Here is a 55061-nt window from a genome sequence, read left to right as displayed (position 1 = left end):
CTATACCAGATGAAAATACTATACCAGATGAAAATACTATACCAGATGAAAATACTATACCAGATGAAAATACTATACCAGATGAAAATACTATACCAGATGAAAATACTATACCAGATGAAAATACTACACCAGATGAAAATACTACACCGGATGAAAATACTACACCGGATGAAAATACTATACCAGATGAAAATACTACACTAGATGAAAGTACTATACCAGATGAAAGTACTACACCAGATAAAAGTACTACACCAGATAAAAATACTAAGCCAGATAAAAATAATACACCTGTATCAATAGTAAATAATGCAAATAGTTCTGAACAAATGAAAACAGCATTAGAGTCACCAGATTTAGGGTTGAATTTAGGAATCGAATATCCAACGATGTTAATAACAGAAAAAACAAAAGTAATAGACAAGGTGTTAAGCTTAAAACCAATAGGGGGATATGCAGATAAAGCAGCGATACAAAAGACATTTGACGTAGCAGTGGTAGAAGTTAAGAAAGAAAAAGAAGCTCCTTCAGTAAATTTACAGCTTAATGATGATGGAACTATTAGTATTGAAGGTGCAGAGGATACTATGGAATATAAAATAAATGATAAAAGCTGGAAGGATATCAGTAGCTTTAAAACTGAAGAATTACTAAATACTACTGATAGTAGTATAAGCATACAGGTAAAAAACAAAGGAATTCCAAATGGAGAAGTTAAAACGCTCACAATGAATCATAATGGAGTTGTTACTGAATCAAATTACAATGCTGTACTTAAAGAAGAAAATCAGAGTTGTACAATTCAATTCTTGAATATTAGTGATAATATAAAAAATGTTTGGGTTAAAATTGGAAACAATGATTTCACTCAATACAAATTAGAAAATAACAGCATTACTATACCATCACCTGCAAAGGATATAGATGATATAAAAATTAAATATATAACTGATACTTCTATTAATGAATTAAAATTGTTAATGATTAAAGTGAAAGAGTTGCGTAAAAATGATTTTAGAGGTGATATTCAATATACATTTGTTGAAATCTCTACTGATTATGATAAGAAGATTAATAATAATATTAATTTTCAACTGGGAGTAGTTGATTCCTCGGTTAATATCACTGATGTAAATGATTTGAAGAAAAACAGTCATATATATGAAGTTGAATCAACATATTTTAATATTTGTAGATTTACAACAGAGCTTTTGAAACCTGAGAACAAGCTATATTTAATAGCCACAAATGGTGATGAAAGTTATATAGTATATACTTATGCACAGAATACTAAACCTATTGATATAAGCAATAAAATTACTATAATTAATAATGTAGATGGAGAGGATTCTGTAATCATAGATAATAGTGATGGAACAATACCAGGAGGATCAACTATAAATATTTATGATTCAAGTACAGGTGGAAATAATGTAGGAACAATTAATATTGACGGCATATCTACAAGTAGAATATCAATACCAGCAAATATATTTGATACCTCAAACAATGTTTATGTTTCATTAATAGAGCCTGGTAAAAACGAAAGTAAAAGATATGAACTTATAGTACCAAATTCACCAGAAGCACCTTCAGTAAATCTACAAGTTAATGCTGAAGGAAGTATTAGTATCAATGGTGCAGATAGTACTATGGAATATAAAATAGGTGATGCAATTTGGAAGGATATTAATCAATTCAGTACAGAAGAACTAGTAGCATATACTGATGCGGCAATAGATATTCATGTAAGGGTAAAGGAACAAGCAGAACCAGATGGACATGGAAGTGGAAAAATTACAACTTTAACTATGAGTAACAACAGTGTTGATTCTCAGACAAGTTATGGTGCAGTAGTTAAAAAGGAGACAGGATTTTATACAATTGAATTATTAAATAACGTTAATAATATTTGGGTGAAAATTGGAGACAAGAATTGGACAAAACATGGATTAGTTGATAATAAAGTTTCTATAAATACAACTGAAAATATTAGAGTTAAATGTGTTACAGATAATTCGATTGATGAATTAAAACTATTAGCAATTAATAATATAGTTATAGCACCGCAGGCATATGATAATTACATTCAATTTAATATGGATAATAAAGGTGATGATGTTACATTCAGTATAGCGGCAATAATACCATCAGAAGCTGAAACTTATATTATTAATACTGCCCAAGACGTGGAGGATATTATTAATAGTGTTGATAATTTTGGTTTTGCAGACTATCTAAATGATGTTATGGAGTATCAAGGCAATTATAGGTGCAAACATAATTGGATAGGAGATATGAGAGCATATATTATAGCTGAGTATCAAAAGAAGAAATACCTTGTATATGTTTCAGAGAAGTTTGCTAATAATATCATTATTACTAATGAAGGACAAGCTACAGTAAATAGTGCAGGTAATTCAGAAGATATGAAGGTGGCATTAGAATCAGGAATTTTAGGGTTGGATTTTGGAATGGATTATGGAACATTAACATATGAAGAAAAATTAAAAGTAGCAGAAAAAGTACTAGCCTTAAGACCACAACCAGCATTTCCAGATAGAAAATCAATCAAAGAAGCATTTGATACAGCAGTGTCACAGGTAGTATCAGCAAAAGCAAAATCAGAAGCTGAGAGATTAGCATCAATATTAGTAGTTAATAATGCAGAAGGAGAAGATAATTTAATTGTAGATAATACAGCAGGAACAATACCAATTGGAACAGTAGTAACTTTATATGATTCAAGCACAGGTGGAAATAATATAGGAACAATTAATATTGATAGTACAGCTTTAAAAAGCATATCAATACCAGCAAATATATTTGATACCTTAAACAATGTTTATGTTTCATTAACAGAGCCTGGTAAAAATGAAAGTGAAAGATACGAATTTGTAGTACCCAATGTAATAGAGGCACCTTTAGTGAATTTACAAGCTGATGCTGATGGAAGTATTAGTATTAATGGTGCAGATAGCACTATGGAGTATAAAATTGGTAATGAAAGCTGGAAAGATATTAGTAGTTTTGAAACCAAAGAATTATTATCAAATAATACTGATACAATAAATATTCAGGTAAGAGTTAAGTCAGTACTAGAATCAGGAGGACATGAAAGTGGGAAAATTACTACTTTAACAATGAGTAATAAGGATAAATATTCTCACTTAGGTTATGATGGATTAGTTAAGAAAGAGGGAAATCTTTGGTCAATTGAATTGCTAAATAATGCTAACAATATAAATAATATATGGGTAAAGATTGGAGATAATGATTGGACAAAACATGAATTGGTCAATAATGCTATTTCTATAAGTACAAGTGAAAATCATAATATTAAAGTTAAATATGTGACAGATAATTCGGTTAATGAATTGAATTTAATAACTGTTGATAATATAATTATAGACACAGAGAGTGGATATATTGAATTTCATGTAGAGGATGATAATGATATTACATTTGAAGTGGGAGCAGTTCAATCTTCTTCTAATACAGTTATTAATGACCTAAATGATATACAGGCTAATGGAGAAATTTTAAATCTTTGGTCGCTTAGTGATCATAATTATAAATATTATATCACTTATGGAGAATATAGAATATTTATAGTAGTTGTATATAAGAATGAGAGTCACATATTATATGTTTCAGATATGATTAATCGTGAATTACAAATTCCAGATCCAGTATAATATTTTAGTTTACACAGTGATAAAAAAGTAATATCTAATTTTTAGAATTATTTTAAATAATAATTTGGATAAAGTGAATGAGCAATTGTATAGTTAATTATATAATTGCTCATTATTCTAAATTTATAGGAGGAGTTTCATGGGGAGATATAAAGGGGCTTTAAAATTTATTGGATGCGGCAGTGCATTTAATGTGAGATATGGAAATAATAATGCTTATATAAAAAAAGGTAATTCTTTATTGTTAATTGATTGTGGAAGCTTGACATTTAATAAAATAGTTGAAAATAAATTACTTGAAAGAGTAGACAATTTATTTGTTTTAATTACACATACTCATTCTGATCATATAGGTTCTTTAGGAGATTTAATAGCTTATTGTTACTATATTTTAAAGAGAAAGATACACATAATTTATCCAAATATTCAACATATAAAACAATATTTAAATTTAGTAGGTATGAGTGATGAGGTATACTCTTTAATAAATAAACAAGAAATATACAATATAAAAACAGAGGATTTTAATATTGTTATTGAACCTATTAAAGTTGAACATGTTAATAACTTAATGTGTTATGGATATGTTTTAAATTATGATAATAAAACAATATACTTTAGTGGAGATTCTTCAAAAATAAGTGATTATGTATTAAATAAATTTTATAATAATGAGATTGATTGTTTATATCAGGATACTTGTGGATATGATTTCAGAGGCAATCCTCACCTGTATATAGATAAATTATGCAAATATATAAAACCAAGCTATAGACAAAAGGTTTATTGTATGCATTTTGATGAAAAATTTGATTTTAATAAAGTTTTAGAATATGGTTTTAATTTAGTAGAAAATGAATACTAAATAACTTTAAATAGTAAGAGGTGAAACCTTGAATAATAATGAGATTATAAAGAAACTTAAATATACGATTATGCAATTAAACAAAATAGGAATTGCTCTATCACAAGAAAAAGATACTTATAAACTACTTAAAAGTATATTAGAATTTGCTATGGAGTTTACAAAAAGTGATGCAGGAAGTTTATATACTGTTGAAGAAAAGGAAGGAAAAAAGTTTCTGAAATTTGCTATAACGAGGAATAATTCGAGAGAAATTAAATTAAAAGAATTTACATTGAATATAGATAAGAATAGCATAGCTGGATATGCTGCTTATACGGGAGATTATTTAAATTTAAAAAATGTAAAAGAAATTCCAAGAGAATTAGGTTTAAAATATAATGATAGTTTTGATAAAATTATTAATTATAAAACAATTAATATGTTGGTTGTACCTATGAAGGATTTTGAAGGAAATGTAATAGGTGTTCTTCAAATTATAAATAAAAAAAAGGATTATGATAAGAAACTTAACAGCGAAGATGATTTTCAAAATTATATAATACCTTATGAAAATGAAGAAGCAGAGATGGTTATTTCTATAGCTTCACAAGTTGCTGTATTGTTTCAGAGAGTTAACTTGTATGAAAGAATAGAAAATTTATTCAAATCTTTTATGGAAACTATGGTAGCTACTATTGATGCTAGAAATCCAGAAACTGCTGGTCATTCTAAAAAAGTAGCAATTCTTGCTTTGAGGTTTGCAAAAGCCATTAATAATGTAGATTATGGTAGGTATAAAGATTATGTTTTTTCTGATGAGGAGTTAATGGAATTCTATTATGCAGCATTATTACATGATATTGGGAAAATTGGTATATCAGAGAATGTATTATTGAAAAAAAATAGATTAACGGATGATAGAATTAGCAGTATTGTTTATAGATTTAAATTTATTAAAAGGGATTTAGAATTAAAAAAATTAAAAAAATCAATAAATAAAGAAGAAAAAGAAATATACAATAGATTAGATGATTATTTAAAATTTATAGTAGAAACCAATACAAAAGGCTACATAACTGAAGAAGAGGAAAACAAGCTTGTAGAAATTAAAAATATTAATTACGAAGACTATGATGGTATTGAAAAATCATTAATAGATGATTTTGAATTTGAAAATCTTAAAGTTAAAAGAGGAAATCTAACACAAGGTGAAAGAGCACATATTGAAAAACATGTTCTTTATACGGATCAGATACTTAAAAAAATTAATTGGATGGATAGTTTAAGTGAGCTGAGAAATATTGTATTAACTCACCATGAAAAATGTAATGGTACAGGATATCCTTTAGGTTTAAATAAAGAGCAAATTCCTTTTAAAGGTAAAATGCTTGCAATTTTAGATATTTTTGAAGCACTTACAGCAAAGGATAGGGCATACAAAAAAGCTTTAAGTGTAGAGAAATCTCTATCTATTTTAGAGAATGAGGTTGAAAGAGGGAATTTGGATAGTGAATTATTTGAAATATTTAAAAAAGAAAAGGTTTATGAAGTACTGGATATTATATAGAAAATAAGATAAATAATGAAAGATAAAAAGCAAGACTTTATTTTAATTTAATAAAGTCTTGCTTTTTTATGAAAAAATTTAATATTAAATCTTAATAAATTTGTAAGAATTATGATAGGAAATTTGTAAAAATTATTTTGTATAATCAGTTATAGCTTATTAAATTAGAAATATTGGTAAATGAATTGAGTTGATGTTTAAGGAGATGATAATATGAGAAAATTCATAAAAACTACGTCTATTGTATTGGCATCATTTATATTAATTATCTACACAAACAATCCTGTAGAAGAAAAAATGTCCAAGCCAATACACATGCAGCATCAACAAGTAGTGAAGTTGATCTATCGTTTATTAAAACAATACATGGATTTAAACTAGTTAAATTTAATTTTATTAAGGAGGAAAATACATATGAAGAAAATGAAATTATTTGGAAAATTTATAATAATAGTTAGTTTACCGTTATTAATTTTAGTCAATATTATGCCAACTACAAAAGGTGAGAACTTATATTTACGTAAAAGTATATATAAATTTTTACAAAATAAAAACAATAGAAGAACAGCATTTTCAGCTGCAGTAAAATTGCATAATGGCAATTCTTCGAATACTTGTGTTTATTTTGCATCTGAAGTGCTAAGAAGAAATAATTATGAAGTTCCTAAAAATATGGCTAGTGTAGCTAAATTTATTCCCTTTTTAGAGAAAGAGGGATGGGAAAAGGAAAGGGATTATAAAAAATTAAAGCCTGGAGATTTATGTTTTTCAACAGATGCTTATGATAACAAAAAGGGTATTCCTACTCACACCTATATATTCATGGGGTGGGTACAAGAAGGCAATTATGATTATGCTTATATATGTGATAATCAAGCAAAAGATTATGAAAATAAAGTGTATCACATTCGGAATATGAATGTTATTGCTAAAGTTAATGGCGATAAAAAAGAGGCTTTTAGCTTTTTTATGAAAGCTACACAATAATACTGTTTATTTATTAAGATATAATTTTTTGTATTGAAAAAATATTTTGTATAATTATTTATGTCTTTGTTAAGGGGGAAAGAAGAGTGATATAATGTTGCAGAAAGGAAGTGACAGTTATGACAAAATATAATGTTTTAGTAGTAGATGATGAAGAAGAAATAAGAGAAGCTATAGGAATATATTTAAAAAATGAAGGTATAAAAGTACTTAAGGCTAAAGATGGCATAGAGGCTTTGATGATTTTAGAAGAGGAAGAAATTCAACTTATACTGATGGATATTATGATGCCGAGAATGGATGGAATTAAAGCTACTTTTAAGATAAGAGAAAATGAAAATATTCCTATAATAATGCTTTCAGCTAAATCAGAAGATACGGATAAAATATTGGGGCTTAATATAGGTGCAGATGATTATATTACAAAGCCGTTTAATCCTTTGGAGTTAGTAGCTAGAGTTAAGTCACAGTTGAGAAGATATGTAAACCTTGGAAATTATAAAAAGAGTGAAGATGAACTTAGTGTAGGAGGTCTTATTTTAAATAAAAATACAAAGACTGCAATGGTAGATGAAGAAGAAATAAATCTTACACCTACTGAATATAAAATATTGAAACTTTTAATGGAGAATAAAGGAAGGGTATTTTCCATAGAAGAAATATATGAAAAGGTTTGGAAAGAGCCCTTTTATAATGGGGAAAATACTGTTGCAGTTCATATAAGAAGAATAAGAGAAAAGATAGAGATCAATCCTAAGGAACCTAAATATTTAAAGGTGGTGTGGGGAATTGGATATAAAATCGAAAAGTAAGCATTTATACATAACACTTTTTATTTTAAGTATATATATGATTGCACTTTCATTTATGTCAGCATTTGATTTTATAGAAAAGAACGAGTATATTGCAAAAGATGCTTATTTTAATAGCTATAAGTTTAAACATGAACTAGTAGAGTATTACAGAAATGTGGAAATTTTACTTAAAGATACGCAAAAGGCTGATGATGAATTAGAAGAAGTTAAACAAGAAAGTACTAAAAATTTAGAAAATAAAAAAAGGAAATCTCTTGAAAAATATGAGAAAACAAAAAAATATATAGACTCGAGAAAGTTTTTTAAATATTATATTGTGGAGAAAGAAAGTGGGGAAATTCATACCAACTTGGAAGAGACATCGGATATAGAAAATTACATACAAAACAAAGCTTTATATAGTATAAACTTTCCAAAGAAGTATATAAGAGATGGTTATATACAACCTATTAATGAGTGGTTTCAAGTTAATGGTTTTGAAGGGAGTTTTATAATTTTAGAAGATGTTGAAGGGTATAGTCAAATCCAGAAAGACTATGAATATTATAATTCTATCAAAGTAAGAGTTATTAAAGAAGAAATAATATGTGTTTTTTCATTGTTGATAGGATTGTCCATATTAATATATATAGTGAAAAACAAAAGAGATGAAATATCATATATAGAAAAAATAGGAATATTATACGAAAAAATACCTTTAGATTCAAGAATATGTATATTTATTATTTGCTCATTTTTAATATTAATATATCAGGTGAATGTTAACTTTTTTTATTTACCTATGAACATAAGTCATGTTATCAAACTTACCATAGTAGCATTTTATGTTTTTTATCTAATACTCAATATAAAAATTGCAATAAGATTAATAAAAGATGCAGAAGAACGAGCAATTCAGTGGAAAGATAGCTCAATTTATCAATTTACAGCGCTTGTTAAGGATAGTTCTATGAGTAAAAACATAATATCTAAAATAAATATAATTTTTATTCTAACCATATTATTGGGCATATTTATATGCGCTGCATTAATTACCTTGTTTTCCGGTGATGGGTTTATTTTTGTGATATCAGCAGTGTATATATTTATATATCTTCTTCTAGTTCCCCAATATATACTTAAAAAAACGGCTTCATTAAATAAAATAATAAAGGCAACTGATGAAATAGTTTCTGGAAATCTAAATTATACAATAGAAGAAAATGAAAAAGGAAATCTTTCAAAACTAGCTCATAATATCAATAATATGAAAGAGGGATTTAGAAAATCAGTTGAAAGTCAGGTGAAGAGTGAAAGACTTAAATCTGAATTAATAACCAATGTATCCCATGATTTAAAAACACCACTTACTTCTATAATAAATTACATAAATTTACTTAAAAAAGAAGATTTATCTAAAGAAGAAAGTTCAGCATATATTGAGATTTTAGATAGAAAATCTCAGAGACTTAAGATACTTATAGATGACCTCTTTGAGGCTTCAAAAATAGCAAGTGGTGCAGCAGAGCTTAATGTTGAAAGAGTAGATATAGTTGCTATACTAAGACAGGCTATGGGAGAATTTGACGAGAAGATTGAAAATTCTTCACTGACATTTAGAGTTAATATTCCTAAAAAGAATATATATATGAATTTAGATGGTAAAAGAACCTGGAGAGTATTTGAGAATTTAATAGGCAATATTTTAAAGTATTCAATGCCAAATACAAGAGCATATATTGATTTAAAGGAAGAAGAGAATAAAGTGTTAATTATTATGAAAAATATTTCTGCTTATGAAATGGATTTTGATGTAGAGGAGATTTTTGAAAGGTTTAAAAGAGGAGATAAATCTAGAAATACTGAAGGTTCTGGACTAGGACTTGCAATTGCAAAAAGTATTGTTGAGCTTCAAGGTGGAAATATGCGTATTGATATTGATGGGGATCTTTTTAAAGTTAGTGTAGAACTTAATAAATAGTATTTGGATAAATACTTTTCAAAGTCTTCTCATACAATATAATGATAATAATGTAATTAAAGAAGAGGGTATTATGGATAAAAATGATAGTGGCTATATTGATTTAGATAGTAGAGCTGAAAAAATGCTAAGAAAAGGTGAATTCTTAGGATGTGGTCATAATGGTATAGTATATTTACTTCCTGACAAAAGAGTAATTAAGATTTTTAAAGATAAAAAAGTTTGTGAAAAGGAATATGATATTTTAAAGAGAGCCAGAAAGAGTAAATACTTTCCTAAGGTATATGCTCAAGGAACATATTATATTGTAAGAAATTATGTGAGTGGAGAACGTTTGGATAAATATATTAAAAAGGAAGGTTTTAATAAACAAATAGCACATAATATTATCAAACTTATTAAGGAATTTAAAATGCTTGGTTTTAAAAAGCTTGATATTAGATGTAAAGATTTGTATGTTGGAAAACATTTCTCATTGAAAGTAATAGATCCTAAAAATAATTATTCTGAAAAGGTTATTTATCCTAGGCATCTAATGAAAGGATTAAATAAATTAGGTGTATTAGATGAATTTCTATCAGTAGTAAACAATGAATGTCCTGAAATTTATGAACTTTGGAATTTTAGGATTAAACAGTATTTAGATAAAGGGATTAAATAAGAAGTTGTATATTAAAAAAGCATTCAATCTTATGGGATTGAGTGCTTTTGTTGTAGTTAAATTAATAAAAAATAAAGGATGTATCTATAAAATATAGAATAAAATATATTTATATAGAAAATTTAGTACAAGGGAGTTATGAAAATACATAACTATAAATGAAAAAATTACAAGGAGATGAAAAGTTTGAAGTTAGGAACTTTATGTTATATAGAAAAGGATAATAAAATTCTGCTCCTTCATCGTGTGAAAAAAGAAAATGACATTCATGAAGGCAAATGGATTGGAGTAGGAGGAAAAGTAGAACAAGGAGAGACACCAGAAGAATGCGTAATAAGAGAAGTTAAAGAAGAAACAGGACTAACTATAGAGAAGCCAGCATTAAGAGGTGTTATGACCTTTCCTAAATTTAAAGATGATGAGGATTGGTATGTATTTTTGTTTACTGCTGATGAGTGTGAAGGTGAATTAATAGAATGCAATGAAGGTAATCTTAAGTGGGTAGAAAAATCAAAGGTTTTGGATATGCCTACATGGGAAGGGGATAAAATATTTATTAAATGGATTTTAGAAAACAGAAACTTCTTTTCAGCAAAATTCATATATGAAAAAGGTGAATTGGTTGATTATGATGCAGTGTTTCATGGGTAAGAGAGATTAAATATTTGGTTATTACTCATTTATAAGTTTACTAATAATAAAATATAAACTATATGGAAAGCTTGTTGCTTTCCATATAGTTTATTATTGTATTCTATAGATTCATTATTTAACAAAAACCATATTACCAATCCTAGCAGTAATAGGCTTGGACCACAACCATTTATTAGTAGTACTGTCATCGAAATAAAATAATGCACCTTTACTTGGATCAGAACCATATAAAGCCTCTTTAGCGGCTTTCTTAGCAGTAGCATTTGAAGGTTTGTTTATCCAACCATTTGCTACAGGAGTAAATTGATAGTATCCGTAACTTTTTTCATAAATTACAGAAGAAATAGTATTTGGGAACTGAGAACTTTTTATTCTATTTAGAACTACTGCCGCTACACCAACTTGAGCACTATAAGGTTGATTTTGTGCTTCTGCAGTAACGAGTCTTGCCAAAAGGTCTAAATCAGCTTCAGTATAATTCACAATAGGTTTCGTAGTAGGCTCAGTACTTCCTGTATTAGAATTTATTTTAGGAAGGTTAAGCACTTGCCCAGGATAAATATTATTATCCCATTTATTATTGGCTTTTCTTAAGTCATATAAAGTTATACCATATTTTTTAGCAATAAGATATAAACTATCACCGCTTTTTATAGTGTATGTGTCACAAGGAACCTTTAAAACTTGTCCAGGATAAATGCTGGCTCCTTTAAGATTATTAGTTGCCAGTATATCATTTGCGGAAGTATTGAATACTTTTCCTATTTTATACAATGAATCTCCAGAAACTACAGTGTAGTCCCCTGCAAAAGCTGGGGTAGATAAAATTGCACATAAAGTTAGTGCAGACAATAAAGTTTTTAATGATTTAAATTTTTTCATTAGTTTAAATCCCTCCATATTCATAAGGTAGTGACATTTTAACAAAGTATTTAATGGCATGTCCATATTGAACTTTTGGTTAGGGAGAATAAAAATGGAGTATTTAATAAGAATTTGTTAATAACTTTGGAATTTAGAAAGTAATATAGTGTAATAGTATGTTAATGTAACTTTGGGTAAGGGGAGGGAGATGAGTTCAAGTAATTTTTGCTGTTATATATTTAAGTATATACTACGAAAAATTAGAGGAAGGTGATGTTTTGAATTGGCAAGGTATTATCATAGGATCAGCGTCTTTTTTGATAATAGGTATATTTCATCCTATTGTAATTAAGAGTGAATACTATTTCAGTAAAAAAATATGGCCATTATTTTTAGCTTTAGGAATTATATTTATTTTGCTGTCGGTTTGTGTAAAGGCTCAAATATTATCATCTATAATGGGGGTTACAGGATTTTCATGCCTTTGGAGTATTCATGAGATCTTTGAGCAGGAGGAAAGAGTAAAAAAAGGATGGTTCCCAAAGAATCCTAAGAAATAGTATTGATAAAAATGATAACTAATATTATGATAAAATAAATTTATAAAAGAAATTAAAGGAGAAAACAAACTAATGAATATTCAAATTTTTGGTATAAAAAAATGCTTTGATACAAAAAAAGCTGAAAGATATTTTAAAGAGAGAAGAATTAAATATCAATTTATTGATTTAAATGAAAAAGGGTTAAGTAAAGGAGAAATGCAGAGTGTTAAAGCGTCAGTAGGAATATCTGAGCTAATAAACAGTAAATCTAAGGAATATACAAAACTAAATCTTCAGCATATTAGAGAAGCTAGTGTTAAAGAAGAAATACTTTTAAAAAATCCCAAGCTTTATAAAACTCCTATAGTGCGTAATGGTAAACAAGCTACTGTAGGATATAAACCTGAAGTTTGGAAGGATTGGGAGTAATTAAGGAGATAAATAGAGTATTAAAGCGTATACTTGACTTTATAGTGCAAAAGTAATATATTGAAATCATATAAAATTATTGGAAAAGGGTGGAAGATATGATAGAAACTTTAGAACAAAATGAACTTATAAAATCGTTTAATAATTTAATACCATATTTTCAATATTACTTTGAAGATGAGATAGCTTTTACTATTTCAAATACTGATAAGTTTTTAAGAGTTGTTGATAGTGAAACAATTAAATTAGGAGTAAAAGCAGGCGATACCCTTCCAGTAGGCTGTGCAGCTTATGAATGTTTAAAGGCTAAAAAACCTATATCTATAATTGTACCTAAAGAGGTTTTTGGTGTTTCTATAAAAGCAATGGGAGTTCCGGTTAAAGAAAATGGACAAGTAGTTGGAACTATAGTTATAGCAAAAAGTTTAAAACGTAAAAAAGAAGTGAGTACTTTAACTGAGAATCTGTCTGATTCTTTGGAGCAAATAACTAAATCTCTTAATCAAATTAATAAAGGAGTACAAAATGTTTCAGTAGCTAATGCTTCTATACAACAAAATGTAGAAAAGACTTATGATGAAGCACAAAATACGGATGAAGTACTAAAATTTATTGAAAATATTGCAAGTAAGACTAACTTATTGGGATTAAATGCAGCAATTGAATCAGCTAGAGCAGGAGAGTTTGGTAAAGGGTTTAGCGTTGTTGCAAGTGAAATAAGAAAGCTATCTGTATCCAGTAGTGAATCAATTAAGCAGATAAATGGAGTACTAAAGAATATTCAAGATTCAGTAATGGAAATATCAGATAAAATTAATGATTCCAATAATGTTTTTGATGCACAGGTTTCTTCTATTCAAGAAATAACAGCAGTTATAGAAAAATTAAACGAATCTTCATCATTACTTAAACAAATGGCATCTGAAATCTAATTTAACTAAAACAAATAATATAAGAATCAAATAGGGGGAGATGTTACGTATGAAAATTACAACAGTAATAGAAAATTCTTTGGGAGATAATAAAGAACTGCATAATGAACATGGACTATCTTTTTTTATTGAAACACCAGAGGGTAATATTTTATTTGATACAGGTAAAACAGGAAACTTTACTGAAAATGCAAAAGCTTTGGGAATTGATTTAAATGAAACAGACTATTTGCTACTTAGTCACGCTCATTATGATCACTGTGGAGGAGTTAGAAGATTTTTAGATACTTTTAATGCTTGTCCAGAATTTTATGTAAGTAAAAATTTCTTTATAAATAGTGATAAATATCATTATTCAGATGGAAGTCAAAAATTAGATTTTACTTCTGATAGTTCAGAATATAGATATATAGGAATAGACTTTGATGAATCATTTATAAAAGATAAAAAATTAAATGTTAACTATGTAGAAAGTGATATGGTAAAGCTTAGTGAAAAGGTATATATTTTTACTAATTTTGAAAGAAGTTATGATTTTGAAGCTTTAAATCCTAATATGAAAATTAAAAAAGGAGAAGAATACATAGTGGATCCTTTTGATGATGAAATAACTGTAGCTATAGATACAGAAAAAGGACTTTTGATTTTACTTGGTTGTTCTCATCCTGGAATTTTAAATATAGTTGATACAATTGCTAAAAGAACAGGTAAGAAGATATATGGTGTTATGGGAGGAACTCATCTTGTAGAAGCAGATGAGCAGCGTATAAACAAAACTATAGAACGTTTAAAAGAAATGAACATTGAGATTATAGGTGTATCTCATTGTACAGGAGAAAAAGCAGTTAAAATGTTTAAGGAAAAGTGTGATAATTTCTTTGTAAATTGTACAGGAACTGTTTTGGAAGTGTAAAAATAGAATCTATAGACTAAAAAAGTCTATCTCTAGAAAAATATGATTTTATATTTTAGAGATAGACTTTTTTAGTCTATGTAAATATTACACATTTGTAAGATAGATGTAATAGAAATCGATAGTTAATAAATCCTTATCCAGCGTATAATTAATCTAAAATTAAGATTTTGTACTAAAAACAGTATGATTTTATGATGGATAAGGAGGAAGTTTTATGAAATTAAATAGCTTTCAATTAAAAATTTTTGCAATGATATTGATGGTTTTAGACCATCTAGTTACGTATGTTCCTAATATGCCAGTGTGGTTTAGTTATGTAGGGAGACTAGTAGCACCTATATTTTTCTTCTTTATAGTAGAAGGATTTTTTCATACGAGAAGCAGGCTAAAATATACCTTTAGATTGTTTACTTGGTCCTTAGTTATGTTTACTGGAAGTAAATTAGTTGTAATGTTGTTTAAGAGAGAATACGGACTACATAACAATATATTTCTGTCCATGGCAATGGCCGTATTGTTAATGAGTATTATTGAATGGACTAAAAAAAATAAAGAAAATAAAAAATTATATGTTTTAGGTATTATTGTAGCAATAGCAGCAGTGGCTTTATCAGTAGTTACAGAAGCTAGTATATATGGTGTAGCAATGACTTTAGTTTTTTACTTCTTAAGAGATAAAAAAGGAAAGATGGTTATCGTATATATAATAACATCATTAATATTAACATTAGGACTTTCATTACCAACGTTTATAACAGATACTAATTATACTGTTTATGGTTTATTTTTCTTTGATATTCAATGGATGCAGGTTTTCGCTTTCCCATTTTTCCTTATGTACAATGGAAAACGTGGACTAAATACAAAATTTACAAAATACTTATTTTATATTTTCTACCCTGTACATCTATGGTGTATATATATAATAGGTTATTATTTAGGAGCAAAATAAAATTTTATAATTTAAAAAGAAGATTAGATTTTATATAAATGAAAGGATGATTAGTTTGAAAAACGTATTGGTAGCGAAGAATTTGAAAAAGATTTATGGTGGAAAAGGAAATGTATATACTGCATTGAATGGAATAGATTTAGAAATAGAAGAGGGAGAATTCATAGGTATTATGGGACCTTCAGGTGCAGGGAAGACTACTTTATTAAATATTATATCTACAATTGACAAGCCTACTAGTGGTACAGTTGTTATTGATAATCAAGATATAACAAAAATGAAAGATAAAGATTTAGCTAAATTTAGAAGAGAAAGCTTAGGCTTCATATTTCAAGATTTTAATTTGTTGGATACATTAACAATTAAAGAAAACATAGCACTACCTTTAGCTTTAGCAAAGGTTAATAATAAAGAACTAAATAAAAAAGTAAAAAAAATATCAAAGTTATTGGGAATTGATAATTTATTAAATAAGTATCCTTATGAGGTTTCAGGTGGGCAGAAACAAAGAGCAGCGGCTGCAAGAGCTATAATAACAAGACCATCATTAGTATTGGCTGATGAACCAACAGGGGCATTAGATTCAAGATCATCAACAGAATTATTAGAAGCATTAAGTGAATTGAATAAAAATGATAAAGCAACAATTATGATGGTAACACATGATGCTTTTGCTGCAAGCTATTGTAAAAAAGTTTTATTAATAAAAGATGGAGTAATATATGAAGAAATCAATCGTACATCAACAAGAAAAGCTTTTTTCCAAGAAATAATGGAGATGATGTCTAGGATAGGTGGGGATAATAGTGCAGTTATTTAATATAGCTTTTAGTAATGTAAAGAAGAACTTTAAAAATTATTTTATATATATTTTTTCTATTATTTTTAGTGTTACAATATATTTCATATTCAAATCAATTGAACACAATAATGAAATAAATAAAGCATTATTATCAGTTGCTAAATTAAATGATGCATTTAAGGCTGCAGCTATTGTCATTGCATTGTTCTCAGCAGTATTTATATGGTACTCTAATAGCTTTTTTATAAGAAAAAGAAAAAAAGAAATCGGATTATATTCAATTTTAGGAATAGAAAAAAAGCAGATTGGAAGAATGTTATTTTATGAAACATTGGCAATAGGGACTATATCTTTGGGTATAGGAATAATTGTAGGAATAGTTTTATCAAAAATTTTCATAGGAATTCTTATAAAATTAATAGGAATACCTACTGTTATAAAATTTACAATATCATTTAAAGCCATTAAAGAAACTATTACTATATTTTTTATACTGTTTATAATAATTTCAGTACATGGCTATTCAATAATTTACAGATATGAATTGATTGAATTGTTTAAAGCAGAAAATAAAAGAGAAAAAGAACCAAAGACATCCTTAATATTGGCTATGTTATCATTAATACTTATAGGAAGTGGATATTTTATATATAATTTACCAGGACAAGATTTTATGGTAACTATTTTGATTACGCTTATACTAGTAGTTTCAGGAACTTATATTTTGTTTGGATCATGTATAATATTTGTAATTAAAGCTTCAAAGAAGAATGAGAAAAAATATTTTAAAGGACTAAATATGATAGCTACTTCGCAATTGCTTTATAGAATTAAAGGTAATTCTAAAACATTAGCAACTATAGCAATTTTAAGTGCATCTACATTAACAGCTATGGGGGTAAGTGTAAGTTATTATAAAAATTTTTCAGGTACAATGAATAAAACAATGCCCTTCTCCTATGTAAGTAGTTTGTCTGAAAATAATTTTGATAAACAATTTAAAAGTGTGGTTAGTAAACACAAAAACAATAAATTATTATCTGAAGTACATGTTAATGTTGCTAAAGTTCATTATAAAATAGGTAATGATAGAGAAATGCCTGTAAGTATAATATCACAAAGTAAATTAAAAGAAATATTTAAGGCTAGAAAGTTAACCTATGATCTTCCAAGTTTAAAATCAGAAAAGGAAGTAATACTTTTTGATGAAATGTATAATTCAAAATTTATGGATAGTTATAAAGATAAACAGGTTACTATGAATTTTGAGAATTCTAAAGAAAAATTTAATATATTAGATTTTAGAGATTATCCGCTATTTAATGAACATATGCTGTTCCAAACAGTTGTGGTAAAAGATAGTATTTTTGATAAATATAATGTAAAAGGTAAGGCAAAAAAGTTTGATGCTTATATTATAAATGATCAAAATAAGAGCGAATCATTAGATAAAGAGGTAAATGATTTATATCAAAAAATAAAGGATAAGGCATATTATGAAGATAAATTAGATGATTTGGGTACTGTTTCGTCTTATTATTCAGTATATAAAGAAACCTCTGTAATGACAGGAGTAATACTATTTATAGGAATATTTTTAGGATTAGTATTTTTAATATGTACAGGAAGTATAATATTTTTCAAACAACTTTCAGAAGCACAAGAAGAAGTAGGAAGATATGATATTTTGAGAAAAGTAGGAGCAGATAATAGAGAAATCAAAATGAGTATATTTAAACAAATGATATTTGTGTTTTTAACTCCTTTTGTAGTAGGAACAATTCATAGTTTAGTTGCAGTCTCACTTTTTACAGGGGCATTTAAGGTTAATTTATTAGATATTAGTATTTTAACTACAATACCTTATTTAGTAATATACCTTATTTATTATTTTGTAACATCAAATTTTTATTATAAAACAGTTACTAGAGAAAGTTAAGTTATACACAAATTAATTTAGAATGATAAAGATGTTGAGAAAGACTAAGGTTTAAGCTACTTTTGATAATATGAGCAAAATGGTATAATTAGGCTCATAAGATGATTGAAAGGAGTTATTAGATATGACGGAAAAGCTTTATTATTTAGATTCTTATTTAAAGGAATGTGAAGCAGAAATAGTTGATGTAATAAAAGAAGAGGAAAAGATATTTGTGGTGTTAGATAAAACACCTTTTTATCCAGAAGGAGGAGGACAGCCTTCAGATACTGGAAGTATAAATGGAGTTAAGGTTATATATGTTTACGAAAAAGATAATATAATATATCATCAAGTAGAAAAAGAACTTAAGTGTGGAAAAGCAATGTGTAGTGTAGAGTTTGAAAGAAGATTTGATTTTATGCAGCAGCATTCTGGAGAGCACCTTATATCAGGAGCTATATATAGGTTATATGAAGGAAATAATAAAGGATTTCATTTAGGAGAAGATTATGTAACTCTAGATATAGATATTTATCCTTTTACTGATAATATGGTACATGAAATAGAAGGAGAAGTAAATAGGTATATATATATGAATGAGCCTTTTACAACTTATATAGTAGACAAAGAAAACTTGAATAAAACCCCTTCTAGAAAGAAGATAGATGTAGAAGGAGATATAAGAATAGTAGAAGCAAAAGATATGGATTGTTGTCCTTGTTGCGGAACTCATGTGTTAAGAACTGGAGAGATAGGTCTTATAAAAATACTTAAAGTAGAAAAGTATAAAGGAATGAGTAGAATATACATAAAATGTGGTAAGAGAGCATATGAAGACTTTAAAGTTAAGCATGACATAATAAGTACTTTAAGCAGACAATTTTCTACAGATGAAAAATGTTTAATTAAAAATGTAAATAAGCAATCAGAAGAAATACTTGATTTAAAAAGACAATTAAATGATTTAAAGACTAAATTAGCTGAAGAAGAAGCTTTAAAATTAATAGAGGATTCAAACGAAAGCTTTATCTTTAAAAGTTATGAGAATAAGAGTTTCGAGGAGGTTAAATGTATTGGAGAAGCTTTAAGTAAAAAGCCTTATATATTTATATTAACTTCATTAAAAGATAAGAATATATTGTTTGTTAATAATACTGATATTGAATTAAGTTGCGGAAATATTTTTAAAGAACATATTAACAAATTTAATGGTAAAGGTGGAGGAAGAAATGAAAAAGCTCAAGGTTCTTTCAACAATATAGAGGACTTAGATAAATTTTACTTGTTTTTATGTGAAATGGTCCGAAATACAAAATAATAACTTAGGATTAGATACAATCAATTGAAATAACAAATTTAGAAATCCTCTTTAGCGAATATGATATAAATTGCTAAAGAGGATTTTATTATGCACTGATTTGGAGTACTTCTAAAACCTTACAAGGATGTAATGAAACTGAAATATAAATCGATAGTTGAAAATACTAATAAGTTTTAAAATATAATTGTAGGTCGAGTTTGACAGAAGATAAAAGGGTATATAAGGAATAAAATTAGGAGGAGTATGAAAATGAAGAAATTAGGAATTGTTTTTGGAACCGTATTAGCAGTAATTATAGGTGGAATTTTGATTGTTAGGACATTGGTATTTCCTTTGAAATATGAAACTGAAATCAAAAAATATGCTCAAGAGTATAAGGTAGAGCCAGAGTTAATAGCAGCTATTATTCAGATTTCAAGCAATTTTGATTCGAAAGAATATAAAAAAGGAGAAAAATGTGGTCCTATGAACTTACAGGATAAATCAGCAGAAGTGATAGCAAAAGAAATGGGTTTTACAGATTTTAAACCTGAAAATTTAGCTGACCCAGATACTAATATAAAAATAGGTACTTGGTTTATAGCACAAAATTATAAAAATAAGGATGTAGAACAAGCTGTAACAAAGTGGGGAGGCGTAAATTGGCAAGATGTTAAAGGGGATAAAGAAAAAGATGAAAAGAAGAAATTTTGGGAAGATTACTATAAAAAATATTTTGTAGAAAAAATAAAAAATAGAATGAAGGTATATGAAGTATTGTATCCTAGTTTATAATATAAACTAGGTACAATACTTTTACTCTAGAAAAATATAATTATTTATTAGAAAGGTGATAGTTATGAGTTATAAAATAATGATAGTAGAAGATGATAAAAATATAGCAAAGCTTTTATCGGAGTATATTGAAAGATATGAGTATCAAACGTTAATAGTAGAAGAGTTTGATAGAGTTTTAGAGGTTTTTATCGAAGAAAAACCTGACTTAGTATTACTTGATGTAAATTTACCTAAATATGATGGGTATTTTTGGTGTGCAAAGATAAGACAAAAATCAATATGTCCTATAATATTTATTTCTGCTAGGGATAGTGAAATGAATCAAGTGATGGCCATAGAAAGTGGAGCAGATGATTATATAACAAAACCGTTTTATTATGAAGTTGTTTTAGCTAAAATAAAAGGGCAGTTAAGAAGGGTTTATGGAGAATACGCTTCAAAAGGAATAGATACAGAAAGAGTTGTTCAGATCGAAGGACTTGTAATGTATCCAGAACGTTCAGAGCTTCATTTTCAAGATAAAGAAATAGGTTTAAGTAAAAGAGAAGTTGAACTACTAGAAGTGATAATAAAAAAATATCCTAAAGTGGCAACAAGAGAAGTACTTCTAGAAAAATTATGGGATGATGAGAGTTTTGTAGAAGAGAATACCTTAAATGTTAATATAACAAGAGTTAGAAAAAAATTAAATGAGCTTGGAATAGAAAGTGCTGTAGAAACTGTTAGAGGTTCAGGGTATAGATTAAATATTACTTGGAGGAATTCTTAATGAAATTATTTTTAAGGGAGCATATAGGAATAATTTTTTTATATATTCTAAATTTTGTTGTTTTATTTGCAATTTACTCTGTATTTAATGGATTTAGTGATTTAGCTAATACATTTTATTTTATATTTCTAAGTTTGTTTTTACTTGTAAGTTATTTAATACTAAGGTATTTAAATAATAGAAAGATATATACTGTCTTAAAAACAAAACCCGATGATTTTAATAATGTATTAGGTAGCTTTGGAACATCAGAATTTGGAAAAAATCTAAATAGATTTGTAAATGATTTATATGGTCTTTATCAGTATAAAGTACATTCTTACATAAGGAAACAAAATGAGCATTTGAATTTTATAAATCAATGGGTACATCAGATGAAAACACCATTATCGGTAATAAAATTAATTTTACAAGAAAATGAGGATGAACCATATATTTCAGAAATAAAAGAAGAGGCCGACAAATTAGAAAGAGGGTTAAATGTAGCATTATATAATGCAAGATTAGATACGTTTGAACATGATTTTAATGTAACTGATTTAAATTTAAAAGAGGTAGTTAACGAAGTTATAAATTCATTGAAAAGATACTTTATAAAAAATCAAATTTACCCTAAAGTTTATATTGATAAAAGTTTGATTATAAAATCTGATAGAAAATGGATTAAGTTTATATTAGAACAATTAATGATAAATTCAGTTAAATATTCTTTAAATAAAGGTAAGTATGTTCAAGTAAATGCTTATAGAAATAATGGTAGTATGATTTTAGAAGTGGCAGATGAAGGAGTAGGAATCCCTAAAAAGGATTTAAAGAGAGTTCTTGAGCCTTTTTATACAGGAGAAAATGGAAGAAAATTTGGAGAATCAACAGGTATGAGGCTTTATTTAGTAAATCAGGTTTGTAAAAAGTTAAATCATGATATAAGTATTGAGTCAGAAGAAGGGATTGGAACTAAAGTGAAAATTGTTGTTAAAAATTTTAAGTTAGATAATGAGGTGAACTGATGAGTGTCTTAGAGTTAAAAGAGATATACAAGATTTTTGGTTCGGGACACGGACATATAGCTTTAAAGAATATTAACTTAGTGTTGGATAAAGGAGAGTTTGCTGCTGTAATGGGACCCTCAGGAAGTGGAAAAACTACCTTGATGAATGTTACATCTACTGTTATGAAAGCATCTTCTGGAAAAGTAATTATAGATGGTTTAGATATGGAGCATTTAAATGAAGAAGAGTTAGCTGTAATCAGAAGAGAAAAAGTAGGATTTGTTTTTCAAGATTTTAGGCTTATAGACAATTTAAATGTTAGAGAAAATATAATATTACCATTAGTGTTAAAAGGATTAAAAGCTAATGAAATAGATAATAAGTTAAATAGAATAAAAGATATTTTAAATTTAGAAGACATAGTTAATAAGAAGAGCATTTATGAACTTTCAGGAGGACAGAAGCAAAAAATTGCTATTGCAAGGGCTATAATACATGAACCGTTGATGTTATTTGCAGATGAGCCAACAGGAAAATTAGATTCTGATTCAGCAAATAATATAATGAATTTATTTCAAGCAATAAATAAAAATTTTCATATGTCCATAATTATGGTTACACATAACCCATTATCAGCAAGTTTTTGTGATAGGGTTTTATTTTTAAGAGATGGAGAAATATATAATGAAATATATAAGGGGGAAGAAAAAAATAATTTTCATAAGAGAATTTTAGATGTAGTTGCTTTCTTAGGAGGTAAAACTTATGACCTTTGAGAAAATAATAGTAAATAATGTATTTAGGAATTTAAGAATATACATAGGATATATACTAAGTAGTATTTTTTCAGTAACTACATTTTTTATATTTTCTATGATTTATTATTATCCTTTTCTTGGAGAAAGCTATACTAAAGGGATTTTTTTATTTTTTAGAGAACTGATTTATATAATAACAATATTTTTTATTATATATTTTTTAAGGATGTTCATTAAGTCAAAGAAAAAAGATTTTGGAATATTCCTCATATTAGGGATGAACAAAAAACAGTTAAGGAAAATATTGTTCATAGAAAATATGGTTATAGGTAGTTTAGCTGTAGTAATAGGAATAATTTTGGGAATTGTATTTTCAAAATTTTTCTTGATTATAATTTCTAGTATATTAGAAATTGAAGAATTAAAATTTTATTTTTCAATAAAGGTAATAGTGATTACTGTATTTAGATATTTGGCATTATTTTATATCGTACCCATATTTATAGGGAGAATTATTAAATTTAAAAATGTTATTGATTTAATAAATTATAAAAAAGAAGAAAATACAAAAATAAAAGTTTCTTTAATAAAATCTATAATTTCTACTATAGTAATTATATTAGGATATTTTGCAGTTCTTACTTCAGATATAAATAATATTTTATCTACTAGACTTTTGATAATATTGATGTTATTTGTATTAGGTAATTATTTGTTTTTCTACTATATAATTAACTATATAGTATATCTAATTTCTAAAGCTAAGAAAATTTATTTAAATAAGATAAATTTTTTATTTTTATCTAGTTTGAAGTATAGATTGTATGACAATATATCTATGCTTTTTATAGTAACTATACTTTTGGCGGTTTCTTTTACGGCAATAGGAGCTGTTTATATACAGAAATCTATATTAAAGAGTGATGCTGTTAAAAATTCACCATTTAGTTTGAATTATTTTGTTAATGATTATTCTAAGTATGATGAGGATGAAAAGTTTATTGATGATATACTTAAGTCTAATAATCTTAAATATAATAAAAGTAAATTACATATTATACAAATATTTAAGAGAGGAACTGAAAAAAATGAACGATATTCCTTTAACTTAATCAAACAAAGTGAGTATAATAATATAGTTCATATAGTAAAAAGAAAACCAGTAAATTTACAAAAAAAAGAAACTATATTAGTACCTAATTATGAAGATATGACTGAATTGGAGAAAAGATACATTGGGCAAAAAATTAAATTTTATCAAGAAGATGATTTTATTATTAAAAGTAATGTAGAAGGATGTATTGCTTTTAAAGGGATGTTATTTAATACTTTTATAGTACCAGATAAAGAATTTGATAGAATGTATGATAAATATAATAAAAAAATATTTATAGGATATGAAGTTGAAAGATGGGAAGAAATAAAGAATATAACAGAAAAAATAAAGTATGAATCTGAAATTTTAAACAAAAGTAGAAATATAGATAATTTATTTCTTTCTAGAATGTATGCATATGGGATGGAAAAGACAACTAATAGCATATTAATGTACTTTACATTTTTTATAGGAACCATATTATATTTAGCTGCTGTTAGTTTTATGAACTACAAATTTTATGTAGAACTTGAACAAGAACAGAATAAGTATTCTAATATGATGAGTTTAGGATTAACTTTTAATGAATTAAAAAAAATAATATCTAAAGAAATGATGGTAATTCTTTTTGTACCGTATATAATGGCAACTATAGATGCTATATTTGCATATAGAATTTTATATATAGTTTACGAGATTCCTATTTTAAAATCAATTTTACAAGTTCAAATTATATTTTTTATAATAAATTTACTATACTTTTTTATTTGGAGATTTAAGAACATTAATTTTTTAGCTAAGAATAAAACGCATATAATATAAATTTATACAAGGCAAGCATTGGTTAAAATAACCTAATGCTTGCCTTATTCAATTTTTAGAGTGATTATTATTATGAATATGTTCAAAGTATATTGCAAAAAATATGCAATATACACATTTAGAAGGAGGAAAAATTTTTGTGTAAGAATGATATAGAAAAAACAGCACAAGATTTAAAAAATTTGCTTGGTAATCAGGAAAATATAATTATCAAAAAAATAAATGTTGGCAAAGATATTCCAATTAAGGCATTTATTATATATATAAATGCTATTGCAGATAAGAATATTATAGATACGGATATTTTAAAACCTTTAATGCTTCATACAAATGAAAATTTAAATGATAAAGAGGACATCAATAATTATTTGTGTGAGACATACATTTCCTTAAGCAATATATATATTGAACAAGATATAAACAAAGTTATAGCTGCTTTAAAGAGGGGGAAGACAGCAGTTTTTACTGAAATAAGCATTGGTTACATTTTAGCAGATACTATAGGTGGCAAGTATAGGAATATTATTGAACCTGAGGATGAAGCATCCACTAGAGACAGTAAAGAAGGATTTGTTGAAAATCTAGAAACTAATATAAGTATGATACGAAGAAGATTAAAAGATGACAGGCTTATTATTGAAACTTTAACTTTAGGCAGACGTACCCAGACGGATATATCTCTTTTATATATTGGGGATATAGCTAATGATAATGTTATAAACGAGCTAAGGAAAAGATTAAATTCTATAGATGTGGATAATATAATTGCTTCAGGTATGCTTGAGCAATATATTGAGCATGAGCCTTACTGTATTTTCCCTCAGTATGTATCTTCACAAAGACCAGATAGAATAGTATCTGAAATTTTGGAAGGAAAAGCAGCTATAGTTATAGATGGAAGTCCATCAGTTTTACTTGCACCAAGTACATTCTTCGATTTTTTTCAATCTGTTGATGACTATTATAATAGAACTATAATAGCAACATTTATAAGAATTCTAAGAATGTTGGCAGTATTTATAGTTATAACCCTTCCATCTATTTATCTTACTTTATTAAAATTCAATGCTGAATTAATTCCAATTAAATTTATAACTCCAATTATTCAATCGAGAACGGGTATTGCATTAACTCCATTTCTTGAAATATTATCAATGGAAATTATGGTTGAATTCTTAAGAGAGGGTGGACTTAGACTGCCTTCTAAAATAGCTCAAACATTAAGTGTGGTTGGTGGTATTATAATCGGAGACACTGCGATTCAATCTAAAATAGTAAGTCCAAGTACTTTGCTTATAGTGGGAATAACAGTTATCTCCAGTTTCTTAATACCAAATTATGATATGTCTATTTCAATAAGATTTATAAGATTCCCTATGCTGATTTTATCAAATTTTTTAGGGATATTTGGGATATCAATAGGATGGTTTTTTATTTTAATTAAATTGTTTTATATGCAAAATTATGGAGTGGAATATTTAGCTTTTTTTAAAGATGATATGAAAGATACTCTTGTAAGAGTACCTTTATGGAAAATGAATAAAAGACCTGTAATTACTTCGCCAAAAGATAATATAAGACAAACAGACTTTAGAAAAAAATGGAATGGTGGAAATAATAAAAATGAATAATACGTTGGAAAACTTGAAAGAAGACAAGATATTTTATTTGTTAATAGGTGGAATGATAAATATAGGAATTTTATCTTTACCTAATACAATGATTTTAACTGCTAAACAAGATGGATGGCTATCAACAATTATAGGAATAGTTTATCCACTTTATATAGTTTTTGTAGCTAATTTTTTAAAAAAAGTATCGCCAAATGAGAATATATTTTGTTTAAGTAAAAAATACTTTGGTAAATATGTAGGAAGTGTATTTAATCTATTATTTGGAAGCTTATATTTTGTTAGCATAATCTCAAGTGGAGCAGCAATAATATATTTTATATACTATAATATGTCTTCTTATAAAACTAATAAAGTAGTTATTTCATTAATTTTAATTATAGGAGCTCTAGCAGCTCATATGGGTATTAAAGTACTTGTGAAATTGTGTGAAATTTCGTTTTTTATAGGGATTCTTATAAGCTTATTATCAATTAATGTATTAAAATATGGAAGCATATTAAATCTAATGCCTATTGGAGATATGGGACTAACAAAAATAATTAAAGCAAGTACTGCTGGGATTTATTCTTATGCAGGAGCAGAAATTATTTTGTTTATGCATCCGTTATTTGAAGATAGAAAAAAGCTGATTAAGAATGCATTAATAAGTATAGTTATTATTTGTTTAACATATGTAATGATTGTATTTACTACCACTTATTATTTAGGAGATGAAATAATAAAAAAAACTTTATGGTCAGCTGAATATTTAGTTGATAGCTTGAGGTTTCCTATATTTAATAATTTGAGATTAGTTGTATTTGGTTTTTGGATTTTTGTAGTGCTTAAAGCTATTGGGGTATATTATTATGTTTTAAATATACTTTTAGTTGATACTTTTGGTTCAAGAAAAATAAAGGAATATTATTTAATTATTTATGTTCCAGCAGCTATTTTAGCATTTTTGATTAAAAATGAAATTTCTAGAAGATACATGATGGAAAATATTACAAAATATGTAGTTGTATATAATTTAATTTATGTTACTTTGCTGTTAATTATAGCATTTTTTAAAAAAGGTGAAATATATGAAAAATAAAATATATATCATAATTATTTGTATTAATCTAATGTTAATATTTTTTACTAAATCAGAAAGAATACCTATAGAAAATATGGCTATTCCTTCTGGGGTTGGATTTGATATTGATAAAAATGGTAATTACAATGTCGCTGTAAATAATTATATATTCAGAGAAGAAGGAGAAACTTTATCTATTGTTAATAAGGGGATAGGGAATAGTATGGGTAAAACAAGAGAAAATCGTCAAATAAAACAAGATAAGGTATATGTAGTAGGACAAGAAAGAGGAATTGTCATAGGTGAAAAAGCTGCTTATAAAGGAATTAGAAAGATTATAGATTTAATTTTTAGAAACCCCTTAGTTAATGATAAAGCATATATGGTTGTTTATGATGGGGTGGCCAGCGAAATACTTCAATATAAAATTAAAAATTATGTAAGTGCTGCAGAATTTATAGAAGAATTAATAAATAAAATATCTTCACAAAATTTTTATCCTGATGATGTAAAAATAATAGACGTATATGTAAGACTTGACTCTGAAGGAAGAAATGTGATTTTGCCATATTTAAAAAAAGAAGAAGGAAAATTAAAAGTATCAGGACTTGCTGTTTTTAAAAAAGATAAAATGGTTTTGAAAATCAATAAAAATGAAAGCAAACTTTTAAATATACTTAGACCGAATAGTGGCAGAGGAATTATAACTGTTAAAAAAGGAAATAAATACATGGATTTATACGGAAAAGTTAAAAGAAAAGTAAAATGTTCTAAAGAAAATAATAAATATAAATTTGATATAGATTTACAATTTAAAGGGAATGTAGTGAGTAATGAATTGTATGAAAATTTAGATGAAGACTATGATGTTGTAAAAGAAGCTGAAGAAGAAGCTGCTAAAATTATGGAAAAAAAGCTTAATGATTTTATAAAAAAAGTAAAAAACAATTATAAAATTGATTGTTTTGAGCTAGGAAGGGTCGCAGCAGCAACTTTTGGTAGAAATAAGGAAGAAGATTGGGATGAAATAATAGCAAATTCAGAAATAAATGTTAATGTTAAAGTTAAAATTGGTTCTCACGGAAGAGGTGAGTATTAATGCAAGACAATAGTAATAGTTCAATTAGTTCCTTGGATATGTTTTTTATAATAAATGGAACTGTTGTTGGAGTAGGGGTTTTGAGTGTAGCAAATTCCCAGATAAAAATTTGTTATCAAGACGGATGGATATCTATGCTACTAGGTGGTATATATCCTATAATTATTGTATTACTAGGAAACTATCTTATAAAGAAATATCCTAAAGATAATGTTTTAGTGCTGAATGATAGATTTTTTGGCAGATTTATTGGGGGTATACTTAATTTTATATTTGGTAGTTATTTTTTTATGATTTTAGTATTTGGTGTTTGTGGAGCTGCAAATGTTTTTAGAGTGTATGGCATAGCATTTATTAAACCATTAAAATTTATAGGATTAGCTGTTTTTGTAGGAGGATGGGCTGCACATAAAGGTTTGAGAGTTCTAGCAAAAATAAATATAATAGGTTTTATTATAAGTATTGTGTTTATTGTATCTATAATTCCAGGAAGTTTTAAAGGAACTTATACGAATATACTTCCTGTATTTCAAATGAAAACAACAGATTTAATGAAGGCGATGATTCAGACATTTTACTCATATTCAGGTGCAGAAGTATTAATGTTATTTCATCCTTATATTAGAGATAAAAACAAAATAAGAAAAAACTCATTAATTTCAGTTTTAATAATTATATTTATGTATATTATAGTTACAATTAGTACTATATTTTATTATGGACCTGAAATTGCACCAAAAAGCATGTGGTCTTTAATAGACATAAGTAAAAGTATAGAGATTCCTATACTTAATAATTTTAGATTTATTCTTGTATGTATGATTATTATAATTAGTTTAAAAATAATTGTTAACTATTATTTTTGTTCTTCAGTTGTAGTTCAACATATTTTTAAAATAAAAAAAATGGAATACATAATTATGGTTTTATATCCTATAATTGTATATTTGGCTATGAAACTTACTAATGAAATTTTTAGAAGAAAGGTTAGCGATACTATTTTCCCATATTACATAATTTTTGTACTTGTGATGTTAATAACAATAGCAATTATTACTGCTTTCAAAAAGAAGGGATAAGTGTGAATAAAAAAATATTAATTTTCATAATGATTGTTTTAGGTTTAACTCTTTTATTTATTCCCAATGAAAGAAAACAGCCAGTAGAAAACTTAGGGGTTGAAATAGCAGCAGGGTTTGACGTAGAAGAAATTTTTAAGAATAACTATATATATGAGATTACAAGAAATGTAGTTTTATATAGTGGACAAAACAAAGAATTTACAGAAAATTATTCAGGTGTTGGAGATACTATTGGGGAAACAAGGGAAGAAAGAAGTAATAAAACTGAAAAAACAATATTACAAGGCATGGAAAAAATATATCTTGTTAGTGAAAAACAAGCAGAAGTAGGTATAAAAAACTTAATTGATATAATTTCAAGAAATCCATATGTTAATGATACTGGAAAGTTTGTTGTGTGTGAAGGAAAGGCAAAAGAATTTTTTGAATATAAAATTCCAGGTTATAATAGTATTGTGAATTATATAGATGGATTGATTGAAAGCTCTAGTAATGATAATTTTGTAGATAAAAATTTTTCTGTTACTGATATTTTAGTGAGAGTTAATGGAGAAGGAAAAAATGTGGTTATGCCTTATATAAGTATTGGGAAAAATGGTATTCATATAGGAGGATTTGCAATTTTTAAAGGTGAGAAGATGGTAAAGAAAATAAATATGAAAGATGCAAAAATTATGAATTTATTAAGAGGGCGAAAGACTAGAGGAATAATAACAATACAAAAGGATTCTGAACATTATTTAGATTTATCTACGATTTCACGAAAAAAAGTTAAGTGTTATAAAAAAGATGATAAAATGGTATTTGATATAAATTTAAAGTTAAAAGGTCAAGTATTAACTAATGAGTTACACAAAAAACTTTACGAAGATGTTAAGGTTGTAAAACAGGTTGAAGGAGAAAGTGAAAAAGAATTAGAGAAACAATGTAATGATTTTATTTATAAGATGAAGAAGGATATTAAAACAGATTGTTTGGAACTTGGAAGATATGCAGCTGCTAAATTTGGAAGAAGAACAGGGACGGACTGGAATAAAGTAGTTCAAGATTCGGAAATAAATATAAATGTTAGTGTTGATATAGTTAATTTTGGAAGAGGAGATTATTAAAAAGAAATAACCAATAAAGAAAAAAATAAAATTTCTTAAGAATTTTGGAACTTAGGAAGTTTTATTTTTTTATATAAAAAAAGCAAAGTATATTTGAGAAAATTGAAATTTTTTGAGCGTAAGCAGTAAATTTATCTTTTATATATTGTAACTTTTACCATTTAGTAGTATAATACTTAATGTTTGTTTTATTTACTAAGGAGGGATTTTGTTGAATAATGAAAAATATTGGGGTTATTTATCAGTTATTATAAGCAATTCTATAATAGGGCTTTCTTTTTTATTTACAAAAAAAGCTGTATCTACTACAGATCCATATAATACTCTTGCAATGAGATTTGCTATTTCTTTTTTTGTTATATTTTTAGCTGCTGCATTAAATTTGATAAAACTAAATTTTAAAGGAAAAGACTTAAAAAAACTTATACTTTTATCTATATTTTTTCCAAGTAGTTTTTTCCTTTTGCAAAGCTTTGGTCTTAAATGGGCAACATCTTCAGAAGCGGGTATAATAAGTGCCTTGACACCTGCAATGATATTAGTTTTTAGTATTTTATTTTTAAAAGAAAAAGTAAATTTAAAGCAAGTATTATCTATTATGGTTTCCATATGTGGGGTAGTATATATTTTCTGCATGAAAGGAAATGTATTAAATCTTGATAATTTTATAGGAATATTTTTAATATTTCTTTCTTGTGTATGCTTTGCAATTTTTAGTATTTTATCAAGAAAATGTTCAAATGATTTTACTCCCATGGAAATATGTTTTTTCATGCAGGGATTTGGTTTTATACTTTTTTCAAGTTTAGCTATTTTTAGAGGATTTAATTTTTATGAGTTGAACAGTTTAATTAAAAATACTTCATTTGTTACGTCAATAATATACTTAGCTATTCCATCAACTTTATTTACTGCAATACTTAATAATTATTCTCTATCAAAGATAGAAGCATCTAAGGTAGGCGTGTTTTCTAATATCTCTACAATTATTTCTATTATAGCAGGTGCTTTAATATTAAAAGAACAAATAATGTATTATCATATTATAGGATCTATTTTAATAATAGGTGGAATTATTGGAGTAAATTGTTTATCTTCTCATACTACAAATAATAAAGAGGAAATAACTAATAATAAGAAAAAAATGTTAAAAAAAATGCGTTTAGTGGCAAGCAGAATAAACTTTTTATAATTAAAGGATAAAAAATAAGAGAATGAAAGAGTATTAACTCTTCATTCTCTAGTAAATAATATTTCACCTTTAACTTTTTTAGCAGTTCGTAATTCTTCTATTTTACTAATCTTTTCTTTACCTTTTAATTGAATTAATATTATTGAAGCTATAATCAAAATCATACCTATAAATTGAGGAAGTTCAAACAATTCATCAAAAATTATAAAAGCTAATATTGAAGCGACTACAGGTTCTACACTGGCTATAATGCTTGTTTTACCTGATTCAATATACTGAAGTGCTTTAATCATTGCTTCGTTTGGTATAAGAGTAGCAACAAATCCTAGCCCAAGAATATTAATTAATGAAGTTGTACCTTTAATTGATTTTACTAAAGTCCATGGGGGTACAAAAAACCATAGAAATATTGCTCCAAATAAAAATGAATATACTAAATGTGTTTTATAGGAATATTTTTTTACAGCAATTTTTCCTAAAACATTTTGCAATGCAACTGCAACTCCAGAAAGTATTCCCCAGATTATACCTACTAAATTTAATTTGAAAGCTGTACTGTCATATGCTCGTACAACCAAACAACATCCTACTATGGCTAAAATTAAAGCGATAAATTTTTTTATTGTAAATTCTTCTTTGAATATAAAATATGATAAAACAACTACAATAATAGGATTTATAAATAGTAAGACTGAAGCCGTGGCTACACCTGTATATTTAACAGCATAACTAGATGCAATAAACATTCCGTCTAAAGCAAATATTCCATAAAAAGCAAAGAATAAAAGACCCTTTAAATCTGTTTTAAAGCATTTGGGATTTTTTACTAGGGTCACTATAAGATAAAAAATTACTCCTATAGTTGGTCTAAAAGCTGATATTGTCATAGAATCAAATCCTAAATTATCTAAAATTTTTACGAAAACGCCAAGAAATCCCCATGAAATTCCTGCAAGTAAGGCTAATAAATGTCCTTTTTTATTATTATCTATCATAAAATATCTCCCTTCAATGAACTTTTATAAAAACTTTGGAACAAAAAATAAAGAGAGAACAAATCCCAAGTTTGTTCTCTCTGTTTGTATCCAGAGTCTATCCAGATATAGTTCTTTTGCCTGAGAAATTCACTTTGTTTTATTGGGGTAAAACGAAGCTTGTCCCTTCGGCGGCTTAACATTTTGAGCTCTCTCCTATATCCTTCAACTAGTATGAAACAATATTCAATTTTTAAAATTATACATATATGTAATGGAATAGCTATTCTCATAAAAACATGCAAAAAAAATAAAGAGAGAACAAAACCCAAGTTTGTTCTCTCTGTTTATATTCAGAGTCTATCCAGATATAATTCTTTTGCCTGAGAATTTCACTTTGTTTTATTGGGGTAAAACAAAACTTGTCCCTTCGGCGGCTTAACATTTTAAACTCTCTCTTATATCTTTCAACTAGTGAACTTTATTTATTTTTACATTTATTGGTTCAAACAAATTACATTTGAATTGTACAACATAAAAATACCATTGTCAACAATTTTTATTTTAGATTTATTATATTTCCAATTGTGAGGGTGAAATATATATTATTTAAAGGTTCAAATATTTAATTTTTTACCAACCAGAATGAAGTTTATTCTATATTATAAATTTGGTGTATTATTTAATAATTTAAAAAAGATAAGTATATGTTATAATTAGAATATATTGGGTTTAGATTTGATTATTTTTGGAGTAGATAATATGGAGGGATTAAAGTGATTAAACCAGTAAAAAGAATTGCAGCAATACATGATTTATCGGGCTTTGGCAGAGCATCTTTAACTGTCATCATGCCAATTTTATCAACTATGGGAATACAGGTTTGTCCAATGCCTACTGCTATACTTTCAAGTCATACAGGGGGATTTACAGGATATAGTTTTGTTGATTTGACAGATACTATGATAGATTATAAGAATCATTGGAAAGAATTGAATATAGATTTTGACTGTATATATAGTGGTTTTTTAGGCTCAACAAAACAAATAGATATTATATCTGGTTTTATAGATGATTTTGGCACAGAGGAAAATTTGGTTGTTGTTGATCCTGTTATGGGTGATAATGGTAAGCTATATGATACTATGGGTACAGATATGATTGAAAGTATGAAAAAATTAGTTAGTAAAGCCGATGTTATAACACCCAATTTTACAGAAGCCGCATATTTACTAAATAAAAATTGCGATTTAGATATATCAGAAGAAATGATTAAAGAATGGTTAGTTGAATTATCACATATGGGTCCGAATACTGTAATAATAACAAGTGTTCCTGAACCTAAAATGAGTAAAAATACAAGTGTTATTGCATATGACCGTAAATCAAATAAATTTTGGAAAGTAAGTTGTGAATACATACCGGCTCATTTCCCAGGTACTGGAGATGGTTTTACAAGTGTAATAGTAGGTAGTTTGTTACAAGGAGATAGCTTGCCTATAGCATTAGATAGAGGAGTACAATTTATTACAGCTTGTATAAGAGCAAGTTATGGCTTTGATTATCCACACAGAGAAGGGGTTTTATTGGAAAAAGTACTTCAAAATTTAAATATGCCTGTAATGGTAAGTAGTTATGAATTGATATAAATTATAATTATTTCATGTACATGTTAAAAAATCCTTTCATATAATATTTTTAAGAATAATATATGAAAGGATTTTTTTATGTGGTGTGGAACTGAGAATTTATATACTGCTTCAGTCAAAAATATTGATGGAGTAAAATGGGGATATATAAACAATATAGGAGAGTTTATAATTAAACCTAAATATGATTATGCTAACAGTTTCCAAGATAATTATCTTGCTATTGTAGAGTTTAAAAATCGTTATGGAATTATTGATGAATCAGGAAAATATGTTGTACATCCAAAGTATGATACTATTAATCAATTTTCAGAAGGACGAGCAGTTATTGTTGATAAAGGTGGATTTAAGCTGATAGATGAGAGTGGAAAAGAAATAACAACAAAACAATATAATTTTATAGGAACATTTCAAGAGGAAAGAGCTTTATACAGTATCACAGACTCACAAGGAAAATGGTTGTATGGATATTTGGATAGACAAGGGAATAAAGTAATACCTGCTAAATATGAAAATGTCAGCGATTCTAAAGAAGGTAAGGCAATTGTTAAAGTTAGAGAGGGTGAGTACCAACTAATAGGCTTAAATGGAGAAGTATTAAACACATATAAGTATGCTTATGTGGGCAACAGAGGAGAGGGACTTTTAGCATTTAAGGAAAATATTGATGGGAAATATGGTTTTATAAATGAAGATGGAAACGTAGTGATACAACCTAAATATACAAGCACTCAACCTTTCAGTGGAGGAAGGACAGTTGTTAATATTGCAGAAGATTATGGCAATAGTTATGGAGTTATAGATAAAAAAGGTGATTTTATAATAAAGCCTAAGTATAATGATATACAGTTATTAGGTGAGAATAGGGTAGCTGTTGGAATACCTATTGATAAAAAGAAACCTTTTAGAGGTTCAAAATATGCAATTGCTGATACTGATGGTATGTTCCTTACGAATTATATTTACTATGGTATTTCAAATTACAAAGATGGATTAGCTTCTGCATATGACAATAAGTATACATTTTTTTATTGATAAAAGTGGAAGACGGGTAAAAAGCTTACCGGTAGTAAGGGGAAGTGGAAATTTGACATTTGAGAAAGATGTTATCAAAGCAGATGTAGATTATAGACAATCTTATTTAGATAAAGCAGGAAATATTATATACAAGCAAAATACCATTATTCCTTTGAATGAGAAGTATAGTGTTAAAGAAAAAAAATTCAATTCCAATAAGGATTATGTAGTATACTATCCTCAAGTTAAAGGTATGGTAAATAAAAAAGCCCAAAAAAGGGTAAATAAAAATTTGAAAGAATTATCACAAATTAAAGATATTAATAGCCATGTTCAGCTTGAATACAATTATTCAGGAGATTTTTCAGTTGAATTCTTCAAAAACAATTTGTTAGTTTTGGAGCTTTTGGGATATAAATATTATTTTGGTGCAGCTCATGGTATGCCAACAGAGATTTATGCACATGTGGATTTAGTTAGTGGAAGATTTTATGAGCTTAAAGATTTATTTAAAGAGGATAGTAATTATGTAAAAGTACTTAGCGATATTATAGAAAATCAAATAAAAAATAACGAAGAGTATTCATATGTATGGCTTTATAACTATAAGGGTATAAAAGAAAATCAGCCATTCTATGTAACAGACGATGCTCTATATATTTATTTTTATCCTTATGAAATAGCACCTTATGTTGCAGGATTCCCTACATTCAAAATACCTTACGCAGATATAATGAATATTATTGATGTTAATGGTGAGTTTTGGAGAGCTTTTAAAGGATAAAATTACGCACTAAAAATCAATATTTATGATATAATTACTAAATGGTATAATGAAATAGTACAATAAATTTAGTTTAGGATGGTATATTATGAACGAGACAACACTTATAGTAAAAAAACAATTTGTAAATAAATATAAGAATGGATATCCGTTAATTTTTAAAGAAGCTATAGAGAATATAGAAGAGTTAAAAAAGGAAGGACAAATTGTAAAACTTATAGATAAAAAGAATACTTTTTTAGGAAGAGGATATTATGGAAAGCAGAATAAAGGATACGGTTGGATTTTAAGTAATAGTAAAAAAAGTTCTCTTGATTATAAATTATTTTATGATAAGCTTGGAAATGCATTATATAAAAGAAAAAAGTTTTATTATTCCAAAGATACCACTGCATTTAGAGTAGTTAATGGGGAAGGGGATGGAATAGGAGGTCTTACTATTGACTATTTTGATGGTTATTATCTAATAACATGGTATAGTAAGGGAATATATGCATTTAGAGATATAATAATTAAAGCAATAAAATCACTAGTACCTTTTGATGGTATATATGAAAAAATGAGATTTGACGAAAATGGTATGGTTTTAGATGAAGACAGCTACGTATGTGGAAGAAAAGCACCAGAACCTCTTATAGTTAAGGAAAATGGAGTTAATTTTGCAATTTACCTTAATGAAGGTGCAATGGTAGGTATATTTTTAGATCAGAAGGAAGTAAGAAAGGCTATTAGAGACAGATATTCTAAAGGTAAAACTGTGCTTAATACTTTTTCCTATACAGGAGCTTTTTCCATGTTTGCAGCCAAAGGTGGAGCAGTTACTACAAGCCTTGATTTGGCAAAGAGAAGTTTAGATAAAACTATTGAGAATTTTACTATAAATAATATTGATTATAAAAAACATAATATAATAGTGGAAGATCTTTTTGTTTATTTTAAGTATGCCAAAAAGAATAATATAAAATTTGATATGGTTATTCTTGATCCACCGAGTTTTGCTACATCTAAAGACAACAGCTTTAGTGCAGCTAGAGATTATAAAGATTTAGTTAAATCGACTATTGAAATAACAGAAGATGAAGGGGTAATTGTAGCTTCTACAAACTGTAGTACATTTAATATGACAAAATTTAAGAAATTTATAGATGAAGCTTTTAAAGAATCAAATAAGAAATATCAAATAGTAGAGGAACATCAGCTTCCAAAAGATTTTGCAGTTACAGATAAATTTCCAGAAGGCAACTATTTAAAGGTTTTATTTATAAGAGTTTACTAAGATACAAAAGTTCGATACAGATATAATGTCAATGAAATATGAAAGATAAAGAGCAAGACCTTATTAAATTAAAATAAAGTCTTGCTTTTTATAATGAAAAAAAGAGTATAATATTTATTCTATATTTTATATTTTCCCATAGTATTATCTAAATTTTCTACCAATTCAACAAGGTTATTCCCAGATTCTTTTACTTTTTTTATTGTTGTAAATTGCTCATCCATTAAGGAATATACTTCTTGGCTACTAGCAGCATAGGTTTGTGAAATTAAAGATATATTATTCATTTCTTCTACTGTTTCGGTACAATTATTATTTAACTTTACCGAAGCATCAGCAACATTATTTACATTTGATATTAGTGTGTTTACAACTTCAGATATTTGTTTAAAAGCAGTTATTGTTTTATTCAGAGAATGGTTTTGTTCATCTACTACTTTTTCAACTTCATTTATTTCTTTTGCAGTTTTACCAATACCTGATTGAACATATAAAACTAATTCGTTAATTTTTTGTGCTGATATAGATGATTGCTCGGCTAATTTTCTTACTTCTTCTGCTACTACAGCAAATCCTTTTCCATGTTCTCCTGCTCTAGATGCTTCAATAGATGCATTTAATGCTAGTAAATTTGTTTGTTCGGCAATACTGCTTATTACTTCTACTATTTCACCTATTTCTTTTGAGTTTTGCTCAAGAGTTTTAATAGAATTAGTAGCATTAATAGATGTATGTTTAGTTTCAGACATTTTTTTATTTTGAAGTTCTATATTTTCTTCTATATTATTAATTGTACTTATGGCTTTTTCTGTAAGTTGTTTAGAATCATTCATATTTATTGAAATGTTATTTAGGCCTTTAGCTATATTGGATAATAAATTATTACAATATTCTATTGAATTTGCTTGTTCCATAGATGTATTGGATAAATCTGATACAGATGAAGTTACTTTAGTTGTAACTTGTAATGCGTTATTTAAAAGAGACATATTATCTTCAGATACAATATACACAGTTTTACTCAGTTGTTTTATTTCAGTAATCAGCAATGTTAATTTTTCCATTATATTATTTAAGCTGTATAAGTATTCTGATTTAGCTGAGTTTGCAGAAGTTTCGATTTTATATGTAAAGTCATTTCTTTCTAAGCTTTGAGCAAATTCATTTATTAAAATAGATGGTTTTATGAACTTTTTAATATTTTTAATTATAGATGCACAGCCAACAATTATACCCGATAGTACATAAAAAAATATGTTTAAAGCAAACTTATAACCAGTAAGAGATAATACATAGCTGGTTATTATTCCTAAAATCATAGTAGAAGGAATAATAGTAAGCATTGTTGTAGTTATGTATTTTTTAATTTTATTTTCACTTTTTTGTGTGTTAGTAGAGAATTCCATAATTTTATCCTTTCTGCTTTCAAAATTTTTTTATATTTGCAATAAAACCATGATGATGTCAAACAGTTATATTATCGGGATACTAAAAATTAACTTTATAGTTTTTAATATAAAATAAGGATATAGAGAGAAAAGGGATATCAAAGACTAGAGTTTTTATTTTATAAATATTTGTTGTTGAGGTATATTTTGTATGATATAGTATTAGAGTATTTTCAATTACGAAAATATAATTAAAAAGGAGAGATATGCTTGATAGATATAAAAGAAACTTATTCTAAAAGAAAAGAAAGATATAAGAAAATTTTAGAAAAACAAAATAAAATTATAAATATCATAAGCTCAATTAGAATGATACTTTTTATAAGTGCTGTAGTTTTCCCTTTAATTTCTTATTATAGTATAAAAAATATATATTTAAGTCTTTTTGCATTTTGTATATTTGTTTTGGGATTTATAATCATGGTTTTAATACATGACAAAGTAATAAATAATAGAGATTTAATATCTAATATATACAGTATAAATATGCAATGTATAGAACGTGTAGAGGGAAGATGGAAAGAATTTGAGGATGATGGAGAAGAATATAGAGATGAAAACCATCCGTATTCTAATGACTTGGATATATTTGGTAGAGCATCTCTTTTTCAGTATATAAATGATACTACAACTTATATTGGAAGAGAAAAATTGAAAAAGAGTTTGACCAATAGTAGTTATTCAGAACAGAAAATTTATAAAAGACAAGAAGCTATAAAAGAACTTAGTAAAATGATAGGATTTAGGCAAAGACTAAAAGGAACAGGACTTAGAAATTTTCATTCAGGTAAAAATGTAGAAAGTTTATTAAAATGGACAAAACAGAAACACAATCTTTATGATAGTAAATTTATTAAAATTATTAGTATAGCGTTACCAGTAGTAACTTTAGGAGCTATTATATATTATTTTTTAGGTATATTTAAAAGTTATTATATACCTTTATTGTTTATAACTATAAATCTTATTATTCTTAGAATAAATAAAAATGAAAGAAATAGTGTATTAGATACGGTTTATATTTATAGAAAACAAATAAATGATTATTATAATATGTTAAAACTTATTGAAAAAATGAACTTTAAATCAACCTATTTGAAGGAATTAAAAATGAATCTTACATATAAAAACAGTACTGCTTCACAAAAGATAATAAAGCTTAATAAACTTTCAGATTTAATTTTAGATAGAAAAAATTTAATATATTTTATATTAAACTATGTGTTTTTATGGGATTATCATTGTATGATAAATCTTGAAAAATGGAGAAAACTATATGGTGAAAATTTTGAAAAGTGGTTAGAAACTATAGGTACTATAGAAGAATTAGCAAGTTTTTCAACCTTGGCTTTTGATAATTCAGATTGGACTATGCCGAATTTTAAAAATGATGAATTTGTATTTAAAGGGAAAAATATGGGTCATCCTCTTTTGGGAAACAAAAAAGTATGTAATGATTTGACTATAGGAAAAGGTAAAAAAGTTGTATTAATTACAGGATCAAATATGTCTGGGAAAAGTACTTTTCTCAGAACAGCTGGTATAAATTTAGTATTAGCATATGCAGGAGCACCTGTGTGTGCAAAGAATTTTGAATGCAGCATAATGGAGATATTTACTTGTATGAGAATTAGCGATAATTTAGAAAAAAATATTTCATCTTTTTATGGAGAGTTGCTTAGAATAAAGGAACTTGTAAGGAAAACTAAAGAAGGAAGAAATATATTCTTTTTGTTAGATGAAATATTTAAGGGAACTAATTCCATAGATAGGCATACAGGAGCAAGGATTTTAATAAACAAACTTAGCAAGGAAAAAGTACTAGGAATGATTTCAACTCATGATTTGGAGCTTGGAAGTTTGCAAAAAGAAAATTATAGTGTTATAAACTATCATTTTGAAGAATACTACAGAAATAATAAGATATATTTTGATTATAAGTTAAGAGGGGGAGTTTCTACTACAAGAAATGCCATGTATCTTATGAAGATTGCAGGAATAGTAGATACTATACCTCAGAGTAAGTAGAAGGAGTGATGATTTGAAACTTGAACGGTTATTCGGTATATTACTTATTCTACTTACGGAAAAGAGAGTTAGTGCCAATTACTTGGCTAACTATTTTGAAGTTTCTAAGAGAACAATTTATAGAGATATTGAGTCAATTGAATTAGCAGGAATACCAATTATAACTTATTCAGGCAGGGATGGAGGTATAGAACTTGTCAACAATTGTAAAATAGATAGTCATCTTTTTGGTGAAAAAGAAAAGGAACTTATAATAGATAGTTTGAAATTAAGAAAAACATTATTTGAAGATAGAAGTACTGATTTACTCATTAAAAAAATTGAAAAAATATCTGATGAAGATATTTACAAACAATTATCAAAATCTATTGATATCCTTAAATTTAGTATTATAAGAGATGAAATGGAAATAGATACAAAAAATAAACTTAAACTATTAAAAGAAGCTATTGATGAAAAACGAATAGTAAGATTTAGATATACTAATTACTATGGAGAAACTATACTTAGACAAGTTGAACCACTGCTTATAAGATTGAATAATGGCTTTTGGTATTTTAATGGGTTTTGTAAATTTAGGAATGATTTTAGAGTTTTTAAACTGACAAGAATTAGAGCTCTAGAGATAACAGAAAAAACTTTTATTCCAAAACATGAAAATGATAATAATTTAACTTATATTGCTGATTATAAAAATTGTGATGTTGTAATTCTTAAATTCCATAGAGCTGAACTAGGAAAACTTTATGACTATTTTACAGAAGCGGAATTTATAGAAATAAATACTGAGTCAGTTACAGTTAAATTTAAATATTATCATGATTATAACCTTATTAATTTTATTCTAGGATTTGGCAGTTCGGTCAAAATCATAGAACCTGAATATTTGAAAGAAAAATTTCTAGGTGAAGTAGAAAAAATCCTTAAAAAGATAAAAAACTAGAATATATAAATAATTTATAAATTTATTATTATATATGACATATAGCTGTCAACTTTTCTATGATATGATTTCATTAAAGAAATTTTGAGGAGTGATATCATGAAATATGAAATAGTTGAATTGAAAGAAAAACAAGTTGTAGGTATTATTAAAAAGACTACAAATGAAAATATGCAAGCTGTAAAAGACATTGGTGAATTATGGCAGAGGTTTATAGCAGAAGAAGTTTATAATAATATTGAAAATAAGGTAAATCAACAAGGTATAGGATTGTATACTAATTACGAAGGGGATTATACAAAACCCTATAGTTTTATGACTTGTTGTGAAGTTAGTGCAGTTGGTGATTTAAAACATCCATTAATTTTTAAAACAATCAATGCAGGTAAGTATGCAAAGTTTTCTATTAGGGGTCATATTCAGGAAGCAGTAATGGATGTATGGGAAGCTATTTGGGCACTTAATCTTAACAGGAAATATGAATGTGATTTTGAAATATATCATAATAACTCTGAAGATATGACTGATCAGATTATAGATATTTATATATCAATTATATAAAACATTTGTGGATGATGGTAAATACAGAAGATTTGAAAGTTAATATATAAGCATAATAAAAAACATCTAATTGTAAAGATTAGATGTTTTTTATATATTTAAAATATACAAGATGAGTTGTTAAAGCACTAAAGTAGTTAAATTCATAAAAATGCAAAGCATATGAAAATTTTAACTAAAGCAAAAGAGAAAAATGTCGAAAAATATATAATTAGGTATAAAGATATTATATATTAATTATAAAAAGGGGAGATTAATATAGTATTGAAAAATAATATTGATAACAATGTGATTTCTACCTAAGGAGAGATATTCAGGAGGATAAATAATGAGGTGGAATGTACTACCATATACTATACCATTATGGATTACTTTAATTTTTTCCATAGGTACTGCAATATATATATTTAAGCGTAGAGCTGTTCCAGGAGCTATAGCTTTATTTATAATGTCTTTAATAATGTCACTATGGTCTTTGGGGTATATTTTTGAATTACTTTCACAAAGCTTAAGAGAAAAAATATTTTGGGATAACGTTCAAATGTTAGGCGGTGCAATGGGGGTAAGTTGTTTTGCTTTTGCCTTACAATATACAAAACAGAAGATATGCCTTAAACGAAGAGTTACCATTTTATTAGCAATTGAACCTGTAATTATATGGATTTTAGCTGTATCAAATTTAACAGAGTTATTTAGAGGGAATGCATATATTGATACAAGTGGACCATTCCCAGCTCTTATATATGATATGGGGATTGCTTCATGGATTGATTTTGCTTTTGGTTATGTAATGTATATTTTATTTATTATTTTGCTTATTAGATTTTTTATTCGTTCACATGATTTATATCGTAAGCAAGCTTCATTTATGATGATTGGATTAACAATTACAGCTGGTGGTTATATATTGTCTTTCTTAGATTTAATTCCAAAATATATGAGAGATGTATCTCCTTTTACTTTTACAATTTTAAATTTGTCTTTATTTTTTAGTATCTATCGCTATAAATTTTTAAATACAGTACCAATTGCAAGAGAAACACTTTTTGAAAAAATAAATGATGGATTGATTGTATTAGATGCTAACAAGGTAATTGTGGATATTAACTTATTAGCACAAACGATTATTAATACTACAACTAATGAAGTTATTGGTCAGCTATTTCATGGGATATTTCCAAATTCACAAGAAATTTTAAAAAATATGGATAATTCCATGCAAACAAATTTAGAAATTTCTCTAAAAAAAATTGATCAAGAATATATATATGAAGTAGAATCTTTACCTTTAGTTAATAAACGTAATACTAATATTGGTTGGCTGATTGTACTTCATGATATAAGTGAGCGTAAAAAAATGGAGAAAGCTTTACAAATTAGTGAAGAAAAATATAGAAATGTTTGCGAATTTGCCAATGATGGTATTGTAATAATACAAGATGGATATATAAAGTATATGAATACTAAATTATTAGAAATGATAAATCATACGTATGAAGAGGTAATTAATCATTATTTTGATATATTTGTTATTCAAGAATTTAGAACCTTGGTTCGGGAAACTTACAGGCGTCGTATAATGGGAGAAGAGGTTAATAACAGATATGAAATAACTTTACTCTGTAAAAATGGTGATAAATTAGATGTAGAAGTAAATGCTGCAGTAATGAATTATAATGGACGTCTTGCTACATTAGGGTATATACGTGATATTACTGAGCGTAAACGAGCAGAAAAGGCTTTAAGAGAGCTGGCGGTAAAAGATCCATTAACTCAAATTTTTAATCGCCGCCATTTTTTTATACTTGCCCAAAAAGAGTTTGAATTAAGTATACATCATAAATATTCTATGTGTGCAATTATGATAGATATTGATCATTTTAAGCAAGTAAATGATAATTATGGGCATGCAATAGGTGACCAGGTTTTATGTAATATTGCAAATAATATTATAGATTCAATTAGAGATACTGATGTATTAGGTCGATATGGTGGAGAAGAATTTGCTGTATTTTTACCTAAAACAGATATTTGTAAAGCTCAATTAATAGCAGAAAGAATTCGAAAAAACATAATGCAGAGTTCAGTAAGCACTGACAGAGGGCAAATATTTGTTACAGCAAGTTTAGGAGTAGCCCAAATATTAAATTTTGATGAAGATGATATTGATAAATTGTTTGATAGAGCAGATAAAGCGCTTTATACTGCTAAGCAAAAAGGCAGAAATAAAGTAATAATATATAACTGAGAAATAATTTGGGTGAAGTAAAAGTATTTACAATTCAATAAGTTGTAGGTACTTTTTTATTATTTAATAATATAAATCATATTGAAAATATGGTAAAATCATCTTAGTATGAACAAATGAGGAAAATTTTTATTTTAATAAAAATAGGAGGAAAAAATGAAAAAAAGGACAGGCACAAATAATAAAATTTTAATTGCTATAATAATTTTATTATTCAGTATACTTATGGCAATAGTGATTGCGTTTTATAAGGTCTACATGACATCATCAAAGTCTAGTGTAAAACAAACAAAAAATATACAGCAAGTACAAAATCAAGAAGTAGAAAAACAAAATGACGTAGAGAATGGAAAGTTGTTATTAGTATCAGAAAGAGAAGGATTGTATTCGTGTAATATGAAATACATAAATAGTAAAAATGGAAAAGTAGTATTAGATCTAGGTTATAATTATTACGATGCAAATGATTTTTCAGAAGGATTAGCTTGTGTACATAAAGAGGTCAACCGCACATATGATAAGAGTGTGAATATATATTCAATACAGTCTAAATCTGGATATATAGATGAGAAAGGGAATATAGCAATACAGATTAAATTTGATAGAGCAGGTGATTTTTCGGAAGGTTTAGCAGCTGTAGTAGTTAATAAAAAAATAGGTTATATAAATAAAAAAGGTGAGTTTGTAATAGAACCTCAGTTTGATCCACTTTATAATCCAGAAGATGTGAATTGGAGATATTCTGCTATTTTTAGTAGATTCAAATTTTCTCAAGGTTTAGCACCTATAAGAAAAAATAAAAAATGGGGATATATTAATCAAAAGGGTGAATTTGTAATAAAACCTCAATTCGATTGTGCAGGCACATTTTCAGAGGATTTAGCACCTGTAATGAAAGGGGAAAAATGGGGATACATAAATAAAAAAGGTGAGTTTGTAATAGAACCTCAATTTCTTGATGCAAATATATTTTCAGAAGGATTAGCTTTTGTAGAAGCAAGAAATAAAGAATTAAATGGGCGACATCTTTGGGGTATTATAGATAAAAATGGGAATTTTATAAAAGAACCTGTTTATGAATATGGAGGTCCATTTTCGGAAGGGTTAGCAGCTGTAGCGAGTTCAGATTATACAATTGCTTATATAAATAAAGAAGCTAAAGTAGTAATACCATATAGATTTCGTGATGCATGGCCTTTTTCACAGGGGTTAGCACGTATTTCTACCAGTAATAGTACTGCTAATAGTACTGCGTATATAGATAAAAAAGGAAATATAGTATATGGTAATTTAGGAAAAGTAAAAAAGAAACAATCTACGAATAAACATTCTAAAGCTTATATGGAATATAATAAGAATCATTCTAACACTTATGACGATGAATCTTATGTTCCTGATTATGATAATATGACTGATGAAGAATTTAAAGAAGTATATAAGAAGGAAATGGAACATTTTTCAGATTGGAGTAATGTAGACAAATAGGAAAAAGGTAACTGATTTTGATAACAGTTGCCTTTTTATGATTATATTAAGATATATTTAAGATAATACAAGTAAAAATGTGCTATAATATGTGCAGTACAGGTTTAAATTACAATTATTTTTAATATTCTTGCAAATATATTTGATTAGTTTATTTAATGAAATATATTTGCAATAATTTTACTTATGTTTAGGAGAGGATAGTATGTTAAAGCAGCTTTTGGGAAAACAATCTACAAAAAAGTTTATTTATTTTCTTATCTTACTAGTACTTTTGTACTCTATAAAGTCTGTATTTGATTTATTTTTACTTACTTTTTTACTTGCATACTTTGTAGATACTATTAAAACATTTATTGTGGATAAGCTTAATGACTTTGTGAAAATAAACCCTAAATTAGTCACCATTGTTATTTATCTATTCATAGTTTTGTTATTGGTATTTGCAAGTGTAAAGTATGTACCAATTGCTATAAATCAAAGTATGTATCTTATAGATCAAGTGTCTCAGCTTAAGCTTGAACAGTTTGAATACATCAATCAAATATTAGAACAAGTAGATATTGGAAAGTATGCACAAATGGGAGTAAATAGCTTGGTTACAGGGGCAACTCATGTTGGCAAATGGGCATTTAATATATTTATATCATTAATTCTAAGTTTGTTCTTCGTACTTCAAAAAGAAGAAATTAAACATTTTATGAGAAAATTTAAAGATAGTAAGATATCTGGTTTCTATGATTATATATCTTATTTTGGAAAGAGTTTTTTGAATTCTTTTGCTAAAGTTATACAAGCTCAAATACTTATAGCAGTAGCAAATACTTCTCTTTCTCTTATAGGGCTTTCAATTATAGGGTTTAAAAGTTTAATTGCACTAGGGATTATGATATTTATTTTAAGTTTAATTCCAGTAGCAGGAGTAATTATATCACTTATACCTTTAGGGTTTATGGCTTTTGAAATGGGTGGTATAATGCAAGTAATTTATGTATTAATTATGGTAGCTATAATTCATGCTTTTGAAAGTTACATATTAAATCCTAAGTTGATGTCAAATAAGACAAACCTTCCTGTATTTTTTACTTTTGTTATACTTATTGTTTCAGAGCATTTTATGGGAGCTTGGGGTCTTTTATTAGGTATTCCAATAGTTATATTTATGTTAGATATGTTTGGAGTTGACCTGAATAATAACAAAAAACAAATTAAATTAAGATTTAAGAAAGATAAGATTAAAAAGGATAAAAAAGTTGAGATGGTTGAAGTATAAAGTTGTATAGGAAAAAACACTAGGTAAAGAAACCTAGTGTTTTTTGGTGCTTAAATTAGAATGTCTATTAATACTCTTTTTGGTGCTTAAATTAGAATGTCTATTAATACTCTTTTTAGGGGCTGATTTACCTTTTCTTATATCTATGATCTTTCCTTTATATATTTCTTTTGCTTCAATTTTTATATTGAAATCTTTTTCATACATTCTAATTAATGATGTTTCTTTTTGCGTAACTATAGAAATAGCAGTACCTAATTCTCCAGATCTACCAGTTCTACCTGCTCTATGTAGATACTCCTTTGAATCCTCAGGTAAATCTAAATTAAATATATGAGTTACACCTTTTACATCGAGTCCTCTGGCAGCTATATCTGAAGCTATTAAAAGTTGAATTTTCCCACTTCTAAATCCTTCTAAAGTTTTTTTGCGTTCTTCTTTTGATGCATTACCATATATTCCGTATGCTTTAATGTGGTGATATTGAAGTTTTGATGTGGTTATTTCTATTTCTTCACTTTTATTTATAAATACAATTGCTTTTTGTGGTTTTATAGAAGCTATTAACTTTCTTAAAACTTCAATTTTATCTCTTTGTTCTGTAGTAAGATACATATGAGTAATATTTGGATTAACTAGTTTTTTATCTTCTATTTTTATAACTTCTGGGTTTTTCATTAAATCCTTTGCTATATTTATTGCTTTTTCATTTATAGTAGCTGAAAATACCATTAACTGTCTGTCTCTCATTGTAGTTTTTATAACATCTTTTACTCCAGCTAAATTGTTTTTATCTAATAGTCTGTCACCTTCATCTATAACAATGGTTTTAATAGTATGTGCACTTATCTTTTTCTTTTTTATAAGTTGAAATATTCTTCCTGTTGAACCTATAATTATATGAGGTTTTTTCTTTAGCTTTTCAATTTGTCTTTTTACATTAACTTCTCCTATTATAGTAGTAGAAGTTATAGGTGCTCCAGAATTTTGAGATAAAAGTTTTATTTGTCTATCTATTTGCATAACTAGTTCGTGGGTTGGGGCTAATATAATAGCTTGCATTTCTTTTTTATTACTATCTATCTTTTGAAATATAGGTAGTAAATAGGCTAATGTTTTTCCACTTCCAGTTTGTGACTGACCTATTATATCTTTATTTTCTAATGCTAAAGGTATTGTTTTTACCTGAATATCTGTGGGTTCATTTATACCTTCTTTTTTTAATCCTTCTATTAAATTTGAATTTAATTCTAACTTATCAAATGAAATTGCCATAGCTATCTCCTTTATAATTTTGTTGTATTTGTAAATAACTTGTATTTGTTTTTTATAGTAAAAGACAATTTTATACTTAGCGTCTCTTTTTGTCAATTGAATACTAGAAATATATACAGAACATTAATAAAGTTGAAGTTTCAACTAAAATATGATAAAGTGAAAATAGATGAAATTTCAACTATTTTGCAGAGGTGTTATATGGATTATTTAATTTTAAGAGAAATAGGAATGATAGCTAGATGTTTTCAAACAATTAATGATATTGAATTTAGAGAGTTAAGTTTAGAAAAAGGGCAATATCTATTTTTAGTAAGAATATGTGAGAATCCAGGAATAAATCAAGAAAGACTTTCTAATATGTTAAAAGTTGATAAAACTACTACAGCAAAAGCTGTAAAAAAATTAATTTCAAAAGGGTATATTTTAAAAGAACAGAGTAAAGAAGATAAAAGATCCTTTAAACTTTATCCAGATAAAAAAGCAATGGAAATTTATCAATTTTTAAGAACAGAAGAAGATTATTCAACGGAAACTGCATTAAAGGGATTCTGTAATGAAGAAAAAGAGATTGTACATAAGCTTTTAAAAAAAATGAGAGAAAATATAGAAAAAGATTGGCAAGCAGTTAAAAATGGTAAAGATAGAGGCTATTTAGATTAATGAAGGGATGTTGAAAATTTGAATTGGAAAATTAAAAAGTTTAAAGAATTAAGCGGAGAAGAGATGTATGAAATTTTAAAAAGAAGAAATGAAATATTTGTTGTAGAGCAAAAATGCATTTATCAAGATTGTGATAATAAAGATAAAAGTGCTTATCACTTATTTTTAGATAAGAACGGTAAAATAATTGCATATCTAAGAATTTTAGAAAAAGGTGTTTCTTACAATGAAATATCAATAGGAAGAGTTTTAGTTGATAAAGATTACCGTGGGAAAGGGTTAGCAAGACAGATGTTGTTAAAAGTAATAGATTTTATTAAGAATAATTTAGATGAAACAATAATAAGAATTTCAGCACAAGAATATTTAACAAGGTTTTATAAAAGTTTAGGTTTTGAAGAAGTTTCTGATGTGTATTTAGAAGACAATATTCCACATATAGAGATGTTGTATAAAGAATAATTAAATTACACAATTAATTCATTAAAAATAAGGGGGCAAATGATGAAGATAGTAATACTAGATAGAAAAACTTTAGGAAATGATATAGATTTAAAGCTTTTTGAAAAGTTTGGAGAAGTTGAGATTTATGATGTAACTGAAAAAGAAAAGGTTGCTAATAGAATAAAAGATAAAGATATAATAATAACCAATAAAGTAGTTTTAAATGAAGAAAATTTAAAACATGCTTCAAATGTAAAATTAATATGTATTGCCGCAACAGGCACAAATAACGTAGATTTAGAGTATGCAACAGCAAGAAATATAGCAGTTACTAATGTAGCAGGGTACTCTACTAACAGTGTTATTCAGCATACATTTGCAATGGTGCTTTATTTATTAGAACATTTAAATTATTATGATGAATATACAAAAAGTGGAGAGTATTGTAAAAGCGATGTATTTACTCATTTTTCAAAGCCATTTTGGGAGCTTAGTGGCAAAACATGGGGTATAATTGGACTTGGAGAAATTGGAGGAGGAGTTGCAAAAATTGCTGAATCTTTTGGATGCAGCGTTATATATTATTCTACATCGGGAAAAAATAATAGTTCAAATTATAAAAGGAAAGAACTTGATGATCTTTTAATGTCTAGTGATGTTGTTTCTATTCACTGTCCATTAAATGAAAAAACAGAAAATTTAATAACTTTAAATCAACTAAAACGTATGAAAGAATCGGCTATTCTAATAAACGTGGGTAGAGGAAAGATAGTAAATGAAGCAGATTTAGCGAAAGCTTTAGATGAACACATAATTGCAGGCGCAGCCTTAGATGTAATATCAAGGGAACCAATAAATGAGGATAATCCATTATTGAATATAAAAAATAAAGAGAGATTACTTATAACTCCACACATTGCTTGGGCTAGTGTAGAAGCTAGAACTAAACTTGTAAATGAGATAGTATTAAATATTGAAGCTTTTTTAAATGAAGAGAAAAGAAATATTTTAAATATGAGCATCTGACCAAAAGGTTGGATGTTTTTTACTTATCCCACTACCATATGGTAAAATATATGTAAAAAAATATAAGTTTTAGTCGAAATAATATGTAAGCATAAAACACATATTTATTTACTTGGGAGGAAAGAAGATGATGAATCAAAGACAAGAAAGTACAAAAGAGATAATTGATAGACTATCACAAAGTGGTTTGTCTTTTGAAGCACTAAATGTTTTAGAAAAATATTTTATAGGAGATGTAGAGGAGAAAAAATTAAGCGGAGTATTGATGAATGAAGATGTAGACTTCAATGGAGTCTATTCAGATTGGCATGAAATATTTTATAACTATATAAGAAGTGATGAGGAACTTATTGATAAATTTATCAAGGTATTATTTTTAATTTTTAAGGAGAAAGCATTTGATATTTATGTTATGTCATACATAATAGGAGAAGATATAACTGAAATATATACAAAATTCAAAAAATTAAATATACCTTTTTACTATTATATAGTTAATAAAGCTCAGGAAATAGAGAAAGAAAATCCATATTATTATCATGCACGTTTTTTTATAAAGTATTTTAGAAATTTAAAAAATATGTATAAAAAATATAAAGAAGATTATATTAAAGCTTTTAATTATGCAGATGGAAATGTAAAGTTATATTTAGCTATTGAAATTTTAAGAAAAGATTGTAATGAAGTAGAGAATTTAGAAGAATACATAAATGAAGCTTTAAAAAAGTTTGTATTTGAATTCTTTAATTATGATTATAATAATGAAGAAAAAATAAATAATTATTTAAATGGGGAAGAGGAGTGTTTAGAAGAAGTAGTAAATATATTAAGAAATTTACCAAATGCAAGTGCAAATAATTTTGATAGTTTAAAAAAGATTAATATGGTAGTTTATAATTGCTGGAAAATAAGTGAACTTGGAAGAAGGATATTAAAGCTTGTTGCATACTTGGATGTGAAAAATACTGTAGATAATATTTTTGATTTTTCGTGTGCTGTAGAAAATGATTATAGAAGATATAGAAAGAAGATACAAGGTCAGCTAGAAGAATTTCCAAATGAACTCAAAAAATTGGGACTACCAAACAGTTTTTATTTAGTTTGGGTAGCTGATCAATATTTTAATGATGATATTTATGAAAGTGATAGAGAATATTTAAAAAAGGTTATAAACGAATATTTAAATCATGATATAGAAGGTTTTAAAGAAGCAGCAAAATTATCTGATGGAATTGCAAAAGAATATTTGGAACATTATTTATGGAAGTTAAAAAATGATGATGAACTTATAGAAGAAGCAAAGGATAAATGTATAAACAATGTTAAAGAAGTATTAATAGAATGTGATTTTGAAAAAAAGGAAATAGATGATTTTATACTTTATATGGAAGGTGAGAAGGAAATTGAAAAGGTCTTAAAACCTTCTAAATTTAAAAATAATGATAATATTTATGGTTATCATATAAGAAACTACTTGAAGAGAATTGTTTGGTACAGTGATGTAAATGAAATTTTCAATAAGGTTGTAAGATATTTTATACAACTTCAAAATGGAAAATTATTTGACTATTTAATAGATGAATTTATAAATGAGAATGACAGCAACTTCAATAGATTTATGTCTATTGTGGATAGTCTTCAGGTAGGCATTAAAGAAGTACTTCCACTATTATCATATAATGAATTTGAAGGACATCATAGTCAAGAGTGCTATGAATTATCTAGTAAGTGGATAAAAAACAAACCTTATGAAGTATCAAAGTATATACATTTATGTAGAGCAGAGGGAAGAGCAGATTTAATTAAGAGAATTTATGAAAGTAATTTTGTTAAGGAAGATAGAGAAGAATTTAAGAAGATTTTATTGAAGTTTACGGCAGATTCATCAAAAACTGTTAGAGAATGTGTAATGAATATAATAAATGAAGCATTAAGTAATGATGAATGTAAAAAGATATTCATACCTCTTTTGAGTAATAAAAAAGCAGCTGTTAGAGAGGGAGCCGTTAAAGTTCTTGTGCCCATATTAGATGAGGAATGTATAGTTGTTTTAAAGGATCAGCTTGAGAAAGAAACAAGCAGTAAAGTTAAAAATATTATAATTCAAAGCTTAAATATTGAAACAGAGAATAATGAACAAGAAAGTATGTCAGATATAAATGAGTATTGTAAAAAGAACTTAAATAAGAGAAAAAAAGCAAAAATAGAATGGCTTCATCCAAATACACTTCCAGCTTTAATATTAAAAGAAAGTGGACAAGAAGTTAGTGAGGATACTTTACATTATATGCTTATATCCTTTGCAGATAACAAAGAAGTAGAGATAAATTCAGAAGTAAAAAATATGATGAGTTTCTTTACACAATGTAGTTTAGCAGATATAGCACTTGAGAGTTTAGAAAGATGGTGTGCAGTTGGTGCGGAAGCTAAGAAAAAATGGATTCTTTCTTTAGTTGGAATGTTTGGAGATACAAAATGTGTTCAATTCTTAGAAAAACATATTAAGGAATGGCCTAAGAAATCAAGAGGTGCCATAGCTTGCGAAGCTTTAAAAGCACTTGCTATGATAGGCAGCGATGAAACACTGATGATTATTGATAGTATAGCTAGAAAGTTTAAATTTAAACAAGTTAAAAAAGCTGCTTCAGAAGCATTGGATTTTGCAGCAAAAGAACTTGGAATAGATAAGGAAGAGCTATCTGACAGAGTAGTTTAAACTTTAGGTTTTGATGATAATGGACAAAGAATATTTGATTATGGAAATAGAAAATTTATAATAAAAATAAATCCAGAATTGAAACTAGAAGTTTATAATGAGGCTGAAAAGAAGCTTAAGAATTTACCAACTGTAGGAAAGAATGATAATGAGGAAATGGCTACTAAAGCACGCGAAGAGTTTAAAACATTAAAGAAACAGCTTAAGACATTAGTTGATGTTCAAAGTACAAGACTTGAGATGGCACTTTCAGCAAATAGAAAGTGGAGAATTGATAAATGGAAGAAGCTTTTTGTAGAGAATGTTGTAATGCATAGATTTGCTACTAGTCTTATATGGGGTGTTTATGAAGGAAATAAGTTAATTCAAAGCTTTAGATATATTGAGGATGGAACATTTAACACTGTGGATGATGAAGAATTCCAAGTGTCAGACAATACAGAAATAGGATTAGTTCATCCTATAGAACTTAAAGAAGAGGAAATCGAGTCTTGGAAAGAACAACTTGAAGATTATGAAATAAGTCAGCCTATAGAACAATTAGATAGAAAGATATTTGTTTTAGAAGATGAGAAAAGTGTAAATATTGATAAATTTGGTGGTAAAGTTCTGAGTGGAGCATCTCTTTTAAGTAAACTTACTAAAAGGGGATGGTATACAGGCTCTGTTAGAGATGGAGGATGGTATGAGGAATTTTATAAAGAGGATGAAAACTGTGGAATAGGAGCAGAAATTGAGTTCAGTGGTATGGGGGTTTATGACCCATATGAGACAGTAACAGTATTTGTACTTAGATTTTATAAAGCAGGAACAGTTGAAAGAGGAAGTTATATTTATGACACAATTAAAAAAGAAAATTTAATTCTTCCAAAAGACTTACCTGCAAGATTATTTAGTGAGATTATGTATGATGTGTATATTGCCACAATGAGCAGTTCTGAATTTGATGATAAGTGGAGAACAGAAATGAAAAATGTAAGTAATTATGGTGCA

Annotated in this window: 45 protein-coding genes, 1 pseudogene and 2 riboswitches (1 of these 48 only partly in view); of the genes and pseudogenes, 42 read left to right on the top strand and 4 right to left on the bottom strand. The window is 26.8% G+C overall.

Annotated features, from left to right (window positions below):
* The 8 genes and pseudogenes from OXH55_RS13930 to OXH55_RS13895 all read left to right on the top strand — a co-directional run.
* Nucleotides 1-3701, top strand: a pseudogene (locus tag OXH55_RS13930) (hypothetical protein); the annotation flags it as partial.
* A gap of 139 nt (nt 3702-3840) precedes the next feature.
* Nucleotides 3841-4566, top strand: a complete 726-nt coding sequence (locus OXH55_RS13925; RefSeq protein ID WP_268050610.1) for an MBL fold metallo-hydrolase — start codon at nt 3841-3843, stop codon at nt 4564-4566.
* 28 nt (nt 4567-4594) lie between these two features.
* Nucleotides 4595-6115, top strand: a complete 1521-nt coding sequence (locus OXH55_RS13920; protein WP_268050609.1) for an HD-GYP domain-containing protein — start codon at nt 4595-4597, stop codon at nt 6113-6115.
* A 414-nt stretch (nt 6116-6529) separates the two neighbouring features.
* Nucleotides 6530-7102 (top strand): hypothetical protein, encoded by a 573-nt coding sequence (locus tag OXH55_RS13915; protein ID WP_268050608.1) that lies wholly within the window; start codon nt 6530-6532, stop codon nt 7100-7102.
* Between the two features lie 119 nt (nt 7103-7221).
* Nucleotides 7222-7914, top strand: coding sequence for a response regulator transcription factor (locus OXH55_RS13910; protein ID WP_268050607.1), 693 nt, complete (start codon nt 7222-7224; stop codon nt 7912-7914).
* Between the two features lie 37 nt (nt 7915-7951).
* Nucleotides 7952-9877 carry a HAMP domain-containing sensor histidine kinase gene (locus tag OXH55_RS13905; RefSeq protein WP_418921843.1) on the top strand — a complete coding sequence of 642 codons (1926 nt, stop codon included), beginning with the start codon at nt 7952-7954 and terminating at the stop codon, nt 9875-9877.
* A 73-nt stretch (nt 9878-9950) separates the two neighbouring features.
* A complete protein-coding gene (locus tag OXH55_RS13900) occupies nt 9951-10538 on the top strand; it encodes a protein kinase (RefSeq protein ID WP_268050605.1) in 588 nt (195 codons plus the stop codon).
* Nucleotides 10539-10724: 186 nt separating this feature from the next.
* Entirely contained in the window at nt 10725-11189 is a 465-nt protein-coding gene (locus OXH55_RS13895; protein WP_268050604.1) for an NUDIX hydrolase, read from the top strand.
* A gap of 114 nt (nt 11190-11303) precedes the next feature.
* Here the strand turns inward: OXH55_RS13895 and OXH55_RS13890 are convergent, their stop codons facing one another.
* The gene (locus tag OXH55_RS13890; RefSeq protein WP_268050603.1) at nt 11304-12074 is read right to left on the bottom strand and encodes a LysM peptidoglycan-binding domain-containing protein; all 771 of its coding nucleotides are present in this window, start codon (nt 12072-12074) and stop codon (nt 11304-11306) included.
* A gap of 260 nt (nt 12075-12334) precedes the next feature.
* On the opposite strand from OXH55_RS13890, the gene OXH55_RS13885 reads away from it, so the two are divergent.
* The 19 genes from OXH55_RS13885 (at nt 12335) to OXH55_RS13795 (ending at nt 32258) form a co-directional block, all read left to right on the top strand.
* A complete protein-coding gene (locus OXH55_RS13885) occupies nt 12335-12616 on the top strand; it encodes a DUF4491 family protein (protein WP_268050602.1) in 282 nt (93 codons plus the stop codon).
* 72 nt (nt 12617-12688) lie between these two features.
* Nucleotides 12689-13027, top strand: a complete 339-nt coding sequence (locus tag OXH55_RS13880) for an arsenate reductase family protein (protein WP_268050601.1) — start codon at nt 12689-12691, stop codon at nt 13025-13027.
* Between the two features lie 98 nt (nt 13028-13125).
* Complete coding sequence (locus OXH55_RS13875; RefSeq protein WP_268050600.1) at nt 13126-13959, top strand: methyl-accepting chemotaxis protein; 834 nt, start codon at nt 13126-13128, stop codon at nt 13957-13959.
* 49 nt (nt 13960-14008) lie between these two features.
* A complete protein-coding gene (locus OXH55_RS13870) occupies nt 14009-14872 on the top strand; it encodes an MBL fold metallo-hydrolase (protein WP_268050599.1) in 864 nt (287 codons plus the stop codon).
* Nucleotides 14873-15089: 217 nt separating this feature from the next.
* A complete protein-coding gene (locus OXH55_RS13865) occupies nt 15090-15827 on the top strand; it encodes a TraX family protein (protein ID WP_268050598.1) in 738 nt (245 codons plus the stop codon).
* 55 nt (nt 15828-15882) lie between these two features.
* The gene (locus tag OXH55_RS13860; RefSeq protein WP_268050597.1) at nt 15883-16647 is read left to right on the top strand and encodes an ABC transporter ATP-binding protein; all 765 of its coding nucleotides are present in this window, start codon (nt 15883-15885) and stop codon (nt 16645-16647) included.
* Nucleotides 16634-18568: an ABC transporter permease gene (locus OXH55_RS13855; RefSeq protein WP_268050596.1), complete on the top strand. Its 1935-nt coding sequence runs from the start codon at nt 16634-16636 to the stop codon at nt 18566-18568. Before OXH55_RS13860 ends, OXH55_RS13855 begins: the two co-directional genes overlap by 14 nt.
* 124 nt (nt 18569-18692) lie before the next feature.
* On the top strand, nt 18693-19868 hold the full coding sequence (locus tag OXH55_RS13850) for an alanyl-tRNA editing protein (RefSeq protein ID WP_268050595.1): 1176 nt from the start codon (nt 18693-18695) through the stop codon (nt 19866-19868).
* Nucleotides 19869-20120: 252 nt separating this feature from the next.
* Nucleotides 20121-20645 (top strand): transglycosylase SLT domain-containing protein, encoded by a 525-nt coding sequence (locus OXH55_RS13845; protein ID WP_268050594.1) that lies wholly within the window; start codon nt 20121-20123, stop codon nt 20643-20645.
* Between the two features lie 64 nt (nt 20646-20709).
* On the top strand, nt 20710-21417 hold the full coding sequence (locus tag OXH55_RS13840; RefSeq protein ID WP_268050593.1) for a response regulator transcription factor: 708 nt from the start codon (nt 20710-20712) through the stop codon (nt 21415-21417).
* The gene (locus tag OXH55_RS13835; RefSeq protein WP_268050592.1) at nt 21417-22424 is read left to right on the top strand and encodes a sensor histidine kinase; all 1008 of its coding nucleotides are present in this window, start codon (nt 21417-21419) and stop codon (nt 22422-22424) included. The genes OXH55_RS13840 and OXH55_RS13835 overlap by 1 nt, the downstream gene beginning before the upstream one ends.
* A complete protein-coding gene (locus OXH55_RS13830; RefSeq protein ID WP_268050591.1) occupies nt 22424-23182 on the top strand; it encodes an ABC transporter ATP-binding protein in 759 nt (252 codons plus the stop codon). Before OXH55_RS13835 ends, OXH55_RS13830 begins: the two co-directional genes overlap by 1 nt.
* Nucleotides 23172-25082 (top strand): FtsX-like permease family protein, encoded by a 1911-nt coding sequence (locus OXH55_RS13825; protein ID WP_336296782.1) that lies wholly within the window; start codon nt 23172-23174, stop codon nt 25080-25082. Before OXH55_RS13830 ends, OXH55_RS13825 begins: the two co-directional genes overlap by 11 nt.
* Before the next feature lie 137 nt (nt 25083-25219).
* Nucleotides 25220-26713 (top strand): spore germination protein, encoded by a 1494-nt coding sequence (locus OXH55_RS13820; RefSeq protein ID WP_268050590.1) that lies wholly within the window; start codon nt 25220-25222, stop codon nt 26711-26713.
* Nucleotides 26706-27794 carry a GerAB/ArcD/ProY family transporter gene (locus OXH55_RS13815; RefSeq protein WP_268050589.1) on the top strand — a complete coding sequence of 363 codons (1089 nt, stop codon included), beginning with the start codon at nt 26706-26708 and terminating at the stop codon, nt 27792-27794. Before OXH55_RS13820 ends, OXH55_RS13815 begins: the two co-directional genes overlap by 8 nt.
* Nucleotides 27784-28875: a Ger(x)C family spore germination protein gene (locus OXH55_RS13810; RefSeq protein WP_268050588.1), complete on the top strand. Its 1092-nt coding sequence runs from the start codon at nt 27784-27786 to the stop codon at nt 28873-28875. The genes OXH55_RS13815 and OXH55_RS13810 overlap by 11 nt, the downstream gene beginning before the upstream one ends.
* Complete coding sequence (locus OXH55_RS13805) at nt 28875-29954, top strand: GerAB/ArcD/ProY family transporter (protein WP_268050587.1); 1080 nt, start codon at nt 28875-28877, stop codon at nt 29952-29954. The genes OXH55_RS13810 and OXH55_RS13805 overlap by 1 nt, the downstream gene beginning before the upstream one ends.
* 2 nt (nt 29955-29956) lie before the next feature.
* Nucleotides 29957-31066 carry a Ger(x)C family spore germination protein gene (locus OXH55_RS13800; RefSeq protein ID WP_268050586.1) on the top strand — a complete coding sequence of 370 codons (1110 nt, stop codon included), beginning with the start codon at nt 29957-29959 and terminating at the stop codon, nt 31064-31066.
* A gap of 211 nt (nt 31067-31277) precedes the next feature.
* Nucleotides 31278-32258, top strand: a complete 981-nt coding sequence (locus OXH55_RS13795; protein ID WP_268050585.1) for a DMT family transporter — start codon at nt 31278-31280, stop codon at nt 32256-32258.
* Nucleotides 32259-32299: 41 nt separating this feature from the next.
* Here OXH55_RS13795 and OXH55_RS13790 read toward each other — a convergent pair whose 3' ends face one another.
* Nucleotides 32300-33253: a DMT family transporter gene (locus tag OXH55_RS13790; protein WP_268050584.1), complete on the bottom strand. Its 954-nt coding sequence runs from the start codon at nt 33251-33253 to the stop codon at nt 32300-32302.
* A 98-nt stretch (nt 33254-33351) separates the two neighbouring features.
* Nucleotides 33352-33461, bottom strand: a riboswitch (glycine riboswitch).
* A 132-nt stretch (nt 33462-33593) separates the two neighbouring features.
* Nucleotides 33594-33703: riboswitch (glycine riboswitch) on the bottom strand.
* Nucleotides 33704-34008: 305 nt separating this feature from the next.
* On the opposite strand from OXH55_RS13790, the gene OXH55_RS13785 reads away from it, so the two are divergent.
* The 4 genes from OXH55_RS13785 to OXH55_RS13770 all read left to right on the top strand — a co-directional run bounded on the left by OXH55_RS13785 (nt 34009) and on the right by OXH55_RS13770 (nt 37958).
* The gene (locus OXH55_RS13785) at nt 34009-34881 is read left to right on the top strand and encodes a pyridoxamine kinase (RefSeq protein WP_268050582.1); all 873 of its coding nucleotides are present in this window, start codon (nt 34009-34011) and stop codon (nt 34879-34881) included.
* Nucleotides 34882-34959: 78 nt separating this feature from the next.
* Complete coding sequence (locus tag OXH55_RS13780) at nt 34960-35916, top strand: WG repeat-containing protein (protein ID WP_268050581.1); 957 nt, start codon at nt 34960-34962, stop codon at nt 35914-35916.
* A gap of 52 nt (nt 35917-35968) precedes the next feature.
* Nucleotides 35969-36682 carry a DUF3298 and DUF4163 domain-containing protein gene (locus OXH55_RS13775; protein ID WP_268050580.1) on the top strand — a complete coding sequence of 238 codons (714 nt, stop codon included), beginning with the start codon at nt 35969-35971 and terminating at the stop codon, nt 36680-36682.
* Between the two features lie 88 nt (nt 36683-36770).
* Nucleotides 36771-37958, top strand: a complete 1188-nt coding sequence (locus OXH55_RS13770) for a class I SAM-dependent rRNA methyltransferase (RefSeq protein WP_268050579.1) — start codon at nt 36771-36773, stop codon at nt 37956-37958.
* Between the two features lie 119 nt (nt 37959-38077).
* On the opposite strand, the gene OXH55_RS13765 is transcribed toward OXH55_RS13770, so the two are convergent.
* Entirely contained in the window at nt 38078-39364 is a 1287-nt protein-coding gene (locus OXH55_RS13765; protein ID WP_268050577.1) for a methyl-accepting chemotaxis protein, read from the bottom strand.
* Nucleotides 39365-39616: 252 nt separating this feature from the next.
* Between OXH55_RS13765 and OXH55_RS13760 the strand changes: the two genes are divergently transcribed.
* The 6 genes from OXH55_RS13760 to OXH55_RS13735 all read left to right on the top strand — a co-directional run bounded on the left by OXH55_RS13760 (nt 39617) and on the right by OXH55_RS13735 (nt 47944).
* Entirely contained in the window at nt 39617-41434 is a 1818-nt protein-coding gene (locus OXH55_RS13760) for a MutS-related protein (RefSeq protein ID WP_268050576.1), read from the top strand.
* Nucleotides 41435-41447: 13 nt separating this feature from the next.
* Nucleotides 41448-42377: a helix-turn-helix transcriptional regulator gene (locus OXH55_RS13755; RefSeq protein WP_268050575.1), complete on the top strand. Its 930-nt coding sequence runs from the start codon at nt 41448-41450 to the stop codon at nt 42375-42377.
* Between the two features lie 99 nt (nt 42378-42476).
* Nucleotides 42477-42938 (top strand): GyrI-like domain-containing protein, encoded by a 462-nt coding sequence (locus OXH55_RS13750; RefSeq protein ID WP_268050574.1) that lies wholly within the window; start codon nt 42477-42479, stop codon nt 42936-42938.
* Between the two features lie 328 nt (nt 42939-43266).
* Nucleotides 43267-45186 (top strand): histidine kinase N-terminal 7TM domain-containing diguanylate cyclase, encoded by a 1920-nt coding sequence (locus OXH55_RS13745; protein ID WP_268050573.1) that lies wholly within the window; start codon nt 43267-43269, stop codon nt 45184-45186.
* Between the two features lie 156 nt (nt 45187-45342).
* Nucleotides 45343-46671: a WG repeat-containing protein gene (locus OXH55_RS13740; protein WP_268050572.1), complete on the top strand. Its 1329-nt coding sequence runs from the start codon at nt 45343-45345 to the stop codon at nt 46669-46671.
* Between the two features lie 205 nt (nt 46672-46876).
* Nucleotides 46877-47944, top strand: a complete 1068-nt coding sequence (locus tag OXH55_RS13735; RefSeq protein WP_268050571.1) for an AI-2E family transporter — start codon at nt 46877-46879, stop codon at nt 47942-47944.
* A gap of 33 nt (nt 47945-47977) precedes the next feature.
* Here OXH55_RS13735 and OXH55_RS13730 read toward each other — a convergent pair whose 3' ends face one another.
* Entirely contained in the window at nt 47978-49219 is a 1242-nt protein-coding gene (locus tag OXH55_RS13730; RefSeq protein WP_268050570.1) for a DEAD/DEAH box helicase, read from the bottom strand.
* A gap of 201 nt (nt 49220-49420) precedes the next feature.
* Between OXH55_RS13730 and OXH55_RS13725 the strand changes: the two genes are divergently transcribed.
* From OXH55_RS13725 to OXH55_RS13705, 5 genes are all read left to right on the top strand, one after another.
* The gene (locus OXH55_RS13725; RefSeq protein WP_268050849.1) at nt 49421-49882 is read left to right on the top strand and encodes a MarR family winged helix-turn-helix transcriptional regulator; all 462 of its coding nucleotides are present in this window, start codon (nt 49421-49423) and stop codon (nt 49880-49882) included.
* An 18-nt stretch (nt 49883-49900) separates the two neighbouring features.
* Nucleotides 49901-50344, top strand: coding sequence for a GNAT family N-acetyltransferase (locus OXH55_RS13720; protein WP_268050569.1), 444 nt, complete (start codon nt 49901-49903; stop codon nt 50342-50344).
* Between the two features lie 39 nt (nt 50345-50383).
* Entirely contained in the window at nt 50384-51352 is a 969-nt protein-coding gene (locus OXH55_RS13715) for a D-2-hydroxyacid dehydrogenase (protein WP_268050568.1), read from the top strand.
* A 127-nt stretch (nt 51353-51479) separates the two neighbouring features.
* Entirely contained in the window at nt 51480-54068 is a 2589-nt protein-coding gene (locus OXH55_RS13710; RefSeq protein WP_268050567.1) for a hypothetical protein, read from the top strand.
* Nucleotides 54069-54146: 78 nt separating this feature from the next.
* A protein-coding gene (locus tag OXH55_RS13705; RefSeq protein WP_268050565.1) for a DUF4132 domain-containing protein crosses the window boundary here: on the top strand, nt 54147-55061 show its 5' portion. It continues 12 nt past the right edge of the window; only the first 915 of its 927 coding nucleotides appear in the window; its start codon is at nt 54147-54149; its stop codon lies off the right edge, out of view.

The sequence above is a fragment of the Clostridium ganghwense genome (assembly GCF_026735165.1).
Classification (GTDB): Bacteria; Bacillota; Clostridia; order Clostridiales; family Clostridiaceae; genus Clostridium_H; species Clostridium_H ganghwense.
The sequence above is the reverse complement of the archived record's forward strand: the minus strand, read 5'-3'. Positions and strand labels throughout refer to the sequence as shown.

Excerpts from the sequence above, each read along its gene's own strand:
- OXH55_RS13740 (WP_268050572.1), top strand. The coding sequence starts at position 45,343 with ATGAAAAAAAGGACAGGCACAAATAATAAAATTTTAATTGCTATAATA.
- OXH55_RS13750 (WP_268050574.1), top strand. The coding sequence starts at position 42,477 with ATGAAATATGAAATAGTTGAATTGAAAGAAAAACAAGTTGTAGGTATT.
- OXH55_RS13780 (WP_268050581.1), top strand. The coding sequence starts at position 34,960 with ATGTGGTGTGGAACTGAGAATTTATATACTGCTTCAGTCAAAAATATT.
- OXH55_RS13915 (WP_268050608.1), top strand. The coding sequence starts at position 6,530 with ATGAAGAAAATGAAATTATTTGGAAAATTTATAATAATAGTTAGTTTA.
- OXH55_RS13890 (WP_268050603.1), bottom strand. The coding sequence starts at position 12,074 with ATGAAAAAATTTAAATCATTAAAAACTTTATTGTCTGCACTAACTTTA.
- OXH55_RS13805 (WP_268050587.1), top strand. The coding sequence starts at position 28,875 with ATGCAAGACAATAGTAATAGTTCAATTAGTTCCTTGGATATGTTTTTT.
- OXH55_RS13770 (WP_268050579.1), top strand. The coding sequence starts at position 36,771 with ATGAACGAGACAACACTTATAGTAAAAAAACAATTTGTAAATAAATAT.
- OXH55_RS13880 (WP_268050601.1), top strand. The coding sequence starts at position 12,689 with ATGAATATTCAAATTTTTGGTATAAAAAAATGCTTTGATACAAAAAAA.
- OXH55_RS13825 (WP_336296782.1), top strand. The coding sequence starts at position 23,172 with ATGACCTTTGAGAAAATAATAGTAAATAATGTATTTAGGAATTTAAGA.
- OXH55_RS13790 (WP_268050584.1), bottom strand. The coding sequence starts at position 33,253 with ATGATAGATAATAATAAAAAAGGACATTTATTAGCCTTACTTGCAGGA.
- OXH55_RS13875 (WP_268050600.1), top strand. The coding sequence starts at position 13,126 with ATGATAGAAACTTTAGAACAAAATGAACTTATAAAATCGTTTAATAAT.
- OXH55_RS13865 (WP_268050598.1), top strand. The coding sequence starts at position 15,090 with ATGAAATTAAATAGCTTTCAATTAAAAATTTTTGCAATGATATTGATG.
- OXH55_RS13845 (WP_268050594.1), top strand. The coding sequence starts at position 20,121 with ATGAAGAAATTAGGAATTGTTTTTGGAACCGTATTAGCAGTAATTATA.
- OXH55_RS13765 (WP_268050577.1), bottom strand. The coding sequence starts at position 39,364 with ATGGAATTCTCTACTAACACACAAAAAAGTGAAAATAAAATTAAAAAA.
- OXH55_RS13810 (WP_268050588.1), top strand. The coding sequence starts at position 27,784 with ATGAAAAATAAAATATATATCATAATTATTTGTATTAATCTAATGTTA.
- OXH55_RS13830 (WP_268050591.1), top strand. The coding sequence starts at position 22,424 with ATGAGTGTCTTAGAGTTAAAAGAGATATACAAGATTTTTGGTTCGGGA.
- OXH55_RS13840 (WP_268050593.1), top strand. The coding sequence starts at position 20,710 with ATGAGTTATAAAATAATGATAGTAGAAGATGATAAAAATATAGCAAAG.
- OXH55_RS13745 (WP_268050573.1), top strand. The coding sequence starts at position 43,267 with ATGAGGTGGAATGTACTACCATATACTATACCATTATGGATTACTTTA.
- OXH55_RS13815 (WP_268050589.1), top strand. The coding sequence starts at position 26,706 with ATGAATAATACGTTGGAAAACTTGAAAGAAGACAAGATATTTTATTTG.
- OXH55_RS13850 (WP_268050595.1), top strand. The coding sequence starts at position 18,693 with ATGACGGAAAAGCTTTATTATTTAGATTCTTATTTAAAGGAATGTGAA.
- OXH55_RS13900 (WP_268050605.1), top strand. The coding sequence starts at position 9,951 with ATGGATAAAAATGATAGTGGCTATATTGATTTAGATAGTAGAGCTGAA.
- OXH55_RS13715 (WP_268050568.1), top strand. The coding sequence starts at position 50,384 with ATGATGAAGATAGTAATACTAGATAGAAAAACTTTAGGAAATGATATA.
- OXH55_RS13735 (WP_268050571.1), top strand. The coding sequence starts at position 46,877 with ATGTTAAAGCAGCTTTTGGGAAAACAATCTACAAAAAAGTTTATTTAT.
- OXH55_RS13870 (WP_268050599.1), top strand. The coding sequence starts at position 14,009 with ATGAAAATTACAACAGTAATAGAAAATTCTTTGGGAGATAATAAAGAA.
- OXH55_RS13905 (WP_418921843.1), top strand. The coding sequence starts at position 7,952 with ATGATTGCACTTTCATTTATGTCAGCATTTGATTTTATAGAAAAGAAC.
- OXH55_RS13710 (WP_268050567.1), top strand. The coding sequence starts at position 51,480 with ATGATGAATCAAAGACAAGAAAGTACAAAAGAGATAATTGATAGACTA.
- OXH55_RS13725 (WP_268050849.1), top strand. The coding sequence starts at position 49,421 with ATGGATTATTTAATTTTAAGAGAAATAGGAATGATAGCTAGATGTTTT.
- OXH55_RS13835 (WP_268050592.1), top strand. The coding sequence starts at position 21,417 with ATGAAATTATTTTTAAGGGAGCATATAGGAATAATTTTTTTATATATT.
- OXH55_RS13925 (WP_268050610.1), top strand. The coding sequence starts at position 3,841 with ATGGGGAGATATAAAGGGGCTTTAAAATTTATTGGATGCGGCAGTGCA.
- OXH55_RS13910 (WP_268050607.1), top strand. The coding sequence starts at position 7,222 with ATGACAAAATATAATGTTTTAGTAGTAGATGATGAAGAAGAAATAAGA.
- OXH55_RS13730 (WP_268050570.1), bottom strand. The coding sequence starts at position 49,219 with ATGGCAATTTCATTTGATAAGTTAGAATTAAATTCAAATTTAATAGAA.